Raw genomic sequence first — 56549 nt, 5'->3', positions numbered from 1 at the left:
GCTCTGATCAGCTTCATGATGGACCTGCACAGCGACCAGCATGGCTACGAAGAAGTACTGCCGCCTTACCTTGTTAACCGCGATAGCTTGATCGGTACAGGCCAGCTTCCGAAGTTTGAAGAGGATCTGTTCAAGATCAGCGATTCGGACTACTTCCTTATTCCGACGGCTGAAGTTCCGGTAACGAACCTTCACCGGGAGGAAATTCTGTCGATCGATGAGCTGCCGAAGCATTTCGTCGCTTACAGCTCGTGCTTCCGCTCGGAGGCTGGTGCTGCCGGCCGCGATACGCGCGGTCTGATCCGTCAGCATCAGTTCAACAAAGTCGAGCTGATCAAGCTGGCGAAGCCGGAAGAGTCTTATGATGAGCTGGAGAAAATGACGGCTGATGCGGAGAAAGTGCTGCAGCTGCTTGGTCTGCCGTACCGTGTTCTGACGCTCTGCACGGGCGATATGGGCTTTACGGCGGCTAAGACCTACGATCTTGAAGTATGGCTGCCTAGCGCAGGCACCTACCGCGAGATTTCGTCTTGCTCCAACGTAGAGGACTTCCAGGCACGCCGCGCAGGCATCCGTTTCCGCCGCGAAGCGAAGAGCAAGCCGGAGTTCGTGCATACGCTGAATGGCTCGGGTCTTGCTGTAGGCCGTACGTTTGCAGCTATTCTGGAGAACTATCAGCAAGCAGACGGAACGATTGTCGTTCCGGAAGTACTTCGCCCTTACATGGGTGGTCTGGAAAAAATCAGCCCGCGTGCTTAAATAATTTACCATGGGCCAAAAATGCAGTTGATTCTGGTTTTTGGCCTGTGGTACAATAACATTTGTCAGTTCTTTATATGGAGAGGTACCGAAGCGGTCATAACGGGGCGGTCTTGAAAACCGTTAGGGTGCAAGCCCACGTGGGTTCGAGTCCCACCCTCTCCGCCAGTTTTATTTAAAGCATACATAAAGGTACGTCCGAGACGTTTGTCTCGGGCGTTTTTTGTTTTTTTGGGTTCGGACCGCTTGGGGATAACATGTTCGACGCCGGTTGTAAACCTGTGAATAAAGTCGTTCGGAGCCTTATGCACAGCGTTGTGAATAAAGGGGAGAATATGTGGATAAGTCTGTGGATAAGGTGAATAGCCGCTGCCGAATAATTCGAATCGCATTGCCGCATCTTATAGGTTGTGGAGGTGCTTTTACAAATGGCTAATGATAAGCTTCAAATTGATCAGAATCAACTTGTAGCCGCATGGCAGCGTACCTTGCCGGAATGGATCAAGGATGCGGACAATTGCGAGGTTCTCGCCGATGAGTCGGATCCTAACGCACTCCGCGTCACCATTCGTACGGCAGGACACCAGGCTTACTCCTTCGACTTCAAGGTTTGTTATGTAGATAGCCGCGAAGTGAAGGTCGAAGTGGTTGATGTGGATAAAAATAAAGTTTCCATTGATGAACGTACAGATCCGATGCAGCAATTAATTCAGGACTACACTCGTCACCTGCATGAATGCGCACAAGCCCTTCATCAGCTGACACACGCGTAGGAGGGACCGTCCATGACGAAAGCAAAAGGCTCACTCGACAAAAATCTGTCGAACGTAGTTGACGATCTGGCTCTAACGCCGGTGAATAGCCATCAGGCTCAGCAGATCAATCAAGATGTGAATGACCGGCGCCATCAAGACGCGCTTAATCATGATCAGCCGACAGACTTGCATCATCAGCGCAGTTAACCTTCAATATAGGAGGCGTTAAAATGAGCAAACCCGATTCTTATCCGGTTCAGGAAGGACAGGAAAACGGCGGCAGACAGCAACGCAGCCGAGGACAACAGCAAGAGCCCCTTTCCGGTTCCAAAAAGGTGAAACAAAGAAATCATGTTCGGCATAATAACCCCGAGGGTTCGTAAACTTCATAAATCGATTGATAAAATCCCGTTCCAGTCTGCTGGAACGGGATTTTGCTGCATTTATCTTCTAAATGGCGGGGTGATGTTATAGAATGAAGGTATTGTTCAAAAAGGGGGACGAACGGATTTGAAAAATGTACGGCATTTGGCTTATCTTGGACTTATTGCTGTTCTATTCATTATTGCAGGCTGCAGCTCCGGCGATGCACCGCCTAAGCAGGCTCTTCAGGATGCAATGAAAAATATGGAAAAGCTAGACAGTTACTCCGCTAAAATGTCTCTTGGCATAGATAATCTTGAATTGCCCGCAAGTAAGGCACAAAGCGGAATGGATATGACTACGGTTATCGCAGGTATGATGAAAGGCGCTAAGCTGGATATTAAGATGGTCTATGCGAAGGAGCCCAAGCGTACGGATATGGAGTTGAATCTTCAATTATCCGGTACAACCATTACGATCCCGATGATTATGACGGATGAGAAGCTGTACATGAAGCTGCCGGCGTTGCCAATGCTTCAGCTTCCCGAATCCGCAGCGGGTAAATTCGTTGTATTGGATTTGAAGGCGTTGGCGCAGCAGCAAGGGGCAGCGGCAACAACGCTGGATGCCGCAGCTCAGCAGCAACTGGTACAAGAGGTTGGCGCGGTCGTACTCAAACATTTTGACGAGAAAACCTATTTCAAGAGCGTGAAGGCCAAGGATGCCGGCGTGCCGGATGATGTAAAAGCCGATCAAGTCGTCCAGTTCAAGATGGATGAGAACAATTATAAGCAGTCCGTTGAGACGATTGTTAATGATATGGTTCCGGAATTGTTGACGGTTATTGCTTCGAACGAAACCTACTTGCAGGCGATTCAGAAGTCCAAGGAAGATGTAGAGAAGATGAAAACCGACTGGGAGGCAGATAAAGCGGCTAAGACCGATTATCTGAACCAAAATGTAAAGGTCAACGAGCTGTCTGTTACCGGCGCCATTAATAAGGATAAGATGCTGGCGTATCAGGCGGGGAAAGTGAACGTTGAGCTGACAAATAAGGATAACGGCGGCATAACTAAAGTAAATGTTCATTATGACATGACATACGGCGATTTGAACGGCAATCCGAAGTTCCTCTATGAGCTGCCGACGGATGCCGTGAAATTCGAAGATCTAATGAAGCAGTTGCAGCTTCCGCTGGGACTGTAATTAAAAAAGGGATGGTGTGCGTTATGAAAATTGAAGTATGGTCCGATTTTGCTTGTCCGTTTTGTTATATCGGCAAACGCCGCTTGGAGCAGGCGCTTAACGAGTTCGAGCATGGCGATCAGGTAGAGGTGGAATTCAGAAGCTTTGAGCTTGATCCAAACGCTCCTATCGAGATTGGTTATGATGTATACGATTATTTGTCGAACAAATACGGCATGTCCCGCCAGCAGGCGATCTCCAATAACGTTCAACTGACGCAGCAGGCAAAGACGCTGGGGTTGGATTATCATTTCGACACGATGATTCTGACCAACACGTTTGACGCGCATCAGCTGACTCATTTTGCAGCCAAATACGGCAAGCGGGAAGAGATGGCGGAGCGTCTGTTCAAAGCTTATTTCACGGATTCCAAGCATCTAGGACGCAAAGAAGTTTTGGCCGACCTGGCCGCCGAAATCGGGCTTGACCGCGAGGAAGCGCTGAAGGCTCTGGAGGAGGGTACTTATAAGCAGGAAGTTCGCTCTAACGAACAGGAAGCCGGACAGCTTGGCGTACGCGGCGTGCCGTTCTTTGTCATTGACCGCAAATACGCGGTTTCCGGGGCTCAGCCAAGCGAGGTATTCCTGCAGGCGGTATCGAAGGCTTGGGAGGAAAACAAACCGCTTACCGTCATTGGCGGAGACGCAGAAGCGAACGGAGCGGATGATGCCTGCGCAGACGGGGTTTGCGCTCCTAAATCCGATAAGTAACCGAATCAGGCTTGTCTAATCGCAGCAGGGGGTCGCTTGTCTTTGAAGAAACTACTCGCCATTTTATTCGTGGCTATCATGATCTATGTCGTACCTCATCTAGACGATTGGCAGGGGCAGCCTTCATCTTCGAAACCTGCCTCAACCACAATTGATTACACGCTGGAGTTTCCGGCTGATCGTTATCCGGAGACGGCAAAGCATATCCGCGAAGCAATGGCTTCAGGGGAGTCAAAGATCTGTACGATTGACCGGGAGGAAGCCGAGGAGAACCGCAAGGAATCTCTGAAGGATATCCCGACCAAGAAGGGCTATGACCGGGATGAATGGCCGATGGCCATGTGCAAGGAAGGCGGAGAAGGCGCCGACATCGAGTACATTTCTCCGTCCGATAACCGCGGGGCGGGGGCTTGGGTAAGCAATCAGCTGGATACGTTCCCGGACGGAACCCGGGTGGAATTTATAGTGAAGTAAGGAATAGGCCTTTGCAAGCGCGTCTGCCGCGTCTGCAAAGGCCTATTTTCTCAGTAGCGGGTGCCGGGGTGAGTAGTGAGCAGGAAGAGTCTTCTGCAAGTATCGGTTAAGAATGATAAATCAGGGCTGTTGTCCGACGATAATGGGGCAGGTACGCATATAATAACGGTATCGGCGCCGTTTTCTGGAGTCATGATCGATGCCAGTTACGTGGTCCATTTTCACAACATTAATAGGAGGTTGCGAAAGCGATGAGCGCTGCAGACGCAAGAGGCGTCACGATCATTACATCTACCATGCGCCCTAAGCATATCAATCAATTATTCCAAAACTACGCCCGGCAGGATTGGGTAAACAAAGAGCTTATCATTATAGTCAATAAAGATAGTGCCGGGCTTCAACGATATCAGAATAAGGCCAAACTTTTCCCGAATGTGAGGGTCTTCCGGATGCCGGAAAGCTCAAAGCTTGGTGCCTGCCTCAATTATGCGGCTTCGATGGCCAAGTACGACTACATCGCCAAATTCGACGACGATGATTATTATGGACCCCATTATATCTCTGAGGCCATGTCGACGTTCCAGACCAGTAAAGCGGATATTGTCGGGAAGCTGGAAATCTATTATTATTTCCCGCATCGCACAACCTTACTGCTGCGAAGAAGGGGAAGATCCTGGTATACGCCGGTGAGCAGGGTTGCCGGGGCGACCATTATGTTTCACAAGCGGGTAATGGATAAGATATCTTTTAACACCGAGGTTCGTCAGGGGTCGGATGTACGGTTTCTTAAGAGGGCGCTCGAACATAAGTTCCGCATCTATACGACATCGCGGTACAACTTCGCGGCAATGCGAAGAGCGGATCGAAGCTCTCACACATGGAAGATTACAGATCAGCATTTGCTGCGTTCGAAAGGCGCTGTTATAACCAGAACCGCTAATTACCGGAGGCATGTGAACCGCACTATGCAGCAGCTTCGCGGAATGGGGCTTCAGCGGCCCTATTCCAATGCTCGATAAGGCGCTGGACAGCTAAGCCTCTTGCATGAGAGGCTTAGCTTGCTCTTGTCTGCCCAAGTTTGCTACCATTAGGGCAAATTCACGGAGATAAGTAGGAGAAAGCGATGATCACGTTTAAAGAAGTCAGGAAACGCTACAAAGCCGGCAGACAGTGGGTGGAAGCGGTCAAGCCTACTTCGCTGCATATAGAGAAGGGGCACATTCAAGGGATAATCGGGTTTAGCGGAGCGGGCAAATCGACTCTGCTTCGTATGGCCAATCTGCTCGAGATGCCAACTGCCGGCGAGGTTTATATAGATGGACAAGAGCTTACGGGTCTGAGAGCAGGAGAATTGCGGCAGGCCAGACGATCGATCGGAATGATTTTTCAACATTATAATCTGCTAAGCAACGAGACTTGTGCGGCCAATGTGGAATTCGTACTGAAAGCCGCGAAGCTGCCTTCGAGGGAGCGGAAGAGAAGAGTGGAAGAGTGCCTTGAGATTGTTGGGCTGGCGGATAAAGCAAAGCAGTATCCGGCGCAGCTGAGCGGCGGACAGAAGCAGCGGGTGGCGATCGCCAGAGCTCTAGCGAATAATCCGAAGGTATTGCTGTGCGATGAGCCGACTTCGGCGCTGGATCCGGTTACGACCTTGTCGATCCTGGAGTTTCTGGAGAAAATCAACCGCGAGTTCCAGGTGACGATTATGCTGGTGACGCATGAGATTCAGGTGGCCAAGCGATTGTGCAGCCATATTGCGGTCATGGAGAATGGGCAGATAACGGAGCGGCTGGATATGAATCTTTCGGGCGTTAAGCCGGTAACGCCGCTAGGACGGTTTTTGTTCGATGCCGCCGAGGGGCCTTCCTCTTCCGTTTGGCAGAGAGAGGAAGGTTATCATGGATAGTGTTCTGGCATTAAAATCAGAGATGATCAAAGGGATCCAGCAGACCTTCACGATGGTCTCCATCTCGGTTGCGGCCGCCGTTCTCATCGGCCTGCCAATCGGCATACTCCTGTTCCTGACGGCACCCGGTCATCTAAAGGCTAACCGCCCGTTATACGGAATTGTCAGTTATGCGGTGAATCTGGTGCGCTCTTTTCCATTCCTTATTCTGCTCGTAGCCTTAATTCCATTCGCCAGGATGATTGTAGGTACCGCAATTGGTCCGCTTGCAGCTTCCGTATCATTGTCCGTAGCGGCTATTCCGTTCTATGCGCGGCTGGTGGAGCAAAGCTTGCGGGATGTGCCCAAAGGGATTATTGAGGCTGCTGTAGCCTCGGGAGCGCCGATGAAGCATATCATATGGGGGGTTCTGTTGTCCGAAGCCCGCCCGGGACTGGTATCCGGCCTTACGGTAACGATCATCAGCTTTATCTCGTATTCGGCTGCGGCAGGTACCGTCGGGGGCGGAGGCATCGGTGATCTCGCGATCCGCTATGGCTATCAGCGGTTTGATACCGGGGTAATGGCTGCGTGTATCGTTATTCTGGTTGTTATCGTTCAACTTGTCCAATGGATAGGTAGCTTCGCTGCCTCCCGGCTGGATAAGCGCAAATAATCAGCTGTTCAAATAACGTTCTTGAATTATCGTCAAATGATTCCGTTCATGGCCATACATAATATAAGCTATTGAGCGCGCTGTTAATGGCGATTGATTGGCAATGCCGGAGCGGGTATAAGCTTCTGCCGGCAGCTGCTTAAGCAGAACAATCGTCGCTTGGCGCACGGCATTATAATTGTCGAGAAGATCTGTAACGGCAAGGCCGTCAAAGGGGTTGCCTTCCATATAAGCATCTTGGTCAAAGCCCGGGAGCGGGGTTTGGTCCCCTCTTGCAATGCGGAGCAGACGATAGCTCATAATGCGCTCCGTATCGGTCACGTGACCCAGAACTTCCTTTAGCGACCACTTGCCTTCGGCATAGCGATAATCGGCTTGGTCTTCGGATAGCCCGGAGAAGATACGATTCGTCTCCGCCTGCTGCTCTTCCAGCAGCGTAATTAAGTTTCCTTCTGGAGCCAGGCCAATGTAACGGGTAAAAAAATCGTTATATTCGCCTGCTTGCGGACGTTCGAGCATAAATGGCACCTCCTTGAAATTAATTGGAGTATACCTCCTGCGGTGGATGATTTCAATAGAAAAGAGGAGCCCTTTTACAGGCCCCTCTTCCGACGGTGTGTTGTTTGAACGAGACTTTACATATCACACTTCACGTATTGATCACTCGGGCGCGGCTTACTCACGAACCGTTAGGGCGGAACGTATTAAGCACGCGGTTGGATGTACTCTGCGGCACAACCCCTCGCTTCCATCGTTATAAGTGGCTAGTTAAGATCCCTCAGCAGTTCTTGCACCAAATAGTCCAATTGAACCACACCTCACTTACACCGTCACAAGTATTATGGTCGGGTTGAGCCATTGTTATGCACGACTCGTAAATAAATTGTAAATCCGCTAATCCCCGTCCCTTAACGCCAATCCGCAAATGGCGCACACCTTATCTGACTTATGAACGAGGTGTCCGCAGCCCGGGCAATTCTCATGGTCCTCATCGCTCGCTATCTGCGGCTCGGACGGTTTACCGACCAGATGATCCCGGATTTCCTGAATGTTTCTTGCCATTGTGGAATTGTCGATGGCGCTTTGGATAACTTCATGCAGGATCCAGTAGGCGAAAAAGGCAACTATTAATCCGAATATAATCAATACGACAATCATGTTGAACCTCCATGGCAGAATGAATTTGGATGATATTTACAATCAGTATACCATGGGCAATGGCGATTTGACGCGCGGCTGCGGGGAGATCTATACTCTATTCGTATGTTGAAAGTTCATTTGAAATGGAGGCAGTGCTATGCGGATTGCAGAAGGTATTGAGATGTTGGAGCTTGATTTGGGACCGATGACCATCTGCCCGACGGTTTTGTTCGACAAGGAGGAATGGGTGCTTGTCGACACAGGCATGCCGGGTTCGGCCCCAACAATTATAGAGCTTGCCAAGCAGGCGGGCATTGGAGAACAGAAATTAAACACCATCCTTCTGACTCATCAGGATATCGACCATATTGGAGGGCTTCCGGGCTTCAAAGCGGACAATCCTGAGCTTGTCGTCTACGCGCATGAGGACGACCGGGCGGTTATCGATGGCAAGAAGCCGATGCTCAAGGCATCGCCGGAAAGGCTGGCTGCTTTGCTTGGAGCGCTGCCTGAGGCCGCCCGCAGCCAGTTCGAAGCAACTTTCATTAATCCTACGGGCGCAAACGTAGATCGGACCATGACAGATGGAGAGAACCTGCCGTTTGGCGGAGGAATTACGGTTATTCATACGCCAGGCCATACGCCGGGTCATGTGAGCCTTTATCATCAGCCAAGCAAGACACTGATTGCGGGCGACGCGATGGTTGTGGCGAACGGGGAATTGAATGGCCCAAGAGAAGCGGTAACGCCTGATATGGCAACCGCGCTGCAGTCGTTGAAGAAGCTTAAGGACTTCGATATTGAAACGGTAATCTGCTATCATGGCGGAGTGTTTAAAGGCGATGTACAGGGCCGAATCGCCGCGTTGACGTCAGGCATTTAACAAAGGTAGTATCTATATCAGCGCGCAAATGCCTCAGGGCAATTTGCGCGCTGTTTTATTGTGAGTTTAATAAAACGCAATAGACCCTTGTACCCGCCCACTCCCATACTTAGGCATTTGAATATGATGTGTTCGAACCTATAACTCAAGGAGTGAATAATTTGTACCAACCAAGTTATATGCAACCAAGCAAGGTCAGCCCAGCGCAAATAAATCCAAGTCAAATACAAATGGTATCTTCCGTTGATCCTTACGTGGTGGAAGCGCTCAGCCGATTAATCGGCCGCTGCGTATTATTTGAGACAACGCGAGGCGCGCTTGAAGGAACCATCATTGACGTAAAACCTGATCATGTACTTTTGCAATTGCACACCCGGCAAGCATGCGTGCGAATCGCTGAGATTGTATGGACGATGCCGTTATAAAGATTAGAGGGACTGCTGCAAGCAGTCCCCTCTTTAACGCAATAACCTTATTCCTCGTCAACCGGATTATGAACCCGGTCTTCATAGGAATCGAAGTATAAATGTCCGTTCGAGCTTTTTACGGCATAATTGACCGATTGAAGTGACAATCCTTTTGTTTTCGCCTGCGATACGAGCCATTCTTTTGTAATGCCGTTCTGCTGCAAGTTGTTGTCAATAATCTTGCCGTCCATGATAAGCTCGATCGGGAATGACGGTTTTGCGCCGGCAGGTATGTTCATATCCTTATGAATCACAGGCAAATAATCTGATTTTCGCAGAACAGAAACTTTCCCGTTCAGTTCGAGTACCGCATAGTGGACTTCTTCGATATTAAATATATTTTTTTCCCTTAATTCCTGATTTAACGTATCTAAAGTAATTTTCAATTTTCGCATATTGTTTTCCAATATTTTTCCGTCTTGTATAAGAATCGTCGGCTGGCCGGAAATCCATTTGCGAAGCGGTCGGCTTCGCAGGGCAATAACCATAAGCAAATAAGCGATTCCGCCAAATGTAATAAGTGCAGAAAGCATTTGCCAGAAATCTACTTTAGTATTAAAAGCGAGATTTGCCGTAAAAGCACCCAGCGTAATCGCTGCTACAAAATCATGATAGGTCATCTGGGAGATTGTTGATTTTCCGAGTATGCGGGCAATAAGCATCATGATGAAAAAAGCCAAGACTGTTCTTAAAACAGTATAAATAATTTGCTCCATACCATGATTTCTCCTCTTCATTGCGGTCATTTTGCTGCATAGTATGCCAACTTTATTGATTATGTCCAAGTTTTACCACATATAATCGAGAATGATATGGATCTACATATTCGCGTCTGTTACTCGCTCATGAGGGAAAGCCCCGCGTTTATACGGAATTCTGCCCCGTTCCACTCTGGCGATAATGACAGCGAATCCGATGTAATAGACGAGATTAAAGACCGCCACGAATTTCTCGTTCGGCGGGGATGGCCCCCAAATGGAATTTGCGTTGAACAGCAGCAGCGCGGCAATAACGAGCGGCATTCCGTAACGACTTCCGAAGCTGCCGACCGGCCAAGACGATCTCATATACAGCACCAGACCGATCAGCAATAGCGTCGCCTCGATGGCGAAGCTCCAGAAGATGCTATGGTAGACGCCAAAGCCGACTTTAAACCGGTTGCCGAGCAGCGGCAAATCGTGATTGTGAACGATCAGATCGAGCACCCAATGCGAAAATACGGTCGTTGCCACGAGTGCTCCGGAGGCATAACTCTGGCGTGTGGTCAGACGGTATGCGAATAACGCAAAAACCGACCATAACAGCGCGGCAACGAGCCCGTGCGAGTAAGGCATATAAGTCAGGTGAATCGGACTTGCCGGCAAAGGGTGCTTCGTATCCGCTTTTTCGATGTCGAGCAGGATAAGCGGACTCCATACGAGATCAAGCCATTGTGCCGCCAAAAACAAATGCCATAGCTTGATCGTTGGATCAACCTTTTTCGCCATATAACTAACGGAATAATGTCCACCTAACATCCTATCGCCCCCATAAAAAATTTAAATGGATTTTCCCCCTCAATATGATACGTTTAGGATAAAATACCAAGTGGTCATCCGAACATTGACCGCGGTCATAATTTCGTCATCTGGCGAGGGGGAAGTCTGTTGCGAGCGGTTTTTATCGTAATGAGATTGATAGGATATGGGTTTATATGTACCTTCGTTTATATGCATGCCGAACATTGGAGCAAATGGGAGAGTGCCGTAAGCGCGATTATCTCTTTGTGGTGCATTGGGGACCACTGGAAAAAGCCGGATGCAACCGTGAACATCATGCGTCAGGGAATCGCAGTGGAGGCGGCTCTTGCGTTTGCGCTGGCATTCGTTGTCCACAACGGCGTCGTATTGTTCGCGCTGCTTTCGCCGTTGGCCCGTTCGTGCATTCATTTGAAATGGCGAGATAATGTCCTGCTCTTGCTTGCGGAGATGGCCGGGGTTGGGATTTGTCACTCTTATATACCTTCCAGCCCGACCGTTCTGCTCTTCATGCTTCCTGCCGCTGGAGGTTACGCTTTTGTCGTGGGGGCTTTGCTGAGGCAGAGGGAGAAGGCTCATCGCTTGCTAGCGGTATCCTCATTCGAAAGGGAGCTTCACGCGCAAGACGAAGAACGAGTCAGAATAGCCAGACAGCTGCACGACAGGACTGGCCAATATTGGGCGGCCATTACCCGCGCCTTGGATGTCGCCAAGAGAGTTGAGGGCGAGCAAAGGCTGCAATTCATTGATAAAGCCCGGAAAGCATCGCTTGAAGGACTTGAAGAGATGAGAACGGCCGTGGGGCGATGGAACGACGGCTTGCAGACGCCGGGAGACTGGATGCGATTCATGGAGCGGTCTACACGACGGTTCGGCGAAATCACGGGCATTCCGATTGAGTTGAGCGTTTCGTCGATCCCTTGGCATCGTTGGAATCACGCCACGGAAGTTGCGGAGACGATCGCGCGGACGGTTATTGAATCCATGACGAATGCTTCGCGTCATGGCCAAGCGGCAACGATCGCCGTTCGAGTAGAGGCCGGGCACGAAGGCATTCTCGTTATCGTTCAAGACGATGGCGAAGGCTTGGGCGCAGACAATGGTGCGACTTCGGGAGCCGCAGCCGGGATGGGAATCAAGACGATGAGAAAGCAGGCGCAAGCTTGCGGAGGAAGTTTCGCCATTGAAGCGGGACGCGAACGGGGAACGACCGTTTCCCTTCGGTTCCCTTATCGCACGGAAATGGAGGAGTTGGCGGAATGATACGGATCGGAATTGCGGAGGATCAAGCGTTAATCCGGGAGAGTCTGGCGATTGTCATGGGGTTGGAAGCGGATCTGAAAGTGGTTTGGACGGCCTCGAACGGGTTCGAAGCCGTCGCTCTGATGGAGCAAGACCCGGCGGATGTCGTCCTCATGGATCTCCGAATGCCTGAGCTGGACGGCTCGTCAGCGATACGGCGCATTCGCGCGAGACAGTCTCTTGCGCTAGTTATCGTGCTGACGACTTTTCAGCACGAAGAGTGGCTGATGGACGCAATCGATGCGGGAGCCGGGTTATGCTTGCTCAAGGAAGTTCCTCCCGATCTATTGGTCGGAGCGATACGGCGGCTCGTTCGCGGCGATTGGGACCCCGCGCGCTGGACTGCTGATTGGCGCAAATATGCCCCGGAAATCCAGTTCCGAATGCGGCTGTCCATCCCGTTTCAGACGGGAAAAACCGATGCTCTGACTTCCCGAGAACTCGCGATTTTGTGCAAGCTGTGCGAAGGTGCGACGAACAAGGAAATCGCCGCGGGCTTGCACCTGGCCGAGGGCACTGTCAAAAACTACGTCTCGGAGATATACGCGAAACTAGGCGTCCGGCATCGAGCCGAAGCGGTACGGGTCGCTCGCGAACGAGCACTTGTTTGAGCGCCCGCATATACCTGCAAAAACAAAAAGAACCGCATATGCGGTTCTTTAATCTTTAAGGTTGGCGCGCCACGGCGGGATTCGAACCCGCGACGCACAGTTTAGGAAACTGTCGCTCTATCCTGCTGAGCTACGGGCGCGCAGTATGGTTTATTTTAGCACGGGTGGCTTGGAACTTGCAACGTCCCTGTTTCATCTCTAATATGTAAGATTTCTTATCAACAAATATATGAACGAGCATGAAACATCTAGACGACTCCCACAAAAGATGGTAATTTAGTACTGTTGGTCCATTTTGTGTCGAATCATGCCTGAAAATTGTGTTTTCTTGTCGACAGGTTTTTACAAACAGTAAAATGAAGAAAGCGTATAATAATTTTATACCTACATCAATGAATATAAGGAGCGTGCCCCAAAGCGATTATGGACAAAACAGATCTGCTTATACAATTGCAATCGCTGCGGCTGAAGCTTCATGAAGTAGCGGAGGCACGCGGTAGCTTGACCGACCCCGATGTCCTTGCGATCAGCGAAGAGGCTGATCAATTGATTGTTGCCCTGCAACATATCCAACGTAACGAAGTTGCCTGTGCTTCCATGCGCAGAAGCGAGTAAGATTACTTCCGCTTGTTTCTTAGGTTTCTGAAGAAATTCGTCAACAGTTCGGCGCATTCCGGTTGAAGGATGCCGCTAGTTAATTCTGTTTCATGATTGAAACGGGGTTCCTGGAGCAAGTTCATTAACGTGCCTGCACAGCCTGCTTTAGGATCGCCCGTTCCGTATACGACCCGTTTCACCCTGGACTGGACTATGGCGCCTGCGCACATTGGACAAGGCTCAAGCGTGACGTACAGCGTACAGTCCAAGAGCCGCCAAGCACCAAGCCGCTCACAAGCTTCCCGAATAGCGACCATTTCGGCATGCGCAGTCGGATCATGGTTAGTCTCTCGCAAATTATAACCCCTTCCGACAACTTCCCCGTTTTTCACAAGGATGGCACCGATCGGTACTTCGCCTATTTGCTCGGCTTTTTTGGCTTCCTCAATGGCGAGCTGCATCCAGGCCTGATCTTCTTGTTCTCGAATCATATTACCCTCCAACTTACGATAAAATCGAACATATTCGCATTTATTCATCGAACAGATATTCTGTTGTTAACATGTAGTGGATAAAATTGTGGATAACTATCGTAATGTCCACAAAACTACACACAAACTATTCTATGGGCATGTGGATTAGTTGTTGATAATGTCAATAACTTGTGGATAACTGATGCCCGATTTAAAGGATGTGCATAGCCAGTGTCTTTTAAAGCCAAATTCTCCATCTACATATTTATGATTGTTCTGGCGATGTTTATCCTTATCGTTATTTTGGACCAATATGCCGCGCTTCGCAATATGAATCAGGATATGGGGGAAGTGATGAAGCAGGCTTCCGTCAAGCTTTCGGAATCTTTTGACCAGCATCCTGGCTGGGCCTCGGCCGCAGCTTCTTTAAGAGACGACCCGGAGTTTGAGCCCAACGAAATGCAGAGCTTATTAAAAAAGCTTTACCCCGATCTGGAGGAGGTAACCGTGTTCCGTCCGGATTCTACCGGAATTTTGACTGATGATAAGGTATTGTTGGGCACGTATACCTTCCGGGACGAAGCCACAGATATGGCTTACGCCGCGCAGGCTGCCGAAATGGGCTTCCAGACTCGCGAGGTGAATTTGAACGGCAAGGAGTATATCAAAAGCTATTACAGCGATGCAAGCCTTGCACCCTACGTGATTGGCATGGTGTACGACTGCGAGGAATATAACCAGTTTATGAGCATGAAGCGGATGGATGCGATTACGTATGCCGGCATGATCCTGCTGTTCGTGCTTATTAGCAGCTACCTGCTTGCCGGTTTTATGCTGAGGCCGCTGAACGCGATTTTGTGGAAGGTAAATGAAGTATCGCTCGGCCGCTTCCAGACGGCCATTAAAGTTAAAGGCAAGGATGAGTTCGGCCTGCTTGCCTTGAAGATTAATGCGATGTCCCAGAACCTGAGCATTTATATGGAGAAGCTCCGTCAGGCGTTTGAGGATAACAGGCAGATGAAGGAATATTTGCAGTCTTTCATCGATCATACAAGCGATGCAATCCATGTCGTGGATTTACAGGGGAAATTCATTCAAGTGAACAAAGCCTTCGAGCAGCTGTTTGGTTACACCTCGGAGGAGGTGTTCGGAGCGGAAATCGAGCTGGTACCCGACACGCACAGGGGAGAAATGCGCCTCATCATCAATTCTCTGCAGGAGGGAAAGGTACTGCCCGCTCAGGAGACGATCCGGATGACCAAAAGCGGCGAGATCATTCCCGTCAGCGTCACCATATCGCCTATAAGGGACACGGAGGGCGTCATTCAGGCTTACGCCAGCATCACCCGCGATATGAGAAGCCGCAACCGGATGGAGGAGCTTCTGCGCCGTTCTGAGAAGCTTACGACGGTGGGGCAGCTGGCAGCCGGGGTAGCGCATGAGATCCGCAACCCGCTTACTACGCTGCGGGGCTTCCTGCAGCTTCAGCAGCATACCGGAAAGATGAACCTGGAGCATACCGGACTGATGCTCTCGGAGCTTGACCGGATCAATTTGATTGTCGGAGAGTTTCTGATCCTGGCAAAGCCGCAAGCGACAAGATTCGCGACCAAAGACGTCAGGGAAGTGTTCGGCAACGTACTCTCGCTGATCGACAGCGAAGGGCATCTGCATAACGTAACCTTTACGACCTCTTTTACCGAAGCGCCATGCCTTGTATCCTGTGAAGAAAATCAGCTGAAGCAGGTTTTCATTAATCTGCTCAAGAACGGGATCGAAGCGATGCCGTCGGGAGGAAGAATACATACCCATATTGCCGCGAAAAACGATCAGATTACGATTTCCATTACGGATGAAGGAATCGGAATACCGGAGGAGATGATCCCGAAGATCGGCAACCCGTTCTTTACCGGCAAGGAAAGCGGCACGGGGCTTGGCATGATGATCAGCCAGCGGATTATCCACAGCCATCAGGGGCTAATGGAGATCAAGAGCCAGGTGAACGTCGGGACAACGATTATCATTACGCTCCCTGCTTTGAAAGAAGGGAACGCGAACGTTATACTAGGTGAAGGATTGGATAAACCAAGCGCAAATGTCGGCTGAGGAGGAGTAATCCGTCAATGGACAACATTGCAGGTAACAGTACTTACAGCTGCTTGATTGCGGGAGCTACGGGACTTGTCGGATCGGCGCTGCTTGAGCAGCTTCTGAACGATCCGGCCTGTCATTCCATTACGGTATTAGCCAGGCGGCCGATCGGCCGTATAGAGATGGAGCAGGAAGCGAGGTCCAAGCTGCACGTCATTATAGCGGATTTCGACCGGATGTGGGAAGCGCTGGATGATGTGGCGGTTGATCTCGTGTACTGTACGCTGGGGACTACGATAAAGACGGCGGGATCCCAGGAAGAGTTCCGCAAGGTGGACTATGACTATCCGCTTGCCTTGGCAGAATGGGGACAACATACGGGAGCGCGTCATTTTCTGGTCATAACGGCAATGGGAGCGTCATCTTCCTCTGCTTTTTTCTACAATCGGGTAAAAGGCGAGCTTGAAGAGCAGCTGGCCTTAATTCCGCTGGAATCCGTCCGGATCTTCAGGCCGTCGCTGCTGCTTGGCCCGCGCCAGTCATTCCGCCTTGGAGAAACGATTGGCGCGGCCGTGTCGAAGGCAGTACAATGGGGAATGGTGGGCTCGCTTCGGCCATACCGTCCAATCGCAGGCGAAGCCGTTGCCAAAGCGATGCGGATAGCAGCGAAGCAAGCCATAACGGAGCAAGCCGTGGAAGGGCAGGCAGAAGGTCGTCCAGTCGTCCACACGTATTCCTCCGATCGCATAGCGGAAATGGCAGCACAGACTACGGGGTGAACTTTTGTGCGTATTAATAAGTTTATAAGCGAGACGGGGTATTGCTCGCGGCGTGAGGCGGATAAGCTGGTCGACGGCGGACGCGTCACGATTAACGGTGTAAAGGCCGAGCTCGGCAGCCAAGCGGAGCTTGGCGATGATGTACGAATAGACGGAAAACGGATCGGCGAGCAGAAGCATCATGTTTATATCGCGCTGAACAAGCCGGTGGGCATTACAAGCACGACGGAGCTGCATATCCGCGGCAATATTGTCGATTTTGTCGGCCATAAAGAGCGGATCTTTCCTATCGGCCGGTTGGACAAGGATTCCGAAGGGCTGATACTTCTCACGAATGACGGTGACGTGGTTAACCCGATTCTCCGCTCGGAAGGCAAGCACGAGAAGGAGTATATCGTTACGGTTGACCGTCCGATAACGGCGGAGTTTGTCAAAGGAATGTCGAGCGGGGTTCGTATTCTGGGCAGCATGACGCTGCCATGCCAGGTGACCAGAGTAGCGGAACGTGTCTTCCGGATCGTTCTGACCGAAGGGAAGAACCGTCAGATCCGCCGAATGTGCGAGGCATTTGGTTATCATGTGAGGAAGCTGCAGCGCATCCGCATTATGAATATTCATCTCGGGCAATTGCCGACGGGCAAATGGCGGGACTTGACGGAAGCGGAAAAAGCGGAGCTGTTCGGCTCTTTGAATTACCGCCCGTCGTAGGCATCGATCAAATCCATTTAAAAAAGGGCTATCTCGCCGTCATGTCATGACGAATGAGATAGCCCTTTTATTATCCGCGAACGGAAGCTGCCCGTCCCAAGGACGGTGCAGCCGTTTGCGATGAACTTTACTGCTTTGGCGTTGCAGGAATTTGCTGCACCTTGCTCGAATCGACATATTTACGAATGATCGATACTTCAACCCGGCGGTTCTTCGCCCGTCCGGCCGTTGTATCATTGGAAGCTACCGGACGGTATTCGCCGTAGCCGATGGCGCTGAACCGTTCCGGCATGAGCTTGTTATTTTGCAGAAGGACATCCATAAACCGGATCGCCCTTGAAGAGCTTAGATCCCAGTTGGATTTGAAATTCTGCGTCCGGATCGGCTGATCGTCCGTATGGCCGGATACGACAATCTCATAGCCGGTATAAGGCTCCAGCATCTTGGAGATATTGGCTGCGAGTTCCTTCGATTCCGTCTTGAGCGCGTCGCTGCCGGAAGCGAACAGAGCATTGTCGCTAATGGTGATCATTAGCTGGGATTGATTAAGCTTTGTCTCAAGCTCCGAGGACAAGCCGTTCTTCTTAATATACTGGTCGAGCTGCTTCTTCAGCTTTTCCAAATCTTCTTGTTCCTTTTTGATCAGCTCTTGAAGATTGGATTCCGGATCCTCGCGCTGGTCCTTGCTGGTCTTCTTCTCATCCTCGATTTTCTGCTGGGGCTGCTCGCCCGACTTGATAACCGACGGATTGTCAAGAATACCGGCTCCGGAATTGAAGGCCGCGCTGAACGCCTCGCTCATCCGTTCGAACTTTCTGGCATCCGTGGAGCTCGCCGCATACAATACGATAAACAGCGCGAGAAGCAGCGTCAGCAGATCGGCATAGGGGATAAGCCATGATTCGTCAATATGTTCATCGTGATCGTCGTGCTTACGCTTTTTCACCTGCGCCAGCCTCCTTCTCCCTCATAGCAGCCCGTTCCGTTGGGGTGAGGAATACAGACAGCTTCTGGTTAATCGCGATCGTGGATACGCCGGATTGAATCGATAGCAGGCCTTCAACCATCATTAGGCGAAGCTGTACTTCTTTCTTGGATAAGCGCTTCAGTTTGTTCGCAAGCGGGTGCCATAGCACGTAACCGGTAAAGATACCGAGCAGCGTTGCGATAAAAGCGCCGGCAATGGAGTGGGCAAGGGTCTCCATGTCGTCCATATGGCCAAGTGCGCCGATCAGACCGACTACGGCACCAAGTACGCCAAGCGTTGGAGCATAAGTACCGGCCTGCGTGAAGATCAGGGCACCTGCTTTATGGCGGTCTTCCGTTGCGGAGATATCTTCAAGAAGGACATCGCGGACAAAATCCTGGTCATTCCCGTCAATAATCATGCGCATGCCGTTGCGGAGGAAAGTATCTTCGATATCCTCGACCTTGGCTTCCAGGGCAAGAAGGCCTTCGCGGCGGGTAATCGAAGCCCATTCCATAAAGCTCTCGATCAGCTGCTCGCGCGGCATCAGCGGTTGTTCCTTGAATGCAATCTTGAACAGCTTGCCGACCTTGGAAAGCTCCGACATCGGGAAGGCGATCATAACCGAAGCGATGGTCCCGAGGACGATAATCATATAAGCGGCGGGATTTAACAGATTGCTAAGAGCGGCACCCTTCAGCGTCATACCGACCAGTACCGCTACGAGTCCTAATATAATACCGATAATTGTAGAATTTTTCATCATGCACCCCGTCCAGTACGTTTTCGACAAATCTCTAGTACTTATATCGACAAGTTATCGTACGGAAATTAGACTTTCAGAAATGATTTAAGAGAGAGAGCGTTAATTTTCGTAAAAATGCGGTAAAATGAGTATAGAAGATAATTATGGTAAAGGTGGTTGACCTATAGTGGGCGTTAGACATGCAAGAGAGTATGCAGATATATTGAAAGAACTGACGGAAGCGGTAAGCGAAGTGGAAGGCAGCTATACGTTTTTTGAGATGGAAGAGGAAGAGTGGGTGGCGCTTGGGGCGGACGACCGGCATGAAGTCATGGAGGCGCTTGCCGACGATGTATTCTTCGGGCTTGGCGAACAACCGGTAATCGCGGTTGGCAAAGGAGCGATTACGTATCATCCGAAGCATCATGTCATTGAAGTATCGCAGGGGGATAACGTGACCCGTATGATTCGGTTGACATAAAGGCAACAAAGGGAGAGCGTGAGCGTGACGAACGACTGCTTATCAAATACGACGTTACCGCAGACGCTGCTGCTGGATGGCGAGCAGCTGTCTGCCTTCTATCAGCCGATCATCGCGCTTGATACGAGAAAAGTGGTTGGCTATGAGGTGCTTGGAAGGGCGTGCAAGGACGATGCGGTCCGCAGTCTCGGGCCTTTTTTCTGCGATTCCTCCGTACCGGTCCAGGACCATATCGCGGTTGACCGGATTTTGCGCGAACAAGCTTTTCGGAAAATAGGCGCAACCCCTCAGCCTCCGATGCTGTTTATTAATTTGAAGCCGAACTGGATGCACCGGGGCGTGCAGTCCGGGGAGATGTATACCTTATCTCTGCTGGACAAATATCAGATTGATCCCCGCAGAGTCGTTATAGAGATTACGGAAGAAAGCTTTAACGGCGAGATCGAGGAGCTGCGGGAAATTATCGATATGTACCGCTCTAAGGGCTGCTTGATTGCGATTGACGATGTGGGCAGCGGCTTTAGCGGCATGGACCGGATTGCCTTGATTCAGCCCAACATTCTGAAAATCGATATTCATATGCTGAAACGGAGCGCGAGCCATGACGGCTATCTGGGCACGCTCCGTTCCCTCTCCGCGCTGGCGGACCAGCTTGGGGCTTCGCTGCTTGCCGAAGGCGTGGAGACTAAGCAGGATTTGGCGCGAGCGATCCAGGCCGGAGTCCGGTACGTACAGGGCTTTCTGTTCGCGAAGGCCGAGCCGGATTTCGAAGAATCGTCCCGTTTTTCGGATTTATTGGAAAAAGAATTGGAAGCGCACCGGCAGCTTCAGCTCTATTCGGAGAACTACTGGCGCTATTTGTCGGACAGGTTGTCCGGCAAAATCGACAGGATTGGTCATCTGGAGGAGCTGGAGGAAGAGGATAATGAATGGATCGTCCGGCTGCTGCAGGAATTGGAGAACAACAGCGTTCGCGTCTACCTTTGCCGTGAAGACGGCATTCAGATTTCCTCCAATTATTCGAGAAGGGAAGACGGAAGCTGGCGGCGGGAGGACGAATACTGCGGAGCCAACTGGAGCTGGCGCCCGTATTTTGTTCCGAATGTCGTTGAATTGAACGAGAGCCGCCGCTCCATGGTATCCCGGGCCTATACCGACCTGGATTCTAGAGCGTGGATCCGGACGGTATCGGTAATGGTGAAACCCGGCATTATATTGTTCGTTGATATGAAAGATCCCGAGCCCGATTATTACCGGTTATAGGGATATTAACAAGTGGAGTGGTACACCATACAATGGAACTCCGCAGGCCCTTCCGGGGTTGGCCGTACATACGTATCGTCAATCGCAAAGCCGGCCCGTTCATAAGCGCGAATGGCCCGCGTGTTCCAGGTCAGCACCTCCAGATCGATGCTGTTCTGCGGTGCCCGGCGAAGGGCTTCAAGGACCAGCAGCCGCATAAAGTCGGGGCCGCTGCCTCTGCCGCATAAAGCGGGATGCAGGCCGAGACCGAGGCGGGTAACGCCAACAAGAGGAAAGAATTGGGCAAAGCCGATCAACTCCCGATCGCGATTCACGACAGCCGCATATTGCATGCGCCGCAGGACGGGATCGCCGAATTCGATCTCGTCCTTTTGCATCGCATCCCACGCCGGCCAGCGGTAAAGATCGTATGGCGGTTCATATTGCCATTCGCAGATTTGCCGGGCATGCTTAATTTCCAGCGGCTGGATAGTCATGTCCTCCAGAGATGGTTTATAATGTACCTCATTAGCGAAATTAGTCATAGATCTACCCTCATTATAAGATTCTATAAGTTTCTTTCCATTATAACATTTCGGTAATCGACTTCATGAGGATTTGGCGAAGGACAACGAAGGAGAACTTTTACGATGCGGAAATTAATAGCGCTTGGCTGTTTGTCTTATCTCGTAATTGGATTAGCTCATGTTGTGGGCGGGTCGGTAATGGAGCAGATGCTCGATAAATACGGTTTGTCTTATGGCGACGGCGGGCAATGGATGATGAATCAGTTTTTTGGTTTTTTGGTGGGCGTATTGCTATCCCCGTTTATTACGTCCAAGCTGGGCAAAAGAGGGGGAGTGCTTCTCTCGCTTGGTCTTCTGACGCTTGGCGAAGCGGCTTACAGCCTGACTCCCCATTCCTGGGGGCTGATGCTGTTTATCGCCTTGTTCGCCGGCTTTGGCTTTGGCATGACCGAATCGGTTATCGGAGCCATGGTCATTGATCTGGCGGAAGAGAACGGCAAGGCCAATGCGATGACCAAGCTGGAGACGTTCTTTGGAATCGGGGCCTTCCTGATGCCAACGATGGCTAGCCTATTGATCAGGTATGGGGTTTGGCAATTATCCTTCCCGATTTTATCGGCGCTTGCCGGCATTACCTTTATATTATGGATGACGATATCGTTCGGGCCAATCGATGACAAGATTGGTTTTCATGCCAGAGGCAAGAAGTCGGCGGCGGAGAGGGAAGCGGACGAACCGCGTCCAAAAGGATGGTTCGGCTATAAGAGAGCTTCGATTCCGTTCCTGCTTCTGTCGGCTTTATTTTTCGTCATTTACGTTGGCGTGGAAATGAGCTTCTCCAATTATTTGCCTTCGATTATGATCGAACGCTCCGGCATGACGGAAGCGAATGCCCCTTCCTCGCTAAGCCTGTTCTGGGGCACGATGATCCTCGGGCGTCTGTTCGCCGGACGGATCGCGGATCGCGTCGGATACATCCGCTATCTGTTTGTTGCGATTGCCGGAGCCTGCGTCGTTATTCTCGCGATGGGGGCCATTGGGCAGTTAAGCGGAATGATGGTTCTTGTCGGACTAAGCGGTTTGTTCTTCTCCGGCGTATTCGGGATTGCTCTTGTATTCGCGAACGGGCTCATTCCGGGCATGACGGAGCGGACAACCAGCCTGCTTGTCGCTTGCGGAGGAGTGGGCGGGGCGATCTTCCCGAAATTGACGGGATGGATGATGGACAGCTATGGCGCGGACCGAACGGTCTGGATTCTTGGCGTTTTTCTCATTGCGATGTTTGTCGTATTGCTTGCGATGCTGGCACTCGGCCGGAAGCAGCAGACGTCGGCTGCCTGACTAGAATAGCAGGAAAGAATAAAGCCGCATGCGGTTTGTCCGGTGGGACAAGCTGCATGCGGCTTTATTGCAGGAATCCTGTCAATCCGCCCCGATGGAAGCGGCTGCCGGATTCTATTCGTCGGCATATTTATCAAAAGTGCTAGGGTCCATGACACGTCGAGCGGTCACATACCGGTTGACATAATAAGAGTCACTAAGGTTGCTTATCGTAACGCCCTTGCTGGACGATGCATGAGCAAACTTGCCGTCTCCTACATAAATGCCGACATGAGATACACCACGACCGTTCGTGTTGAAGAACACGAGATCTCCGGCCACTAGATCGCTTTTTGCGATCTTCTTACCTGTTTCAGATTGCGAAGTGGAAGTGCGAGGAAGATCGATGCCCATTTTGTCGAAAACGTAAGAAGTAAATCCGGAGCAGTCGAATCCTTTCGTGGATGCTCCACCTGCAACGTACGGCGTGCCAATCAAATCGCTGACAATGCCGTCCATTTTGGAGTCTGCGAAAACGCTTCCGGCCTGAAAAGCCAGCATTAACGCAAGTCCAAGAAGTAGTGCTGTAACCTTTTTCAAAACGGTAAAGCTCCTTCCAATGCCGACGAGGTTAGCTGTGGGGTTCGGTTGAAGGATCCCTATGACTTCTCGGGCGCCGATACAATCTTTCGGACGTCGAAGTCAATTCACCCAAAGGTGGTTCCCCCGTTTCCAGTACAAGGAATTAGGCAGTTTGTTTTATGTACTTGGTAACTATTCGGTAATTTTCGTTTATCTCCTCCCCAAAGTGGCAAATTCTAATAATTCTCATGCAACCTTTTGACTAATCAAAGCGGAAAAGCTTGTATCCTGCGGTTAATAGTCTTCATGTAGGGCGCGCAGACTAGCAGAGAAGCACTATAAAGATTTACTAACTCTTTACTATGTGGTTTTGCTAGCCGATATGTTGATTTATTTGGAGAATGACGGACAAGCGAGCCCGAAAAAACGCGAAAAACCCGCGCCGCGACTAGGTCGCAGGGCGGGCTGCTTCTATAATTATGAGAAAATTTTAAACTTCCTTTGATCTTAAAATGTCGTATTGGGAGGCTAGAGTCCATACTTTCATCAGGGTTCGGACAAGATGATAGCTTTGGTGGACAAGGAGGGCGATAAAGCCGGCCCAGACAAGGGACAAGCTACTGACAAACAATCCGATTCCCGAGCCGATCGCCCACATGAGAAGCGATAATCCGGCAAAAGGAAGAAGATGCTTAACAGCTGTGCCCAGGGACTGGAAGATACCCCCGGCCTTCCCGCTGGTTGCTCCAAGCTGCATGGCGAGGAACAGCAGATGGAGCAGGATGCCCCATAACAGCCAGCCTCCCGCCGCGGGAAGGGTCTTTTGCAGCAAGGCTCCGATCGAGCGGCTGTGAAGCAGCGCTTCAAGACCCTTTGGCGCCAGCCACCATGCGGGAGCAAGAGTAAGAAGGGTCTCGATCCAGTAGAGAAGGGTAACCGGCTTCCATGCCCGGCGGATGCCTTGCAGAAACTGCGTTCCTCCTGCATCGGTCGCATGCTGCAGGGAGTAGAGCAGACCTGAGTTAAATAAAGGCGAGAGCAGCATTCTTGCCGCGAATAAGCCGCCAAGCAGCCACAGGTACGGAGTCAGCACATCCGTCTTCATAATTTGAAACTGCGCTTCGCTCATAAACAGCTGGACGGCTGCCTTGGAAGGGGATTGATCCGGAAACCGCCGCAGCAGCGGCGCTACAACGGAATCGATAAAGCGGTACAGGAAAAATCCCCACAGCAGCTGGTACAGGAATAGCAGGATAACGATATAAAAGTGCTTGATCGCGAGCCGCCAGCCTTGCCTCATATGATTTTTCATGGCTTATCCTCCTAAAATTGCGAAGCAATTCTTAGCTACCACATAAGAAGTTATAAGTTTCGAGAAAGCCGGAAGAACAAATTCTTATTGGCGATAAAACCTACCTCTAGACGCGGTCGCTCATCTTCGAAATTCTTCGATAGAGGTTTTCTCACCAGCCTAATATTCCGAGCAGACCCTGAATGACGTTAGAGATACCCAGACTCCAACGGGTACGCGTAACCTCAGATAGGTCAGCCTTCATATAGTCGTTGATATGCTTATTGTCCAGCACGTTTGTATGCTGAGGATCGACAGCCACCCATTGGAGCGGAGAGCTGTGGACAATTTTGTATTGAACGTGAGACTCCGTCGGATCCCAAGACTTCGGAACAATGGTGCCGTCCTTGAATTTCAGGACAACCGGAATCGGACCGTTATACCCGCCGTTGCGCTGAAGAAGGACAACCGATTCATACATCTGCTTTCCATCCTGCTCCACCGGATGGACGTTAATGGACTCCACGGATATGTCGGCCATCTGATTGCCATAGACGTATTGGTCGAAGTAATTGGTCCACTTCTGCTTGGTCACCTGTTCGACAACGCGCTGGAAGTCGGTGCTGGTCGGATGCTTGAACTTATATTTCTGGAAGTAGGTGCGCATAATCTTCTGCATCATTTTCTCGCCGACCTGTTTCTCGATGCCGATCAGCACGAGCTTCGCCCGCATGTACACATTTTCGGCATAGACGTTGTTGCTTGGATAAGCCCAAGATGGCTGCTTCAGCGGAGCGGGATCCGTCATATAGCTCGATTCCAGCGGCAGGTTAGCTTCGATGCCATATTCGCTTGCCATGACTTTATCTTCCGCGTAGGAGGTAAAGCCTTCGTCGAGCCAGGCCTCCTCGAACTCATTCGAGGCCACCATGCCATACCAGTATTGATGCCCGACCTCATGCACGACGGTTCTCTCGAGACTGTAGCCCGGATTATCCGTCTCGGCGGCGAAGGAGGTGACGAGCGTCGGATACTCCATTCCTCCGGACCCGTTAGCTCCCTTAGGAGGCACAACAACCGATAAGGTCGAATAAGGGTACTCGCCATACCATTGCCCGTATTTGGAGAGGGCGGATTTGGCGGCATGCATATACCGGTCCTTCAGATCCTCATGGGCAGGATCCAGATACAGCTTGATACGGACGCCCGGAATGCCCGGGCCGGATAACGTGTCTTCATAATAGATAAAGTCCGGGGACGCAGCCCAAGCGAAGTCATGCACGTCATCGGCGTAGAACTGATAGATCGCCCGGTTGTCCTTTTTCTCAACGGCCTTCGTCTGAAAGCCCGTCGCTGCAACGGTATAGGATTCCGGCACTTGAATGCGGACGGAATAAATGCCGAAGTCGCTGTAGAACTCCGAGTTGCCATGGTATTGATGCGTGTTCCAGCCTTCCGTCGTGCGGCCTCTTGTTCCCGCTGTCTCGTACACGGCCAGCTTAGGGAACCATTGGCCCGCCATGACATAATTGCCGGAGTAGCCCATGCGCGCGAATACTTCGGGCAGCTTTACTTCAAAGCCCATCTCGAGGGTGACCGATTTGCCTGGGGCAACCGGTTCGGGCAGCTTAAGCTTGGCCAGCGTAAAGTCATTCGGATTGTTGTCATCGGGCTGAACATAATGCAGCCGCGGAAGCAGGCTTTCCCCTTCCGTCGTCTCCAGCGTAAGCAGCTTCATGTAGCCCTGACTTGCTTCGGTTGCTTTATCCGAACGCAGCTTGCCGCCGGATTCCTTCATAAACGTGGTTTTGTCCGACATGAAGGCATTCGGATAAAGATGGAAGTACAGCTCGGACACCGTCTTCTTGCCTGGATTCGTCCAAGTGACGGTTTGCTTGCCGTCTAGATACCGGATATCATCGCGAAGCGAGACATTGATATGATACTCGGCGATCCGCTTGCTAAGCGGCTGCGGTTTCGGAGCCACATTGTCCGGTTGGGACGAGGCGGGCGGCTTGGCCGATTTTGGCGCAGAATCGGTCGCTGCTTTGGCGGCAGGGGCTAGAGCGTAGGTATATTGGGATTGCCAAGCGCGGCCGAAGCCCTGCTGGATGGAGAGGCCGAGCAGGACGGCGGTAAGCGTAAACAGCAGCATTCGTTTGACGTAGCGTGGAGACATGATACAATTCCCTCCCGTGACAAGCATCTACAGCATGTATATGTTTGCTTTTCGCGGATTATTAGCTAAAATGGAATTATTGTACGGGGAAGGTGGAAGAGCTATGACGGAACAGCAAGGACAGCCGGCAGAGCCGGAAAAAAAAGAGAAGAAGTCCCTCTCTCTTAACGTAGTGAGCAACAAACAACATAAAGGCTTTGGAGCCGGAACGATAGATTTAAGTGCAGTATCCTGCGTCATTATCGATAATGGCTCGGCTTATATCGATGACGGAGCGATGCATGCGAAAAGCAAGGTTGAGCGGGGCATCAAGTTCAGTCCGAATAAAGAAGACTGCCCGAACGGCCGCAAATGCTGGATCGTATGGACAGCCGTTGAACGGGGCGAGACAGGTTCGTATTATGCGGGGGCTACGGCCTGCGAGATGTGGATCGATACCGAAGCGCGCCGCGGCTGGAAAATTCTCGCCGATCACGTGAACAAGCTGGATGCCGCGATTAAGCGCAAGTATAAGCTTGAAGAGCTGGACGCGGAAGAGAAAGCGGCTTACCGCAAGCTTCTGATCGAGCATAATGAGGAATGGTGGAATAATTCGCCTGAAGAGCTTAAGGAAGCTTTGGCGTAATCAAGGCATTTAATAACCGGGGATCGTAAGGCGGATGGCCGCTCGATCCCCGGTTTTTTTCTTGAAGAATTATTTTTTTAAAGATGTGCAGGGGTTGGGAGTTAAGCTGTCGTCTATTATAGCGGGAAGGGAGGAGAGCGAGATACAAGACGAACAATGGATCACAGCCATCAAGAACGGCGGTCCTGCGGCGTTTCAGACTTTTGTAGACGAATATGGGCCTTATATCTATCGAACCGTGTTTGCTGTTATCCGTTCGCCGCATGATGCGGAGGACGTGACGCAGGAAGCGCTGCTGCAAATCTATCGCTCCCTCCCGGAGTTCCGAATGGACGGCTTCAAGACGTGGATTACCCGCATTGCCGTCAATAAGGCGATTGATTGGAAGAGAAGCCGGATGCGCAAGCCCGAAGAGCTGGTCGACAGCTTGACGGGACTTGAGGCGGAAGGAATGATGGCAGACCGCGGGCTCGCCGTTGAGGCGGCGGTTATAGACCGCGAAGAGCAGCGGCAGGTACGCGAGCAGGTGCAGCAGCTGCCGGACAATTACCGTGAAGTCGTGACCGCTTATTATATGGAGAACAAATCGTACGAGGAGATCGCGGTTCAGACCGGACTCGAGAAAAAAAGCGTAGAGTCGAGGCTCTACCGGGCACGTAACTGGATCAAGCGGCATTGGCGGAAGGAGGACTTCGAATGAATGAGCAAGAGTGGAAGGAACATGTGACGGCAGCAGAACTGACCGCTTATATCCATGATGAACTGGCTGAACGTAAACGGGAGGAGATTGAGCTGCATATCGCGGCATGCGAGCCGTGTATGGTGCTTTTTATGACCGCGATAGAGGCATCCGAGGCTGGCGAATCGGATCCGGCATCTGATGGACCGGCAAAGGCAAGGGAAGCCATTCCGGATATGAAAAAGCTGGGGAAGCGGGTTATCGATGTTCTGCTCGCCGAGTCGGCAAGAAAGAACCCGGTTATGCGGGCGGAGCCTGCCCGCCGCCAGTCGTTCCTGCAGCGTCCCGTTGTTCACTTTACTGCCGCGGCGGCCATTACGCTGCTGCTGCTTGGCACAGGAACGTTTAGCGGAATCTCGGCCAAGCTGGGGGAGATGGATTCCCATTCCGCCGCTACGGGGCAAACGATTGAGAAGGACGCCGAACAACCGCCGCAAGGGCCAACGTGGTCCGACCGGATGGTCACGCGTACTTCCACCTGGTTCGATAAGCTTGAGAAAGACCGTTTCAAATAAGATTGATGGAGGAGAGGAAAGACGAAATGTCGAAAAATCCGGTAGTCGCTTTATTGCTGTCCTTTATTCCGGGCGTCGGGCATGCCTACTTGGGGCGTCCGTTTCGCTGCCTGCTGTATGGAGGAGGGTTCTTTGGCTCCTTAATGCTTTTGTTTTTCGCTGTACAATCCGGGGAAGGAGGGAGGATCGGTCTCTTCTTCCTCTTCACAGCCGCTCTCAGCTGGCTAATTAATATGATCGATATGGTCGTGACGCTGTTGTCTCCAAAGGCGCCTGTGGCGCCTTACAGCGAGCGGGGAGATATCCCGTTTGATCCGGGCTACACGGCGTACGAGCAGCAGCGGGAGAAGACAAGCACCGTCATGCTGTCCCTTATACCGGGTCTTGGCCATATGTCGCTTGGTCTTATGCAGCGCGGCATCACGTTCCTGGTTGCTTTCCTTGGACTGTTCGCGGTTGTGGTTTTTATCGGAGTCGTGACGAATACGGCCGCTTTTCTGGTATTTCTGCTAGGGCTGCCGGTGATCTGGATTTATAGCATCTTCGATGCGATTCAGCAGCTTCACCGGAAACAGCGCGGAGAGGAGCTTAACGACCGTCCGCTGTTCGAGGAGATCGAGAATCATATGGGGACGGGCCGGAAAAATAAAGTGCTCGCCGCGATCCTGTCGCTCTTCCCGGGAGCGGGACATCTGTATCTTGGCCTGCAGAAGCGGGGCCTTCAGCTGATGGGCGGATTCCTTATCGCCATCTATTTGATGGATTCGCTGCGGCTGTCGATTTTCTTGTTCCTGATGCCGCTGCTCTGGTTCTATGCCTTTTTCGACTCCATGCAGCAAATGTCGCGTTATGAACGCGGAGAATTACATGATCAGGCGGTTGTTGCCCAGCTTGCCCCTTATCAGAAGTGGATCGGGATCGGCCTCTTGCTGCTTGGCATTTATTATCTGGGCGACCGGGTAATGGGCGGCTATATCTCGCAGACTTGGCCGGGAATTTATGCGGAGTACGTAAAGCTGAAATATAATCTGCCGACCGCCATCGTTGCTTTCCTGATGATTGCACTCGGCTTCCGGTTAGTATTTGGCAACGGCAGCAGAAAAACTTATTCGGCGCCAGCGCCTCTTCCGCCTCATCCCGCGGAGATAATGAGGGAAGAGGAGGGGGACCGATGAGGGAATGGCGGGTAGGTTCGCTGTCTATGGGCATAACGCTGCTCCTGATCGGCGTTTCCATTGCCATATCGATCTGGAGCGGCACAGATGCGCTGAATACGCTGCTGTGGGTGGCGCCCGTCGTTTTTATCCTGCTTGGTGCGGAGCTCCTCATTCACCTCAAGCTGTCGGGGAAGGAACGGCCGGTTATGCGCTACGACTGGATGAGTATGTTCTATGTGGCGGTTATCGGGGCGGGCAGCCTTCTCATGGCGTCTTTTACTTCGACGGGTCTGCTCGGCGAGGTGCGGGACCAGCTGCAAATGACGGAGCGTACGGCTATCGTCCAATCGGACCCGGTAAAGGTGCCGGAAGGCATCAAGAAGATTGTTGTGCAGTCGCTTCGTCCTATCCAGGTCGACCAAGGAGAGGTCCGCGCCGTGCAGCTTCTCGGGCAGGTGCAGTACTGGTCGCCCAAGCCTCTTAAGCAGCCGGAGAAGATGGTGGCAACAAGCACCGTAGGCAGCACGATGTACGTTCTTATTAATAGCTTCGAGCATAAAGACGGCTCCATTGGTTCGGAGAACATCAATCAGGAGCTGACGCTTGTGCTGCCGCAAGAGATAGAGGTAGAGAAGCGGGGCTTTTAATACCATTTGAAAAAGGCAGTTCCTCGCAACTAGCGAGGAACTGCCTTTTCTCACTTATTCACCTTTTCAGGCTCGGCAAAAGTCATGCCTTTCGTATCGACCGTCGCTTTCTTGATCGCCATCGGTTTAACCGGACGGGAGCCTTCGCCCGTCTTCTCGGTTTCCTGATTAACGATTTCGTCAACGGTATCCATGCCTTCAACCACCTTGCCAAATGCCGCGTAATCGCCGTCGAGCGATGGGGCATCGGCAACCATAACGAAGAACTGGGAACCGGCGGAATCCGGATCGCCGGAGCGCGCCATGGAGATTACGCCGCGCGTATGCAACAGATCGTTCTGGAAGCCGTTGCTCATGAATTCGCCTTTAATGGAGTAGCCGGGGCCGCCCATGCCCGAGCCTTCAGGATCGCCGCCCTGAATCATAAAGCCGGGAATGACGCGGTGGAAGATCGTGCCGTCATAGAAGCCTTTTTTCACAAGCGATACGAAGTTGTTGACGGTGTTTGGAGCAATCTCCGGGTACAGCTCAACCTTGAAGGTCTTTCCGGTATCCATCTCGACCGTTACAACCGGGTGCTTGTCGGAGCCAAGCAGCTTGTCCGGCTGAGGCGGCTCGGTTGCTTCCGGAGTTGCGGTTGCGTTAGCGGATCCGGAGCCGCTTGCGCCGTTATGGTTGGAGCTGGTCTTGCTGCCGCCGCCGCAGCCGGCAATGACGAGCAGCAGCGCTGCCGTAAGCAGTGCAAGCACCGGCAGAAGCATATTGCGTTTAAACATCGTAAGAATGCCTCCTCTGAGGATGTTGTCCTATCGTTCTATACCTAATATACCATAGCGGTTGGAACAAGTGAAAATGGCAGAGCCATCACTTGTTATGAAAAAAAAGCCCGGGCGCTTCTCGAAGGAGAAGACCCGGGCTTCTTGCTTTTTAACCTACGGTGTTGTAAGCCATAATCCAGATCGAGCCTGCAATGATCGTGACCAGGATGACAAGACCGAAGATGAGCGCCATGACGTTGTAGCGCGGCTTCTTCTCTTCGCGAAGATGCATGAAGAAGAAGAGCTGAACGACGAACTGCAATACCGCCATGATCAGAATAAAGATCAAAGTTGGCGTTTTGTCCATCATATCGTTCAATACGACAACAAGCGGCAGAATCGTAAGCACAATGGAGATAACAAAACCGATGACATAGGATTTCATCGAGCCATGGGATTCATGCTCGTCATGTCCGTGTCCATGCGTGTTATGGTTGGTCATCCTACATCACCCCCATCAAGTAAACGACCGTGAGGACGAAGATCCACACAACGTCAAGAAAGTGCCAGTACAAGCTTACAATGGTAACTTTGCGTTTGGTAACCGAATTGATACCGTGTTTGCCGATCTGAATCATCAGGCCAACCATCCAGCAAAGACCAACCGAAACGTGAAGTCCGTGAGTTCCTACCAGGGTGAAGAATGCGGACCAGTAGCCACTTGTACCGATCGTAACGCCTTCGTCGACCATTTTAAGAAACTCGGATACTTCAAGGAAAATAAACGATGCGCCGAGAAGGGCCGTAACGATCAGCCAGCCGATCAGGCCTTTTTTGTTGCCCTTGTGCATTTGAAGAACAGCGATACCGCTGGTGAAGCTAGATGTTAACAAGATAAACGTTTCGGCGATTACGCCAGGCATTTCGAACATCTCATGCGGCGTAGGACCGCCGTTTGTGCTGTTGTGCAGGACGGAGAACGTCGCGAACAGCGTACCGAACAAGATAACGTCGGTTATAAGAAACATCCAGAAGCCAAGAACCTTAATCGATTCATGATCGTGATGATCATCATGGTGGCCGTGATCGTTATGACCATGGCCGCCATGAGGCGTCACTGTGTGTGCCATTTACCGTACCCCCTTTAATGCTGCTTCCGTACGTTCAATCTCGTCAACCGGAATGTAATAATCCGGGTCGTAATCGAAGGAACGGGCGAACAGGCAGCAAGCAACGCCGATCAGGCCAGGAACGATCATCCAAGTCCAGTGCCATACAAAGCCAAAGCCGGCGATGAAGAAGAACACAGACATAATGAACGGAATACCCGAGTTTTTCGGCATATGAATTGGTTCCAGCGGACCAGGCGCTTTAGGCTGAATACCTTTCGCACGGCGCTGTTTCTCTTCCCACCATTCATCCGAGCTCGAAACCTCAGGAAGATGCGCGAAGTTGTACATAGGAGCCGGCGATGGAATCGACCATTCGAGCGTACGGCCTTCGCCCCATGCGTCTCCCGATTTTTCTTTCTTCAGGAACTTGATGCTGTGCGCAATCTGCCACACTTGGAAAATAAAGCCGAGACCCATAATGAAGGCACCCACCGTCGAAACGATGTTAAGCGGCTGCCAGCCAAGGTCGAAGTTGTATTCGTTGAAACGGCGTGTCATACCCATCAGACCAAGCGCGTATTGCGGCATGAAGCAGACATAGAAGCCGATGTTCCACAGCCAGAATGCCCATTTGCCAAGGCCGTCATGCAGCTTGAAGCCGAACATTTTTGGCCACCAGTAGTACAGGCCCGCGAAGTAACCAAATACAACGCCGCCGATGAGCACTTGGTGGAAGTGCGCAATCAGGAAGTAACTGTTATGGAACTGGAAGTCAGCAGGCGCAACCGAGAGCATAACCCCCGTCATGCCACCGACAACGAAACACGGTATAAAGGCAATGGTCCAGAGCATTGGCTGGCTGAAGGTGATCCTTCCTCGGAACATCGTAAACAGCCAGTTGAACACTTTTACACCGGTCGGTATGGCAATGAGCATCGTCGTAACCGCGAAGAACGCATTGACGTCGGCGCCGGAGCCCATGGTGAAGAAGTGGTGAAGCCAAGTAAAGAACGAGAAGAAGCTGATCGACATAAGAGCGAATACCATGGACTTGTAGCCGAACAGTTTTTTCTTCGAGAAGGTCGATACGACATCCGAGAATACCCCGAAGGCCGGCAAAATAACGATATATACTTCCGGGTGACCCCACATCCATATCAAGTTGACGTACATCATCGGGTTGCCCCCGCCGTCAAGCGTGAAGAAGTGAGCGCCCAAGTAACGGTCGATGAACAGAAGGAACAGCGTAACCGTCAGAATCGGGAATGCGAACATGATTGTAATCGAAGACGACAATACGGACCAGGTGAACATCGGCATTTGCATGAGCTTCATGCCTGGCGCACGCATCTTCAGAATGGTGACAACGAAGTTGATACCGGACGCAAGGGAACCGATACCGGAAATCTGAATACCCCAAATATAGAAGTCTTGGCCAAGACCGGGACTGCCGGACAGCTCGGACAGCGGCGGATAAGCCAGCCAGCCCGCATCAGGCGAACCCCCGATAACGAACGATACGTTAAACAGCATGGCGCCAAAGAAGAAGAGCCAGAAGCTGAGAGAGTTCAGGTAAGGGAATGCTACGTCGCGCGCGCCAATCTGGAGCGGCACAACGATATTGAACAAACCGAACATGAGAGGCATCGCCATGAACAGGATCATGATAACGCCGTGGGTTGTAAAGATCGCATTATAGTGACCTGCATGCAGGAACTCTAATTGCGGTACTGCAAGCTGAGTACGGATTAAAAGGGCGTCGACGCCCCCGCGGAACAGCATGAGAAGCGCTGCGATAACGTACATAATACCGATTTTTTTATGATCGACGGTTGTCAGCCATTCGGTCCACAACCAGCGCCATTTTTTAAAGTAAGTCAGAGCAATAACGATCGCTACCATGGACAGACCAATCGATACCTGGGCACCCAGGATAAGCGGATCGCCGGTGATGAAAAAGTCATTCATCAGGAAATCCCAGAATTCTTTAAACATAGTGCATCTCCTTTCCTTACATTATGATTTAGCTTCATCAGTAGTGGTAGGCGACTGCGTGTCATGCCCGCCCTCTGCATCATGAACAGGTCCCGATTTCTTGCCGGAATTAGGAGCGGGAACTCCGTTTGGTCCAACGTATTGCATAACGACTTGATCGAACAGGCCTTTCGGGAATGCCGAGAAGGACTGCTGTTCGGACGAACCCGGCAGCTTCAACTCTTTAAAGCCTTCCTCCGTAAGAGCAGGCGCCGTTTGCTTCACGCTGTCTACCCAAGCGCGGTAATCCGCATCGGAAGTCGATTTAACGTTAAACGTCATTTTCGCGAATTGCTCGCCAGTGAAGTTTGCGCCCATGCCAAGGAAGTCGCCAACCTCGTCAGCTTGCAGATAAAGAGTCATTGCCATGCCGCTCATCGCGTATATCTGGCCGCCGAGCTGCGGAATCCAGAAGGAGTTCATCGCTTGGTCCGCTGTTACGCGGAAGCGAATCGGCGTGTCCTCCGGAATTTGAAGATAGTTAACAGTGGAAATGCCTTCGTCCGGATAAGTGAAAAGCCATTTCCAGTCGAGCGATGTTGCTTCGATTGTAATAGGCTGTTTAGCCGACTCAAGCGGTTTGCTTGGTTCGAGATCATACGTGTATTTGATCGTCACCGTCGCCAGAATAGCGATAATGATGATAGGGATTGCCCACCAAATGGTCTCCAGCTTTGTGCTGTGCTCCCAGTTAGGCTGGTAGCCCGCTTTATTGTCTTTCTTATCGCGGTAACGCCACACGATAATCGCAGTCAGGATCAGGACCGGAACGAGAATGATCGCACACAGCCAGACAGTGATCCAGATGAGATCTTTTTGCGATTCGCCGATCGGCCCTTTAGGATCGAGGACGACGTATTGGTCGCTGCAGCCGGACAGCATAACGGCTATCAGCATAATCATCAACGGAACCAGAAAGCGAATGTACTTCCTCATGATTTGTTTCAACTCCTCAATATTGCTTCTTGTCATTAAGATTAGCAGAAGTCGCTCAAAATAACTGCTGGCTTAACAATTACGACAACAATTCGTCTTTTTTCTGTAAAAGAAAGTTCACTATATTGACAACTGTGCCTTTTTTCCTTGGAAATAAAACACAAAAAAGCCGCCTCCCGTCAATATTGACGAAAAGGCGGCTCTTTAAAAAGCAGATTTGACTTCACAAAATAGGTTTGGATGGGTCATCGTTTTGTTCGTCTTCTTTTGCCTGATGGATTCTTGCATGGACCAGACCTATAGCTGTGCCGATGGTGTAAATAAATACGCTGCCGACAAGGCAACCGACACCAATCATCAGAGTTGTATTCTTATCACTAAAGTGGCTGATTTTGATTAGGCATAACAACACACCTACTGTCAAACATGTCCATGCAAATATAGTCATTAGAGTAACGAGACGTTTCACGCTTGCAGCTGTTACTTCCGAATCCGACTTTACATTGCTTACCGTTGCAGTTTTCGTAGCCATCTGAAACACTCCCATAAAGTTTGTAAGTGCTTACTTCTTGGTTCTACTATACCACAGTATATGGCGTTTGTTCAAAGAAATTTCACTTTTTGATCATATTTCGGACAAATTTTAATTCCAAGAGATGCTAATTCTTCCACCAGCGCTTCAGATCGCTCCACCAGGATCCGCTGCTATCCTTGGCTGCATGGTCCGCCGGGGCATCTTTCGCCGCTGGTCCGCCGCAAACCTCGGTAGGCTCCGTGCCCGCCACAAAGGATTCAAGCCGTTTGTTCGCGCAGGTGGCTGCTGCTAGCTTGCCGCTCTCCGGATCGACATATACGTTAACGACGCCGTCCGGAATCGGAAAGATCTTAGGCGGAATGGCAGATAGCGCCTGCTCGGTAAACTGGGCGAAGATCGGAGCCGCGCGGTGCGCTTCGGTTACGGTCAGCTTGCGGTTCTTGTCATAGCCTACCCATACGGCGGTAGCCAGTTCCGGCGTATAGCCGACCAGCCAGGCATCCGTTGAGGTGGTCCCGGTCTTGCCGGCTACCGGTCTCTTAATAATGGAAGAAACGCGGCTCGCTGTACCGCCTCCCTCGAACACGCTCTCCATCAGACTGGTCATGACATAGGCCTCTGCCGGATTAATAACCTGTTCTTCGTGACGCTCCGCTTCATATATAATACGACCGTTCTTATCGGTGATGCGCAAGATCGCGACAGGCTCTACTTTTACCCCGGCATTTGCAATAACGGAGAAAGCGGAGGCCATCTCCAGCGGACTAACCGGGAAGGTGCCAAGCGCCAGGGAAGGAACCGGGTTCATCGGGCTTGTAATGCCCAACTTGCGTGCCGTCTCGATAACGCGGTCGGCGCCCACCGTCATAATGGTGTTCACGGCGTATATGTTATCCGAGCTCGCAATCGCAGTGCGCATATCAATGAAGTCGTTAAAATATTTGTCGTTATAGTTGTGCGGTTCATACTTCTTCCGTCCCTCATCGTATGTAAAAGCCGTCGGCTCGCTTTTGAACCGGGTGACCGGCGTCATAAAGCCGCTATGCAGCGCCGTCAGATACAGCACCGGCTTGAACGAGGAGCCGGGCTGGCGGGTTTGGGCAAGCGCCCGGTTGAATTGATTCGTCTTATAGTCGCGTCCGCCAACCATTGCTTTAATATACCCGTTGCGCGGGTCAATAGAAACAAGCGCCGCCTGCTGCTCCCCGCTGCCGGCCAGTCCGTTCTTGACGGCATCCTCCGCGGCGCGCTGCGCGGCAGAGTCCAGCGTCGTATAGATCGTAACGCCGCCTTCATTAAATAGCTGCTCATTGATGCCTAGCTTATCGACGGCTATGTAACGTATATAATCGCGGAAATAGGGAGCAAAGCCCGCTTGTTCGCCGGAACCAAGCGGCTGGAAGTTCAGGACTTCCTTGTAAGCAGCATCCGCTTGCTCCTGCGTAATGTCGCCGGATTCGGTCATGGCATGCAGAATGGTCAGCTGCCGGTCCTTCGCGTTTTTCATATCCATGAACGGCGAATAATATTTGGGTCCCTTCGGAATGCCGGCCAGCATGGCGCTTTCCGCAAGCGTTAACTGCGAGGCATGCTTTTTGAAATACAGCTGGGAAGCCGCTTCAATTCCGTAGGCGCCATGACCGTAATAAATCTGATTCAGGTAAAGGCCAAGAATCTCGTCCTTGGAGTAATTCATCTCCAGCTGGACCGTATACATGGCTTCCTTCAGCTTGCGCTGCCACGTCTTCTCGTGAGTGAGATACAGGTTGCGGGCGAGCTGCTGCGTCAGCGTGCTGGCTCCTTGCTTGGCCGACATCGTCTCCACGTTGACCAAAACGGCACGGGCCATGCCTTTCATATCAAACCCTTTATGCTCGTAGAAGCGGTGGTCTTCGATCGCCAGCGTCGCTTCCACCAAGTAAGGGGAAATTTCTTTGAGCGGTACGGAGCTGCGATTCTCTCCGGTATGGAACGTATCGATCACCTGTCCCTGCAGATCAAGCATGCGGGAGGATTGGCTGATCGACGTGACCGGAAGAGATTGAAATTTTAAGTAAAGGAGCATGGACACAATGCCAAGCACGACGACAGAGGAAATGGCTGCGGTTAAGCGCAGGCTTTTTTTGAACCTCATAACATGAGGAAGAAAACGTTCGGTTATAATAGGAAAAGCATATTTGCGGCGCGGCTTGCCCGGCCTGATCTGCTGCTTCTTCATGATGGTGCTCCCTTCGCAAGAACGACCTTTTCCTTAGTATGGAAAAACGTAGGTGGCGATATTCATGGAAGCGAGCAGAAAAGGTTGATTTTTCGCCCCGAACTACTATAATACATGGTGAACCATTGACGGAAAGAAGGGATTTATCGAAATGGAATTGTGGTATACAGAAAAACAAACCGAGAACTTCGGCATTACGGCGAAGATTACAAAAACGTATGTAAATGAACAAACTGAGTTTCAACAGCTCGATATGATCGAAACGGAAGAATTCGGCACCATGCTGGTTCTCGACGGTATGGTCATGACTACGGTTAAAGATGAGTTCGTGTATCACGAAATGGTAGCCCATCCGGTACTCTTCACGCATCCGAACCCGGAGCATGTGCTTGTTGTAGGCGGCGGCGACGGCGGCGTTATCCGTGAAATTATGAAGCATCCGAAAGTGAAGAAGGCCGTTCTCGTCGATATCGACGGCAAGGTTATCGAGTATTCGAAGAAATACCTGCCGACCATCGCAGGCGAGTTGGACAACCCTCGCGTTGAAGTGCTCGTTAACGACGGTTTCATGCATATTCATGATCATAAAAATACTTACGACGTCATTATGGTTGACTCCACGGAGCCGGTTGGCCCTGCGGCTAACCTGTTCACTCGCGGCTTCTACCAAGGCATCTACGAAGCGTTGAAGGAAGACGGCATCTTCGTGGCTCAAACCGACAACCCTTGGTTCAAGGCCGACCTGATTCAAAGCGTAAACAAAGACGTGAAGGAAGTATTCCCGATCGTTCGCGTATACGGCGCTAACATCCCGACGTACCCAAGCGGTCTGTGGACCTTTACAATGGGCAGCAAGAAGTACGATCCGCTTGAAGTGGACGAGGCTTCCATTGCTGAAATCCCAACGAAGTACTACACTCCGCGCCTTCACAAAGCGGCGTTCGTTCTGCCTAAATTCGTTGAAGATCTCGTGAAGTAATATTAATAGTAACGTTTCGTGCGAAGAGACGACCTTCTCCCGCGGCTTTAATAAGCTGCGCGAATTAGGCGTCTCTTTTTTTACCACAATAGAATTGATAAGATTTGATAACCGTTGAAAACCGTAATTCGATTTGGCGATAAAACCCACCTATAAACGCGGCCGCTCAGAATACGTAATAAAGATTTTTGATGCAGAGCTAAAAGGAGTGGATGGTACATGGATACCGAACAAGAGCAAACGGAGCGCATCTATTCATTTCCGCCGGTCATTGACGAACGGGCCCGCGTATTGGTGCTGGGTACGGCGCCAAGCGTGAAGTCGCTGGAACACCGGCAGTTCTACGGTCACCCCCGCAATTATTTTTGGGGAATGGTGTATGGTTTGTTTGGCGACGGAACGCCGGATGAGGAGTACGGGAAGCGTCTCGCTTTTTTGCAGGATCATCATATGGCCGTGTTTGACGTAATTAAGTCCTGCGAACGGCCCGGCAGCCTTGACGTAAACATCAAGAACGAGGAACCCAATGATCTGCCTGCTTTGGTGGGCAAGTATCCGGGGCTGAAATGCTTTGCTTTTAATGGAAGCAAGGCGTACGATACGTTTCGCAAATACTACCGCGATCATCCGGCACTGCAGCATCTTACCCTTTTGAAAATGCCTTCGACAAGTCCGATTCCCACGCAAAAGATGCGCAATTTGGAGGACCGGATTGGAGCCTGGAAGGCGATTCTTCCGTACCTGGAGTTACCGGAATAGCGCACAATCGTTGAAATTAAGGGGCTTCCTGTATATAGTAGTAACATACGAGAAGACTGGAGATATAGGAGCTTTTGCGATGCAAGACAGAATGGCGGTTAAAATTACGCTGACAAGCACCCAGGATGGGGAGTCCGTCGTACATACTTATTCAGGGGAATGGTTCCGGAAGGAACGGACGGTTTATATCCGGTACGAAGAGCCTGTGGAGGGAAGTGCTTCTCCCATTCGGACGCTTGTGTGTTACCGGGAGGACGAGCTGTCGATCACGCGCCGGGGCGTCGTTGAATCGGAACAGTTGTTTGTGCCCGGAGAAATGCGAAGAAACGGCTACTACCGCTCTCCCTATACATCGTTTCAGATGGAGACGGCAACCGCATTTATTGAACTTAAGGGAGAGGGCGGCGAGAAGCCGGCTTCCGCAGAACCGCCATGCGCGATTGAGTGGCAGTATGAACTATGGATGAATGAACATTTGTCGGGCCGGTTCCTTAACCGGCTCCATATACAGGAGGAGAAACAATGAGTACGAACGTGTTGGAGCAAATGTATGAGAAGGTGAAGGAGGCCATAGCCGATGCCGCGGTAGCAGGCGGCCTCGCTTCCCGCGAGGAGCTTCCCGCCTTTGTGCTGGAGGTGCCGAAGGATAAGGCGCACGGCGACCTGGCGACAAACGCGGCTATGCAGCTGACCAAGCTGGCGAAGAAAAACCCGCGTCAAATCGCCGAGACGATTATCGCGAACCTGAACGGCGAGAAGTTCGGCATTCAATCGGCCGAGATTGCCGGCCCGGGCTTTATTAACTTTCGCATAGACAAAAGCTATTTATATTCCGTTATTGGCGAGATTACGGCTGCGGGAGACAACTATGGACGCACAAACGATGGATCCGGCCAACGCGTGGAAGTTGAATTCGTCAGCGCCAATCCGACAGGCAACCTGCACCTTGGCCATGCGCGCGGCGCTGCCGTGGGCGATGCGCTTTGCAACGTGCTGGACTTCGCAGGTTATGAGGTAACCCGCGAGTACTATATTAATGACGCGGGCAACCAGGTCAACAACCTGGCGCGTTCGATTGAAGCACGCTACCGCCAAGCGCTTGGTCAAGACGCGCAAATGCCGGAAGACGGCTACCATGGCGAAGACATCGTTGGTTTTGGTAAGCTGCTTGCGGAAGAGAAGGGCGACAGCCTTCTATCGCTGTCTGATGAAGAGCGCTTCGCATTCTTCCGCCAATACGGTCTTGAAAAAGAACTCGACAAAATCAAACGCGACCTTGGACGCTTCCGCGTGGGCTTCGATATCTGGTACAGCGAAACCTCGCTATATGAGAGCGGTCAAGTGGAAAAGGCGCTCGAAGCACTGAAGGCCAAAGGCCAAGTGTACGAGGAAGAAGGCGCTACATGGCTATCGACGATGCCGTACGGCGACGACAAGAACCGCGTTCTTGTGAAAAATGACGGCTCCTACACGTATTTGACGCCGGACATCGCTTACCACCGAGACAAATTCAGCCGCGGCTACGACAAAATGATCAATATCTGGGGCGCCGACCACCATGGCTATATCCCTCGCGTGAAGGCTGCCATGGCTGCGCTTGGCAATGATCCGGACAAGCTGGTTGTGTTGATTGCCCAGATGGTAAGTCTGTTCCAGGACGGCGAAAAAGTGAAAATGTCCAAGCGAACCGGCAAAGCCGTTACAATGCAAGATCTGATGGACGAGGTTGGCGTTGACGCCATTCGTTACTTCTTCACGATGCGCAGCATGGACTCGCATCTTGATTTCGATATGGACCTTGCGATCTCGACTTCGAACGAGAACCCGGTCTTTTACGTGCAATATGCGCATGCCCGCATTTGCAGCATCTTCCGCCAGGCGGAGGAGCAAAGCATTGCCCTCCTGCCGATCAGCGACATCGACTTAGGCAAGCTCTCGTCCGAAGCCGAATTCGACCTGCTTCGCAAGCTCGGCGAGCTGCCGCAGGAAGTGTCGGAAGCTGCGGCTCAATACGCGCCGCATCGCCTGATCCGTTATGTATATGAACTGGCTTCGCAGTTCCACAGCTATTACAAAGCCGAGCGCGTCATTACCGAAGACGCGGCTCAAACCCAGGCGCGCATCGCGCTGCTTGGCGCCGTCCGCACCGTTATCGCCAACACGCTCCGCCTCGTTGGCGTATCGGCTCCGGAGCGGATGTAGTCCGCCCGGTCGTTTTTACCGCAGCAGGCGATTGCTTCGCCAGCGAATACAACAAAGCCGCCAATTCCTTTGGCGGCTTTGCTGCGTTTTGAGAGCGGACGCTTCGTCCCGCTAACTTCAGCAAGAGCGAGCTCTAACCTCGCTTCATACCCCAGTAACTATTGCACACGTTGTAAGGAATACAGTAAATTTCGCTTTTTAGCGAACCCGCTCTATGTACGTTGTATCCAGTGCAGTCCTAAACAAAGAAACCGTTCCGGGGAACTCCCATGGAGCGGTTTTTTTTCGTCCCTAACAGGACCGATGAGTGCGGGCAAGGACAATGTATCTCCCGGGGGAGCGCAGCGCTTGCCTTTGACGACTGAGAAATCTCGTTACGACGAGTACATTCCAAATTTCTCAGCGTCAACAGCAACCGGAGGGAGATACATTGTTCGCCGCCAGTATCCTCACGGCAAACAAAGTCCTTCCCTCATCTCATCGGTCCGCCGCCCCCAGCATCTTCATCACGTCAATCTCCCCGGTATACCGGGGAGCCTTTGTGCTTCGAAGCGGCAGGTACGATTTTTTCAGGATCGCTTTAATCTCCGCGGGAGACAAACCCGGCTTATGAGCCAGCAGCAAAGCGATGGCCCCGCTCACATGGGAGGTAGCCATCGAAGTCCCGCTCATCTCGTGATACTTGCCGCGGAGCCAAGCGGAGAAGATTTTGTCGCCGGGTGCGTATATGTCGATAAACGTACCCCTGTTGCTGAACGGGGCGATTCGCCGCAGTTTGTTTGTAGCCCCGACCGAGATCGTCTGCGGATATCTGGCCGGATAGTCGACCGACCGGCGTTTGCCGTCGTTGCCCGAGGAAGCGACAACGATAACACCGGCGTTATAAGCGTTGTTTATCGCATTGAGGAGAGCTTTGCTGCGTGTTTTCATGCCAAAGCTCATGTTAATAATGTGGACCCTGTTGCGGACGCACCAATCGATGCCGAGAATAATATCGGATACAAAGGCGCTTCCGTTGTGGTCGAATGCTTTTACCGGGAGAATTTGTGCCCGCGGCGCAATGCCGATCATGCCATGCATCTGGTTGGCGGCTGCAATTGTGCCTGTAATGTGCGTGCCGTGACCGTTGTCATCATGGGGCAGCATGCTGCGGTTGAGCAGATTAATGCCTCGCGACAGCGATTGGCGGAGATCGGGATGACTAAAGTCTACGCCGGTATCGATGACGCCGATTTTGATGCGGTGTCCGGTCGTCGAGCTCCAGGCAAGCGGTGCTTTAATCTGCTGTACGCCCCAGGGGATGCCTTTTTCCAGCGGCAAGGTCTTGGCTGCGGTGTGAACGGTAATACGGCGGTCGTCCTCGATCCATACGCCGCCGGAAAAGCCGGATAAAGTTACTTCGACAGGGAGCTTACAAGAAATTGCACGTATGATGCGCATTTGCTTAACCGGCTTCAGTTCCGGGGATGCTGTCGATGCTTCTGACCACTCTTGCAGAAATCGTCGATAGTCACCTTGCTGCTGAAATCGGATAATCCGATTTTTTGTCGTTTGGCCCGTGCAAGCCATCGTGTCCTTCAACCAATGGAGAAAAGCGGTGATGTCCAATTACGCGTCCCCTCCCGACGGACGATGCTGAACTATTGTATGAAACGGGGAGTCAGGCCGCATGAGCAACTTGCCTTTTTTCAGATAATTAGGCGTGGAGCCGTGTCAAAACGGCGTTCAGGACATAGGATGATGTAAGAGTTCTAGCGACTCTTACGCTCCGGTCTAGCATTACTCATGCGTGTTCCGGATGGATACAGTCAAAGCGAAGGGGACAGCCCTTCGCTTTTTTCTTTTTTGCAGGGAAGATTTGCATAGGCGGGAAGCAGCCGGGAGACAGCTTGCTTTTTTGAATAAAATAGGTTTTACTATACTGTGATATTGGTTATGATTACGAAAGTATGAAGATAGCAAGAGAGGATGTGTCCATGTGAGCAACGGCAATATTGCATTGAAGCTCGACCCTGAACGGTTGAAAGAAATGCCTATGGTGGACCTGGCGTTTGAAGTGCTGAAGTCTGCCAATACGCCTTACTACTACCGTGACCTGATGATGGAAATTGCGAAAATTCGCGGACTGTCTGCAGATGAAATCAATCAAGTAATCGCTCAAGTATATACGGAGATTAACATTGACGGCCGTTTCGCCTGCGTTGGCAGCAACATGTGGGGACTGAAACGTTGGTATCCGGTTGAACGCAACGAAGATCCGATTACAAGCGCTAAGCGTCCGCGCATTATTAATGACGATGACGATGATGATGAGGATCTGTTTGCAGACGAAGAAGATGATTCGTATGCCGGCGACGAAGAGGATTACGACGTATACGATGAAGATCGCGAATTCAGCGAATCGGAAGAAGAAGCCGAAGTGGATGAAGAAGTTGGCATCGAAGACGAAGAGCTCGAAGATGAAGAAGTTGACGAGGAACTCGACGCTGATGCCGAGCTTGACGATGAAGATTCCGAAGACGAAGATTTTGAAGACGATGAGGATGAAGAAGACGATAAATAATCGTCCTCAAGCTTGCCGTGTTTAAGCTTGACAGTCCGCATACGGGCAGAGTAAACTATTGCATGGGCTTTAAGATTCGGTTAACGTACCGCATAAGCAGCAATGGCTTACCTTCCCGTTTTTGAAGGATACAAGCCTCTGCGGATTTAGCATTTGCCGCGTTTTTCCGGCAAGCTACACGTTATAATAATATGCCAAATGAAAAGTGCCCCGTGAAGACGGGTGTCACTTTTTTTGTTTGTAGAAGCAAGTTAGAAGCAAGTTCAGGAACCTGATTTGTTCATCCATAAACTGGACAGAGGAATAGAGAGCCTGTAAATCCATGTTTATTGTACAAATGGGAAAACCTAAACATAACCAGAGGAGCATGGAGGGTATTAGCAAAGTGACAAAATATATTTTTGTAACCGGGGGCGTCGTTTCATCGCTTGGCAAAGGAATTACCGCTGCATCACTCGGCCGTCTGCTTAAGAACAGAGGCTTGAAAGTAACGATTCAAAAGTTCGATCCTTATATCAACGTTGACCCGGGAACGATGAGTCCGTACCAGCATGGCGAAGTATTCGTAACCGACGACGGCGCGGAAACAGACCTTGATCTTGGGCATTATGAACGGTTTATTGATATTAACCTGACGAAGTACAGCAGCGTAACGACAGGTAAAATTTATTCGAACGTTATCTCCAAAGAACGTCGCGGCGAATATCTGGGCGGAACGGTTCAGGTTATCCCGCACATTACGAACGAAATCAAGGAGCGCGTATACCGTGCTGGCAAAGAAGCCGGTTCCGACGTTGTTATCACTGAAATCGGCGGTACAGTAGGCGATATCGAAAGCTTGCCTTTCCTTGAAGCCATTCGTCAAATTAAAAGCGACATCGGACGCGACAACGTGATGTACATCCACGTAACGCTTATTCCATATATCAAAGCGGCGGGCGAAGTGAAAACAAAGCCTACGCAGCATAGCGTAAAAGAGCTCCGCAGCATCGGCATCCAGCCGAACGTAATCGTATGCCGTACCGAGCATGCGCTGTCGGAAGACCTGAAACGCAAGATTGGTTTGTTCTGCGATATCGATGCCAACGCGGTTGTTGAATGTATCGATGCTTCTACTTTGTACGAAGTGCCTCTTATGCTTCGCGAGCAAGGTCTCGACGATATTGTAGTAAATCACCTGAAGCTTACAACGAACCAGCCGGACATGACGCAATGGGAAGATCTTGTGGAGCGCGTAAAATCGCTGCATAAGACGACGGAAATCGCTATTGTCGGTAAATATGTTGCGCTGCATGACGCTTATCTGTCCATCGTGGAGGCTCTCGGCCATGCGGGTATCGATGCGGATTCCGAAGTGAAGCTCCGCTGGGTAAACGCGGAAGAGATCGACGACGAGAATGTTGCGGAAATGCTGAAGGGCGTACACGGTATTCTTGTTCCCGGCGGCTTTGGCGATCGCGGTATTGAAGGCAAGGTTTCGGCTATCCGTTATGCCCGCGAGCAGCAAATTCCGTTCTTCGGCATTTGCCTTGGCATGCAGGTTGCCGTTATCGAATACGCGCGCAGCGTAGCCGGCTTGTCGGGCGCGAACAGCGCGGAAATCAATCCTTCGACGCCTTACCCGGTAATCGACCTATTGCCGGATCAGAAAGACATCGAGGATATGGGCGGCACCATGCGTCTTGGCCTTTACCCTTGCAAATTGAAGCCGGGATCGCTTGCGGCTGCAGAATATAACGACGAGCTTGTTTACGAGCGTCACCGTCACCGGTATGAATTCAACAATGAGTACCGTGAGCGTATTGAATCGGCGGGTCTTCGCATTTCCGGTACTTCGCCGGATGGCCGACTGGTGGAAATGGTGGAGCTTCCTGAGCATCCATGGTTCCTTGCGGTTCAATTCCATCCGGAATTCACATCCCGTCCAAACCGTCCGCAACCGCTCTTCCGCGGCTTTGTGCGTGCGGCGTTGAAATACTCCGAGCAGTAAGAACGGTTGTTCTGACATCCAATGTTTCAATTTTTTTAGTGGAAAAGCAGGATAATGTACCTCTTCGCGCGAATATATTAACGATTATGGAAGAGTTGACCAGTTGTGGGTCGAGTCGCGGGAGGTAAATATCTTGGAGAAGAAGAAGCTATTGATCGTTGATGATCAGAATGGCATCCGTGTGCTTCTAATGGAAGTGTTCAGCAGTGAAGGCTACAATACTTTCCAAGCTTCAAACGGTAGGCTGGCATTGGAAATCGTAAAAGCCGAGAACCCTGATCTCGTTCTGCTTGATATGAAGATTCCGGGTATGGACGGGCTTGAAATTTTAAAGCATGTGAAGGCAATTAACCGTGATATCAAAGTCATCATGATGACCGCGTACGGTGAGCTTGATATGATCAAGGAAGCGACCGATCTTGGCGCCGTTATGCATTTCACGAAGCCTTTTGATATTGACGAGATGCGAATTGCGGTTAATATGCAGCTTCATGGCGGTAATTCCAACAACCGTTTTGCGGTAGGGTCCTAAGGGACCCTTTTTTTTATGAGAATTCCCTTTTTCAAGGATTAATTTGCGTGACCAAAATTAAAGGTTTCTCACCCTTTGCCTTCTTCTGTAAGAGAAATACCATTCCCTGTCCCGATATGGTATAATGGCTCAGAATCAACGGTCTAATAGACATTGTTAATCTTTTATTAATGATAAAATTCCGCTTCGCAAGGAAGCGACAACAAGCAAAGTGTACTAAATAGGAGTACGGGATAACGAGCCGCCCATCACGGCGAGCGTGTCAGTATGAGCTCGCGCCATATGGCGGTTTTCCTATGTTTCTTCTTACATTTCGGGAGGACTATATTTGATGGAGAAATTGATGATACGCGGTGGACGTCCGCTGCGGGGCACCGTCCAAATAAGCGGAGCAAAGAACAGTGCCGTCGCTCTGGTTCCGGCTGCCATACTGGCAGAATCAGAAGTGGTATTGGACAATTTGCCCCATTTGAGCGATGTTGTCGTATATAGCGAAATCTTGCAGGACCTCGGAGCTGTCGTAAGCTGGCAGGGCGATGTCATGAAGATTGATCCTTCGCGGCTTGAATCGAAACCGATGCCTAATGGAAAAGTGAAGCTGCTGCGTGCTTCTTATTATTTAATGGGCGCTATGCTTGGACGCTTTGGGGAAGCGATTATCGGATTGCCGGGCGGCTGTAATTTCGAGCCGAGACCAATCGATCAGCATATTAAAGGCTTTGAAGCTTTGGGTGCTACCGTTACTAACGAACAAGGCTCGATGAGGATTCACGCCAAAGAGCTGCGGGGAGCGAAGATTTACCTCGACGTTGTCAGCGTTGGAGCAACTATTAATATAATGCTTGCGGCCTCTCGGGCCAAAGGCTCTACGATTATTGAAAATGCGGCAAAAGAGCCTGAGATTATAGATGTAGCAACGCTTCTGAATGCAATGGGCGCGCGGATCAAAGGCGCGGGCACGGAGACGATCCGGATTGAAGGGGTCGACAGCATGCACGGCTGCCGCCATTCGATTATTCCGGACCGGATTCAAGCGGGCACTTACATGATTGCGGCGGCGGCAACGCGCGGCGACGTGACGATCGACAACGTTATTCCAAAGCATATGGAAGCCATGACCGCGAAGCTTGAAGAAATGGGCGTAACCGTTCAGGAAATGGACGAGTCTATCCGCATTATCGGCGCACCGGAGTATTCGGCCATTGACGTGAAGGCTCTTGTCTATCCGGGCTTTGCCACCGATCTTCAGTCGCCGATGACGACGCTGCTTGCTCAGGCCAAGGGTGTCAGTATCTTGAGCGACTACGTCTACAGCAACCGGTTTAAGCATGTGCCGGAGCTAAACCGGATGGGCGCGAATATACGCGTGGAAGGCCGTTCAGCGATTATTGAAGGCGGAGAGCTGTTTGCGGCGAAGGTAAAAGCTGCCGATCTGCGGGCGGGCGCCGCTCTTGTGATTGCCGGCCTTACCGTGAAGGAAGGAATTACGGAGATTACCGGCGTAGAATATATTGACCGCGGTTATGACAATCTCGTTGACAACCTGCGCAGACTTGGCGCGGATGTTTGGCGGGAAACGGAATAATTTTTTAATTTTAATGAGTGAAACAACCCGGTTTGGCGTTTTTCTGAAAGTTTAGACGAATAGAACTCGTCAAATCGGGTATATAATGATAGCTAAAACTGAATACAAAGTGGTGAGAATATGACTGATCTTCAGATCTCCGATCTCGAAGAAATGAAGCTGACCGAGTTGTACAAATTGGCGAAGCAGTATCAAATACCGTACTACGGCCAGCTGAAGAAGAAGGAATTAATATTTGCAATACTACGGGCACAAGCGGAAAAAAGCGGCCTCATGTTTATGCAGGGTGTACTTGAAACATTGCCGGAAGGCTTTGGCTTCCTACGGCCAATCAACTATTTGCCTAGCAAAGAAGATATTTATATCTCTGCTTCCCAGATTCGAAAGTTCGACTTGCGTACCGGCGACCTTGTATCAGGCAAATGCCGGCTGCCGAAAGACTCTGAGAAATATTTTGGCCTCCTCCAGGTAAACGCCGTTAACGGCACCGATCCTGCGCAAGCGGCCGAAAGACTTCATTTTCCCGCTCTAACTCCTCTTTATCCACAGAAAAAGCTCGTGCTGGAGACGGCATCTTCCAAACTTTCTACGCGAATTATGGATTTGCTTGCGCCTGTTGGCCTTGGCCAACGCGGACTCATTGTAGCGCCGCCAAAAGCGGGCAAAACCTTGCTGCTCAAAGAAATAGCGAACAGTATTTCGACGAATCATCCGGATATCGAGTTGTTTGTGCTGCTTATTGATGAACGCCCGGAGGAAGTAACGGATATGCAGCGTTCCGTGAAGGGCGAAGTGGTGGCATCGACCTTTGATGAAGTGCCTGAGAACCATATAAAAGTAGCCGAGCTGGTGCTCGAGAGGGCGTTGCGGCTGGTAGAACACAAGAAAGACGTTGTTATTCTGCTCGACAGCATTACTCGTCTTGCCCGTGCTTATAACTTAGTGGTGCCGCCATCCGGGCGTACGCTTAGCGGCGGTATTGATCCGGCGGCTTTCCATCGTCCGAAGCGCTTCTTTGGCGCGGCCAGGAATGTGGAAGAAGGCGGCAGTCTGACCATTCTCGCGACTGCGCTGATCGAGACCGGCTCGCGTATGGATGATATCATTTATGAAGAATTTAAAGGTACGGGCAATATGGAGCTGCATCTCGACCGCAAGCTTGCGGAACGACGCATTTTCCCGGCGCTCGATATCCGCAGATCGGGTACGCGCCGCGAAGAGATGCTTTTATCGAAAGAAGAATTGGATAAATTATGGGTTGTGCGCCGCAATATGACCGATACGCCTGACTTCGTCGACGGCTTCCTCAAGAAGCTTGCCGATTCGAAGACCAATGAGGAATTCCTGATGTCGCTTGACACATCGGAAGAAAAGCCCGCCCCGCAGCAGCGGACAAGCGCAGGTACGGGCACTTCGGGTACGGGACTCAAAAGCAGCGCAGCAACCGGAAGGCGACCGGCGCCGCGCACCACGCACGGCTCCTAGTGCCGCCGGAAGGAGGACATCAAGATGAATCTCGTATACGCGGATGAGAAAGGCAATGTGTTTGATCATCCTGACTATATAGCGCTTGGACGCAGCGGTGATATGATCGTCGAATTAATGGAGGACGAGTTGATCCCTCTGCCAAGGGGGGCTACGCTCGTAGGGCTGCCGCATACACGGCCGGTCTTTATGGACCCGGATACCGGCGAAATGAAAATGCTCTCCGGCAATTACCAAGCCGTGGGCGCTCTGCTGCCGCAGGGCTATACCCGGCTGGCGCTGCCAAGCTATGTAAAGACCGATAAGAATGAGAAGTTTCCGCTCTTTGGCTACACCTCTGTCGTTTGGAAAGACGGCGGCTTTTATGTAGCGGCGGAGCAAAGCGACGATCCGTACAAATGGGATCCGCTTAACTGTGACCGCGGAGATGTCCGCAAAGGGGTAGAGCTGCTGACGGCCAAATACCCGGAGAACAGACTGTACAAGCATTTATCGCATTGCGCGCTTGGTTACGAATGCCTAACTTCCTCCAATACGTTCCTTCAGCGCTGGGAGGGCGGCGTGCCCGTTTCTTATTCTTGCAATGCGGGATGCTTCGGCTGTATTTCGGAGCAGCCGGATGACAGCGGGTTTGTTGCGCCTCAGACGCGGATGAACTTCAAGCCGACGGTGGAAGAAATCGTGGAAGTGATGCTGGAGCATCTGAAAACGCCGGAATCGATCATCAGCTTTGGCCAAGGGTGCGAAGGCGAGCCTTCCACGCAGGCCAAAATCATCGTGGAAGCGATGAAGATCGTCAGAAGCCAAACAAACCAGGGCTATATTAATATTAATACGAACGCGGGGCTCACTGACTTTATGCGCGCAATCGTTGACGCGGGTCTTGACCTGATGCGCGTCAGCACGATCAGCGCCATTGACGAGCATTACAATGCTTACTACAAGCCGCGTGCATATACGCTTGCCAATGTGGAGAAATCCTTGAAGTACGCGACCGATAAAGGGGTATACACATCCATCAACTACTTGATCTTCCCCGGGGTAACCGACCGTGAGGAAGAGATCGAAGCGATGATCGGATTTGCGAAGCGGACCGGACTTAAGCTTATTCAAATGCGCAACCTTAATATTGACCCGGAGAGCTATTTGCAGCTGATTCCTCCTGCCAAAGGCGAGATTTACGGGATGAAGCAGATGCTTGAAATCTTCCGGGAAGAGCTGCCGGATGTCGTTATCGGCTCGTACACGCATCTTCCGCCGGCAGCGGCACGCAAGTAGCTGGCAAAACATCGGCATTGCATGCTTGTAATCGTCGTGCTATAATCCGTGTTGTGTGATTTATAACTCTGAGCCCGCATGTGGTTCAGGGCAGAAAGAGGTGAACGAGATGAAACAAGGTATTCATCCGACATACCACGTATCCAACATCACTTGCGCTTGCGGTAACACGTTCGAGACTGGTTCGATTAAATCGAATCTTCGCGTAGAGGTTTGTTCCGCATGTCACCCGTTCTTCACGGGTAAGCAAAAGTTCTTGGATGCAGGCGGTCGCGTCGATCGTTTCAAAAAGAAATACGGCATTTAATCTCATCTGCCGCTTAATTTGGCAGAATAAGAAAACCTCCCTTAGCCATCCTATGGTTAAAGGGAGGTTTTTTGATTGCTTACCAAAAAGATGCTGCGCCGCAAGCTGCGCTTAATATTTATGGGATTTGCGATTCCTGCTTTGGTCATCGCTGGTTTAACGGGCTGCGCTGCCGACGGCGTGAACGATGGTCACCGGACGAATGACGGCAAGATGGAAACCTATGGCCATGACGGCTATATGGGCTACTCCAACAGCAATCCGAATCTGCCTAATAACAAGACATTCCTTAATTACGATACGGACAGGAAGCTTATAAATCGGGTGCTGCAGCCGATTGAAGGGATTAAAAGCAGCCGTGTCGCGTTTAATGGCGGGGATCTTACCGTTCATATCAAGGCTGCTTCCAATTTGACGGATGCCCAGCTCGAGGCACTCCGGGCAAAGACGGAGCAAGCTGTCCAGCTTAACATGCCGCGCTATCATGTTAAAGTGAAGGCGTCCCGTTAATTCAGGGCTGCCAATATCATACGGTTGCGCTTTGCGTTTGGATGGGCTATACTTAGTTTTGCCGTGCTAGATGGGGAGTTAGCGGTGCCCTGTAACTCGCAATCCGCTTTAGCGAGGTTGAATTCCTGCTTTAGGTTATGTGATGCAGGGTTTGGCGCTTGCAATCAGCGTTGACGGTTGGGTCCTCCGCAATGGACGCTTGTGAACCTGGTCAGGTCCGGAAGGAAGCAGCCATAAGCAAGTTAGTTCATGTGCCGGGGGAGTGCCTGACCCGAGCTGAGACGCAAGAGTGCCGCCTGGATCGCATGTTATCGAGGGCAGGTGCACGGTTCATCATTTTCATAGCTTGAGTGAAGGACACCAGCGATATGGATCTGTTTTGAAGAAGCAGATGCCATGAATGCAGGTGTTTTTGTTTTGCTTATAGACATCATGATGTATAATAGAGAACAAGAATGAGCAAGCGGAAGGGAACGTAAACGCGTGAGTCATATTGCATTATATCGTGCCTGGCGTCCGCAGACGTTCCAGGATATGGTTGGACAACGGCATATTATACAAACGCTGCAAAATGCGATTCGAGAGAATCGTGTTTCGCACGCCTATTTATTTAATGGTCCCCGGGGAACGGGGAAAACAACGGCGGCCAAGGTATTGGCGAAAGCGGTTAACTGCGAACGGGGCCCTGCAGAAGAGCCTTGTAACGAATGCGATGCATGCCGCGGCATAACAGCCGGTCATGTTATGGACGTTGTCGAGATTGACGCGGCGTCCAACCGGGGTATTGACGAAATACGGGACATTAGAGACAAAGTCCGTTACGCCCCGTCTGAAGTTCGGTATAAAGTGTATATTATTGATGAAGTCCATATGTTGACGTCCGAGGCGTTTAATGCGCTCCTCAAGACGTTAGAGGAGCCGCCTGGGCATGTCATCTTTATTTTGGCGACTACGGAGCCTCATAAGCTTCCGGCTACGATTATTTCGCGGTGTCAAAGATTCGACTTTCGGCAAGTCTCGCTGGAAGAACAATCGGAACGGTTGCTTGAAATTTGCCGGGAAGAAGGCATTGAAGCGGAAGAGGACGCGATCGCTTATATTGCCCGTTTATCCGAAGGCGGGATGCGCGATGCGATTAGCTTGCTTGAGCAGGTAGCTGCTTTTGGCGGGTCGAGAATTACTCTTGACGGTGCTGTTGACGTAACGGGAGGCATGGCGGCGGATCAGTTCTATGCGCTGGCAGAGGCAATCCGGGATCGTAATGTCGCAGCAATCATGCCGCTGGTAGAGGGATTGACGCAGGCCGGGAAAAGCGCGGACAAATGCATGGAGAATCTAATCTTCTATTTCCGTGATCTGCTTGTATTAAAGCTAGCTCCTCAGGGTGCTGTAACGGAACGGGTGGTTGACGCCGAGCGGTTCCGCGGGATGGCCGATGCTTTTAGCTCCGAGCGGTTATTTAAGATGATCGATACGCTTAATGGGTACCAATCGGATATGAAGCATGCTTCGCAGCCGCAGACGCTGTTTGAAGTAGCTTTGATGAAAATTTGTACAATCGGTAACGAGGGTGTTGTTGGTGCGGGTAGCGGCGGCGGTGCCGCAGCGTCTTCCCCGCCCGCCGCATCGGCTGAAGTGCAGCGACTTCGCCAGCAGGTAGAGATCCTTGAGCGAAAACTGGAGCAGCTTATTCAAAATGGCGGTGCTGCTGGTTCAGGTGCCGGAGCGGGTGATGGCGGCGGGGTCCGACAGCCTGCGAGCCAGTCGCGGCGCGGCGGCTTTGGCGGCAGCGGAGCTGCGGTCAGCCGCTCTACCGTCAAGCTTGATCCGTTTGTTGCCGCAGCCGGCAGTCCTGGCACAGGGCAAGTTCGGATGAAGTGGAACGAAGTGCTTCACCGGGTAAAGGAAGCGAGAATTACCGTTCACGCCTGGCTCGTTGACGGCGAACCGGTAGCCGCAACGGATTCTACGATTCTTGTTGCCTTCAAGAATACGATGCACCGGGAAACCACGGAGCGGCCGGCACACCGGGAAATTATCGAACGGGTGATGCAGGACGTATTCGGCAATCCGGTCAAGCTTGCAACCTGCATGCTGAAGGAATGGCAGAATGCGGCCAGCCGCTCAGGCGAGCAGGAAGGCGAAACGCTGGAATTGCAGCCGGATGCGATTGACACCGGGGAGGAGCAGCGTCCACAATGGGTAGAGGAAGCTGTTAAGCTTTTTGGTGAAGACTTAGTTGTAATTAAAGAAGATAATTAACTATTACGATGAGGTGATAAGTCATGAATAACATGAACCAAATGATGAAGCAAGTGAAGAAAATGCAAGAGCAAATGATGAAAGCTCAAGAAGAGCTTGTGAACAAAACGGTTGAAGGTACGGCTGGCGGCGGCGTTGTAACCGTGGTAGCGAACGGCCACAAGAAAATCCTTAGCATCGCGATCAAACCTGAAGCGGTGGATCCGGATGATGTTGAAATGCTGCAAGACCTTGTTTTGACAGCCGTTAATGACGTGCTGGCAAAAGTAGACGAAATTGCGAACCAGGATATGGGCAAATTCACTGGCGGCATGAAAATTCCAGGTTTGTTCTAGGTTGAATTGCTGTCTATATAACATATAAAAGCTGCACGCTGACGCCGCCGCAAGGGCGGCGTCAGCCGTTTAAGCTGGGGGCTTGAAAGGGGCTGCGCGTTTTGTTTTATCCCGAACCGATAGCGAAGCTGATTGATGCCTTTACGCGGCTTCCGGGCGTTGGACCGAAGACAGCCGCAAGATTGGCTTTTCATGTGCTTCGCATGAAAGAAGATGATGTCATTGATTTCGCAAAAGCGCTTGTCAGCGTTAAGCGAAATCTGACGTACTGCTCCGTCTGCTGCAATATTACCGATACCGATCCATGCCGGATTTGCCAGGATAAAACGCGCGATAACTCCGTTATTTGCGTGGTCCAGGAATCGAAGGACCTTGTGGCCATGGAACGGACGAAGGAATTTCAAGGACATTACCACGTGCTTCAGGGTGCCATTTCCCCTATTGAGGGTATTGGACCGGATCAGATCAAGATTGCGGAGCTGCTCCGCCGTTTGAGCGATGAACGCGTGCAGGAGCTGATCCTGGCGACGAATCCGAATATTGAAGGCGAAGCGACCGCGATGTATATCTCGAGGCTTGTCAAACCGTTTGGTATACGTGTTACGCGGATTGCCCACGGCCTGCCGGTTGGCGGCGACCTTGAATATGCCGATGAGGTTACCTTGTCCAAAGCGCTTGAAGGACGCAGAGAGCTGAGCTAACTTAATATACGAAACAAGAGCCGTTTTCCCGATTTGGGGAAACGGTTCTTGTTTTGAGATACATGCGTTCTAAATAGCTGTCCAAGCCTCTATACATATATAGAAAATGTCTTGTCCCAGATGGGCGAGCAGAGGAGGCGAAGCGCAGTGGCGAACTTATGGCGGGAGATAAAGCAGCCGAGTGAAAGCAAGCATACCGGCGGATTGGAAATGATGAAGACTCAATATCAACCCGTACCGGAACAGGATACGGCTGAATGGAGAGAACATTTGCGGGCGGAGATTGATGAAGCCCATAAAGAGTGGGTGAATGCAACCCGGTTCTTCAACGTTGCCCTTGGCGAAGATCAAATTGATTATGCCATCTACGCGTTGATCACGGCGGAAAAGCGGTACGAGATGCTTATTCGGATTGCCAAGCGGACTTGCAAGGTATGGCCGGAATGGAGAGGGGGATTGCAATGAAAACATTATGGCTGGCGATGCTGATCTTATCCTCGGTCGCGCTTGTTGGCGTGCTTGTAAGGCAGAAGCTCTCGTGGACGTTGCTTCGCAATTTTGCTATCCACATTGTACTGGCAGCTGCAGTCCTGTATGTGTTAAATTTCTCCGGACTTATCCCTAATATATATATACCGCTAAATCCGGTTACAATAGGTACTGTTGTCGTGCTTGGAGTGCCTGGAATCGCGCTAATCGCCGGGGTTCAGTACTTTATTGTCTGAACCCTTAAAGTTTTTTGGACGAAGGGTTGACCTTACGGAATGATTCATGGTATATTACTTCTCGCGCCAAGTGCAAGGAAATAAAAGCTTCGAAAAAGTTTTTAAAAAAAGTACTTGCAATCATCTAGGCGAATGTGATATATTATAAAAGTCGCCGCTGAGAAACAAGGCGATGAACGAAAAAACAAATTGTTCTTTGAAAACTGAACAACGAGCGAAACTGCCCCGTTATTTATAACGGAAAAGCGATTTTTTAAATGAATGAGCAAGTCAAACACTTTAATGGAGAGT

Annotated in this window: 62 protein-coding genes, 2 tRNA genes, 1 other RNA gene and 1 riboswitch (1 of these 66 running past the window's edge); of the genes, 45 read left to right on the top strand and 20 right to left on the bottom strand. The window is 51.2% G+C overall.

Going from position 1 to position 56549, the window contains the following annotated elements; translation table 11 throughout:
- The 11 genes from serS to WFK81_RS29695 form a co-directional block, all read left to right on the top strand.
- Positions 1 to 759, top strand: partial view of a serine--tRNA ligase gene (serS, locus tag WFK81_RS29745; protein ID WP_336790926.1) — the 3' portion only. It extends 525 nt beyond the left edge of the window; 759 of the gene's 1284 nt are visible here — the last part of the coding sequence; its start codon lies off the left edge, out of view; the stop codon is at positions 757 to 759.
- A gap of 79 nt (positions 760 to 838) precedes the next feature.
- Positions 839 to 927: transfer RNA gene (locus tag WFK81_RS29740), tRNA-Ser, on the top strand.
- A 260-nt stretch (positions 928 to 1187) separates the two neighbouring features.
- The gene (locus WFK81_RS29735) at positions 1188 to 1532 is read left to right on the top strand and encodes a hypothetical protein (protein WP_336790924.1); all 345 of its coding nucleotides are present in this window, start codon (positions 1188 to 1190) and stop codon (positions 1530 to 1532) included.
- A gap of 12 nt (positions 1533 to 1544) precedes the next feature.
- Positions 1545 to 1721 carry a hypothetical protein gene (locus tag WFK81_RS29730; RefSeq protein ID WP_336790922.1) on the top strand — a complete coding sequence of 59 codons (177 nt, stop codon included), beginning with the start codon at positions 1545 to 1547 and terminating at the stop codon, positions 1719 to 1721.
- Between the two features lie 23 nt (positions 1722 to 1744).
- Positions 1745 to 1897 (top strand): small acid-soluble spore protein P, encoded by a 153-nt coding sequence (locus WFK81_RS29725; RefSeq protein ID WP_336790921.1) that lies wholly within the window; start codon positions 1745 to 1747, stop codon positions 1895 to 1897.
- Between the two features lie 127 nt (positions 1898 to 2024).
- A complete protein-coding gene (locus WFK81_RS29720) occupies positions 2025 to 3083 on the top strand; it encodes a hypothetical protein (RefSeq protein WP_336790919.1) in 1059 nt (352 codons plus the stop codon).
- Positions 3084 to 3106: 23 nt separating this feature from the next.
- Positions 3107 to 3832, top strand: a complete 726-nt coding sequence (locus tag WFK81_RS29715) for a DsbA family oxidoreductase (RefSeq protein ID WP_336790917.1) — start codon at positions 3107 to 3109, stop codon at positions 3830 to 3832.
- Between the two features lie 42 nt (positions 3833 to 3874).
- A complete protein-coding gene (locus tag WFK81_RS29710) occupies positions 3875 to 4306 on the top strand; it encodes a NucA/NucB deoxyribonuclease domain-containing protein (RefSeq protein WP_442956111.1) in 432 nt (143 codons plus the stop codon).
- 251 nt (positions 4307 to 4557) lie between these two features.
- A complete protein-coding gene (locus WFK81_RS29705; protein WP_336790915.1) occupies positions 4558 to 5325 on the top strand; it encodes a glycosyltransferase family 2 protein in 768 nt (255 codons plus the stop codon).
- A 104-nt stretch (positions 5326 to 5429) separates the two neighbouring features.
- Positions 5430 to 6212: a methionine ABC transporter ATP-binding protein gene (locus tag WFK81_RS29700; RefSeq protein ID WP_336790913.1), complete on the top strand. Its 783-nt coding sequence runs from the start codon at positions 5430 to 5432 to the stop codon at positions 6210 to 6212.
- Entirely contained in the window at positions 6205 to 6867 is a 663-nt protein-coding gene (locus WFK81_RS29695) for a methionine ABC transporter permease (RefSeq protein WP_336790912.1), read from the top strand. Before WFK81_RS29700 ends, WFK81_RS29695 begins: the two co-directional genes overlap by 8 nt.
- Here WFK81_RS29695 and WFK81_RS29690 read toward each other — a convergent pair whose 3' ends face one another.
- Positions 6868 to 7386, bottom strand: coding sequence for a DinB family protein (locus WFK81_RS29690; RefSeq protein WP_336790910.1), 519 nt, complete (start codon positions 7384 to 7386; stop codon positions 6868 to 6870).
- A 375-nt stretch (positions 7387 to 7761) separates the two neighbouring features.
- Entirely contained in the window at positions 7762 to 8025 is a 264-nt protein-coding gene (locus WFK81_RS29685; RefSeq protein WP_336790909.1) for a hypothetical protein, read from the bottom strand.
- A gap of 139 nt (positions 8026 to 8164) precedes the next feature.
- Between WFK81_RS29685 and WFK81_RS29680 the strand changes: the two genes are divergently transcribed.
- Positions 8165 to 8890, top strand: coding sequence for an MBL fold metallo-hydrolase (locus WFK81_RS29680; protein WP_336790908.1), 726 nt, complete (start codon positions 8165 to 8167; stop codon positions 8888 to 8890).
- 179 nt (positions 8891 to 9069) lie between these two features.
- Positions 9070 to 9315 (top strand): DUF2642 domain-containing protein, encoded by a 246-nt coding sequence (locus tag WFK81_RS29675; protein ID WP_336790906.1) that lies wholly within the window; start codon positions 9070 to 9072, stop codon positions 9313 to 9315.
- Positions 9316 to 9362: 47 nt separating this feature from the next.
- Here WFK81_RS29675 and WFK81_RS29670 read toward each other — a convergent pair whose 3' ends face one another.
- Both WFK81_RS29670 and WFK81_RS29665 read right to left on the bottom strand, forming a co-directional pair.
- On the bottom strand, positions 9363 to 10073 hold the full coding sequence (locus WFK81_RS29670) for a DUF421 domain-containing protein (protein ID WP_336790905.1): 711 nt from the start codon (positions 10071 to 10073) through the stop codon (positions 9363 to 9365).
- A 102-nt stretch (positions 10074 to 10175) separates the two neighbouring features.
- A complete protein-coding gene (locus WFK81_RS29665; protein WP_336790903.1) occupies positions 10176 to 10874 on the bottom strand; it encodes a hypothetical protein in 699 nt (232 codons plus the stop codon).
- Between the two features lie 150 nt (positions 10875 to 11024).
- Here WFK81_RS29665 and WFK81_RS29660 point away from each other — a divergent pair, with 150 nt between their 5' ends.
- Entirely contained in the window at positions 11025 to 12137 is a 1113-nt protein-coding gene (locus tag WFK81_RS29660; protein ID WP_336790900.1) for a sensor histidine kinase, read from the top strand.
- Positions 12134 to 12787, top strand: a complete 654-nt coding sequence (locus WFK81_RS29655; protein ID WP_336790898.1) for a response regulator transcription factor — start codon at positions 12134 to 12136, stop codon at positions 12785 to 12787. Before WFK81_RS29660 ends, WFK81_RS29655 begins: the two co-directional genes overlap by 4 nt.
- 62 nt (positions 12788 to 12849) lie before the next feature.
- Here WFK81_RS29655 and WFK81_RS29650 read toward each other — a convergent pair.
- Positions 12850 to 12927 (bottom strand) — tRNA-Arg (locus tag WFK81_RS29650).
- Positions 12928 to 13210: 283 nt separating this feature from the next.
- Between WFK81_RS29650 and WFK81_RS29645 the strand changes: the two genes are divergently transcribed.
- Positions 13211 to 13402: an aspartyl-phosphate phosphatase Spo0E family protein gene (locus WFK81_RS29645; protein ID WP_336790896.1), complete on the top strand. Its 192-nt coding sequence runs from the start codon at positions 13211 to 13213 to the stop codon at positions 13400 to 13402.
- A 2-nt stretch (positions 13403 to 13404) separates the two neighbouring features.
- Here WFK81_RS29645 and tadA read toward each other — a convergent pair whose 3' ends face one another.
- Positions 13405 to 13875 carry a tRNA adenosine(34) deaminase TadA gene (gene tadA, locus WFK81_RS29640; RefSeq protein WP_336776753.1) on the bottom strand — a complete coding sequence of 157 codons (471 nt, stop codon included), beginning with the start codon at positions 13873 to 13875 and terminating at the stop codon, positions 13405 to 13407.
- Positions 13876 to 14088: 213 nt separating this feature from the next.
- Between tadA and WFK81_RS29635 the strand changes: the two genes are divergently transcribed.
- The 3 genes from WFK81_RS29635 to rluF are packed head-to-tail and all read left to right on the top strand — an operon-like array spanning position 14089 to position 17435.
- Complete coding sequence (locus WFK81_RS29635) at positions 14089 to 15963, top strand: ATP-binding protein (protein ID WP_336790894.1); 1875 nt, start codon at positions 14089 to 14091, stop codon at positions 15961 to 15963.
- 17 nt (positions 15964 to 15980) lie between these two features.
- Positions 15981 to 16727 (top strand): NAD-dependent epimerase/dehydratase family protein, encoded by a 747-nt coding sequence (locus WFK81_RS29630; RefSeq protein ID WP_336790892.1) that lies wholly within the window; start codon positions 15981 to 15983, stop codon positions 16725 to 16727.
- A 6-nt stretch (positions 16728 to 16733) separates the two neighbouring features.
- Positions 16734 to 17435 carry a 23S rRNA pseudouridine(2604) synthase RluF gene (rluF, locus tag WFK81_RS29625; protein ID WP_336790890.1) on the top strand — a complete coding sequence of 234 codons (702 nt, stop codon included), beginning with the start codon at positions 16734 to 16736 and terminating at the stop codon, positions 17433 to 17435.
- Positions 17436 to 17562: 127 nt separating this feature from the next.
- On the opposite strand, the gene motB is transcribed toward rluF, so the two are convergent.
- Together motB and motA are read right to left on the bottom strand one after the other, a co-directional pair.
- Positions 17563 to 18381 (bottom strand): flagellar motor protein MotB, encoded by an 819-nt coding sequence (gene motB, locus WFK81_RS29620; RefSeq protein WP_336790888.1) that lies wholly within the window; start codon positions 18379 to 18381, stop codon positions 17563 to 17565.
- On the bottom strand, positions 18368 to 19165 hold the full coding sequence (gene motA / locus WFK81_RS29615; protein ID WP_132312498.1) for a flagellar motor stator protein MotA: 798 nt from the start codon (positions 19163 to 19165) through the stop codon (positions 18368 to 18370). Before motA ends, motB begins: the two co-directional genes overlap by 14 nt.
- A gap of 169 nt (positions 19166 to 19334) precedes the next feature.
- On the opposite strand from motA, the gene WFK81_RS29610 reads away from it, so the two are divergent.
- Together WFK81_RS29610 and WFK81_RS29605 are read left to right on the top strand one after the other, a co-directional pair.
- Positions 19335 to 19628 (top strand): hypothetical protein, encoded by a 294-nt coding sequence (locus tag WFK81_RS29610; protein WP_336790886.1) that lies wholly within the window; start codon positions 19335 to 19337, stop codon positions 19626 to 19628.
- 24 nt (positions 19629 to 19652) lie between these two features.
- The gene (locus WFK81_RS29605) at positions 19653 to 20891 is read left to right on the top strand and encodes an EAL domain-containing protein (protein ID WP_336790885.1); all 1239 of its coding nucleotides are present in this window, start codon (positions 19653 to 19655) and stop codon (positions 20889 to 20891) included.
- Between the two features lie 5 nt (positions 20892 to 20896).
- Here the strand turns inward: WFK81_RS29605 and WFK81_RS29600 are convergent, their stop codons facing one another.
- Positions 20897 to 21415 (bottom strand): GNAT family N-acetyltransferase, encoded by a 519-nt coding sequence (locus tag WFK81_RS29600; protein ID WP_336790883.1) that lies wholly within the window; start codon positions 21413 to 21415, stop codon positions 20897 to 20899.
- 105 nt (positions 21416 to 21520) lie between these two features.
- On the opposite strand from WFK81_RS29600, the gene WFK81_RS29595 reads away from it, so the two are divergent.
- Positions 21521 to 22738 carry an MFS transporter gene (locus WFK81_RS29595; protein WP_336790881.1) on the top strand — a complete coding sequence of 406 codons (1218 nt, stop codon included), beginning with the start codon at positions 21521 to 21523 and terminating at the stop codon, positions 22736 to 22738.
- 114 nt (positions 22739 to 22852) lie between these two features.
- Here the strand turns inward: WFK81_RS29595 and WFK81_RS29590 are convergent, their stop codons facing one another.
- From WFK81_RS29590 to WFK81_RS29580, 3 genes are all read right to left on the bottom strand, one after another.
- Complete coding sequence (locus WFK81_RS29590) at positions 22853 to 23317, bottom strand: C40 family peptidase (RefSeq protein ID WP_336790880.1); 465 nt, start codon at positions 23315 to 23317, stop codon at positions 22853 to 22855.
- A gap of 5 nt (positions 23318 to 23322) precedes the next feature.
- A riboswitch (cyclic di-AMP (ydaO/yuaA leader) is annotated at positions 23323 to 23479 on the bottom strand.
- Between the two features lie 310 nt (positions 23480 to 23789).
- Positions 23790 to 24611, bottom strand: a complete 822-nt coding sequence (locus tag WFK81_RS29585; protein ID WP_336790878.1) for a hypothetical protein — start codon at positions 24609 to 24611, stop codon at positions 23790 to 23792.
- Positions 24612 to 24762: 151 nt separating this feature from the next.
- Positions 24763 to 26769 carry a M1 family metallopeptidase gene (locus tag WFK81_RS29580; RefSeq protein WP_336790876.1) on the bottom strand — a complete coding sequence of 669 codons (2007 nt, stop codon included), beginning with the start codon at positions 26767 to 26769 and terminating at the stop codon, positions 24763 to 24765.
- Positions 26770 to 26872: 103 nt separating this feature from the next.
- On the opposite strand from WFK81_RS29580, the gene WFK81_RS29575 reads away from it, so the two are divergent.
- The 5 genes from WFK81_RS29575 (at position 26873) to WFK81_RS29555 (ending at position 30452) form a co-directional block, all read left to right on the top strand.
- Entirely contained in the window at positions 26873 to 27394 is a 522-nt protein-coding gene (locus WFK81_RS29575; protein WP_336790874.1) for a YwhD family protein, read from the top strand.
- Positions 27395 to 27455: 61 nt separating this feature from the next.
- A complete protein-coding gene (locus WFK81_RS29570; RefSeq protein ID WP_336790872.1) occupies positions 27456 to 28094 on the top strand; it encodes an RNA polymerase sigma factor in 639 nt (212 codons plus the stop codon).
- On the top strand, positions 28091 to 28648 hold the full coding sequence (locus WFK81_RS29565; protein ID WP_336790870.1) for a zf-HC2 domain-containing protein: 558 nt from the start codon (positions 28091 to 28093) through the stop codon (positions 28646 to 28648). Before WFK81_RS29570 ends, WFK81_RS29565 begins: the two co-directional genes overlap by 4 nt.
- A 26-nt stretch (positions 28649 to 28674) precedes the next feature.
- A complete protein-coding gene (locus tag WFK81_RS29560; RefSeq protein ID WP_336790868.1) occupies positions 28675 to 29823 on the top strand; it encodes a hypothetical protein in 1149 nt (382 codons plus the stop codon).
- The gene (locus WFK81_RS29555; RefSeq protein ID WP_336790866.1) at positions 29820 to 30452 is read left to right on the top strand and encodes a hypothetical protein; all 633 of its coding nucleotides are present in this window, start codon (positions 29820 to 29822) and stop codon (positions 30450 to 30452) included. The genes WFK81_RS29560 and WFK81_RS29555 overlap by 4 nt, the downstream gene beginning before the upstream one ends.
- Before the next feature lie 50 nt (positions 30453 to 30502).
- Here the strand turns inward: WFK81_RS29555 and WFK81_RS29550 are convergent, their stop codons facing one another.
- The 7 genes from WFK81_RS29550 to WFK81_RS29520 form a co-directional block, all read right to left on the bottom strand.
- Positions 30503 to 31228: a peptidylprolyl isomerase gene (locus WFK81_RS29550; protein WP_336790864.1), complete on the bottom strand. Its 726-nt coding sequence runs from the start codon at positions 31226 to 31228 to the stop codon at positions 30503 to 30505.
- A gap of 151 nt (positions 31229 to 31379) precedes the next feature.
- The gene (gene cyoD, locus WFK81_RS29545) at positions 31380 to 31712 is read right to left on the bottom strand and encodes a cytochrome o ubiquinol oxidase subunit IV (RefSeq protein ID WP_336790863.1); all 333 of its coding nucleotides are present in this window, start codon (positions 31710 to 31712) and stop codon (positions 31380 to 31382) included.
- Position 31713: 1 nt separating this feature from the next.
- A complete protein-coding gene (gene cyoC, locus WFK81_RS29540) occupies positions 31714 to 32340 on the bottom strand; it encodes a cytochrome o ubiquinol oxidase subunit III (RefSeq protein WP_336790862.1) in 627 nt (208 codons plus the stop codon).
- Positions 32341 to 34317 carry a cbb3-type cytochrome c oxidase subunit I gene (locus WFK81_RS29535; RefSeq protein WP_336790861.1) on the bottom strand — a complete coding sequence of 659 codons (1977 nt, stop codon included), beginning with the start codon at positions 34315 to 34317 and terminating at the stop codon, positions 32341 to 32343.
- A gap of 21 nt (positions 34318 to 34338) precedes the next feature.
- Positions 34339 to 35292, bottom strand: coding sequence for a ubiquinol oxidase subunit II (gene cyoA / locus WFK81_RS29530; protein WP_336790860.1), 954 nt, complete (start codon positions 35290 to 35292; stop codon positions 34339 to 34341).
- A gap of 223 nt (positions 35293 to 35515) precedes the next feature.
- Positions 35516 to 35824 (bottom strand): hypothetical protein, encoded by a 309-nt coding sequence (locus WFK81_RS29525; RefSeq protein WP_336790859.1) that lies wholly within the window; start codon positions 35822 to 35824, stop codon positions 35516 to 35518.
- Positions 35825 to 35951: 127 nt separating this feature from the next.
- Positions 35952 to 38045, bottom strand: coding sequence for a transglycosylase domain-containing protein (locus WFK81_RS29520; protein ID WP_336790858.1), 2094 nt, complete (start codon positions 38043 to 38045; stop codon positions 35952 to 35954).
- Between the two features lie 151 nt (positions 38046 to 38196).
- On the opposite strand from WFK81_RS29520, the gene speE reads away from it, so the two are divergent.
- From speE to argS, 4 genes are all read left to right on the top strand, one after another.
- Positions 38197 to 39024 carry a polyamine aminopropyltransferase gene (gene speE, locus WFK81_RS29515; protein ID WP_132312458.1) on the top strand — a complete coding sequence of 276 codons (828 nt, stop codon included), beginning with the start codon at positions 38197 to 38199 and terminating at the stop codon, positions 39022 to 39024.
- A gap of 219 nt (positions 39025 to 39243) precedes the next feature.
- Entirely contained in the window at positions 39244 to 39783 is a 540-nt protein-coding gene (locus WFK81_RS29510) for a DNA-deoxyinosine glycosylase (protein ID WP_336790856.1), read from the top strand.
- A 79-nt stretch (positions 39784 to 39862) separates the two neighbouring features.
- Complete coding sequence (locus WFK81_RS29505) at positions 39863 to 40309, top strand: DUF1934 domain-containing protein (protein ID WP_336790854.1); 447 nt, start codon at positions 39863 to 39865, stop codon at positions 40307 to 40309.
- The gene (argS, locus tag WFK81_RS29500) at positions 40306 to 41985 is read left to right on the top strand and encodes an arginine--tRNA ligase (protein WP_336790852.1); all 1680 of its coding nucleotides are present in this window, start codon (positions 40306 to 40308) and stop codon (positions 41983 to 41985) included. Before WFK81_RS29505 ends, argS begins: the two co-directional genes overlap by 4 nt.
- Positions 41986 to 42462: 477 nt before the next feature.
- Here the strand turns inward: argS and WFK81_RS29495 are convergent, their stop codons facing one another.
- The gene (locus WFK81_RS29495) at positions 42463 to 43593 is read right to left on the bottom strand and encodes a S8 family peptidase (protein WP_336790850.1); all 1131 of its coding nucleotides are present in this window, start codon (positions 43591 to 43593) and stop codon (positions 42463 to 42465) included.
- Positions 43594 to 43963: 370 nt separating this feature from the next.
- Between WFK81_RS29495 and rpoE the strand changes: the two genes are divergently transcribed.
- The 14 genes from rpoE (at position 43964) to WFK81_RS29425 (ending at position 56258) form a co-directional block, all read left to right on the top strand.
- Positions 43964 to 44548 carry a DNA-directed RNA polymerase subunit delta gene (gene rpoE, locus WFK81_RS29490; protein WP_442956110.1) on the top strand — a complete coding sequence of 195 codons (585 nt, stop codon included), beginning with the start codon at positions 43964 to 43966 and terminating at the stop codon, positions 44546 to 44548.
- Positions 44549 to 44933: 385 nt separating this feature from the next.
- Positions 44934 to 46538, top strand: a complete 1605-nt coding sequence (locus WFK81_RS29485; protein WP_336790849.1) for a CTP synthase — start codon at positions 44934 to 44936, stop codon at positions 46536 to 46538.
- 133 nt (positions 46539 to 46671) lie between these two features.
- Positions 46672 to 47070: a response regulator gene (locus WFK81_RS29480; RefSeq protein WP_012772140.1), complete on the top strand. Its 399-nt coding sequence runs from the start codon at positions 46672 to 46674 to the stop codon at positions 47068 to 47070.
- 331 nt (positions 47071 to 47401) lie between these two features.
- The gene (locus WFK81_RS29475; protein WP_336790848.1) at positions 47402 to 48655 is read left to right on the top strand and encodes a UDP-N-acetylglucosamine 1-carboxyvinyltransferase; all 1254 of its coding nucleotides are present in this window, start codon (positions 47402 to 47404) and stop codon (positions 48653 to 48655) included.
- A 120-nt stretch (positions 48656 to 48775) separates the two neighbouring features.
- On the top strand, positions 48776 to 50140 hold the full coding sequence (gene rho / locus WFK81_RS29470; RefSeq protein WP_336790847.1) for a transcription termination factor Rho: 1365 nt from the start codon (positions 48776 to 48778) through the stop codon (positions 50138 to 50140).
- Between the two features lie 24 nt (positions 50141 to 50164).
- Positions 50165 to 51418 (top strand): radical SAM protein, encoded by a 1254-nt coding sequence (locus tag WFK81_RS29465; RefSeq protein WP_336790845.1) that lies wholly within the window; start codon positions 50165 to 50167, stop codon positions 51416 to 51418.
- 109 nt (positions 51419 to 51527) lie between these two features.
- The gene (rpmE, locus tag WFK81_RS29460) at positions 51528 to 51725 is read left to right on the top strand and encodes a 50S ribosomal protein L31 (RefSeq protein WP_012772144.1); all 198 of its coding nucleotides are present in this window, start codon (positions 51528 to 51530) and stop codon (positions 51723 to 51725) included.
- A gap of 75 nt (positions 51726 to 51800) precedes the next feature.
- Entirely contained in the window at positions 51801 to 52235 is a 435-nt protein-coding gene (locus tag WFK81_RS29455; protein WP_336790843.1) for a hypothetical protein, read from the top strand.
- Between the two features lie 61 nt (positions 52236 to 52296).
- Positions 52297 to 52564: signal recognition particle sRNA large type (gene ffs / locus WFK81_RS29450), an RNA gene on the top strand.
- A gap of 154 nt (positions 52565 to 52718) precedes the next feature.
- Positions 52719 to 54497, top strand: coding sequence for a DNA polymerase III subunit gamma/tau (gene dnaX, locus WFK81_RS29445; protein ID WP_336790841.1), 1779 nt, complete (start codon positions 52719 to 52721; stop codon positions 54495 to 54497).
- Positions 54498 to 54520: 23 nt separating this feature from the next.
- Positions 54521 to 54832, top strand: a complete 312-nt coding sequence (locus WFK81_RS29440; protein ID WP_132312425.1) for a YbaB/EbfC family nucleoid-associated protein — start codon at positions 54521 to 54523, stop codon at positions 54830 to 54832.
- 101 nt (positions 54833 to 54933) lie between these two features.
- Positions 54934 to 55533 carry a recombination mediator RecR gene (gene recR, locus WFK81_RS29435; RefSeq protein ID WP_127497867.1) on the top strand — a complete coding sequence of 200 codons (600 nt, stop codon included), beginning with the start codon at positions 54934 to 54936 and terminating at the stop codon, positions 55531 to 55533.
- 147 nt (positions 55534 to 55680) lie between these two features.
- Positions 55681 to 55998: a DUF2508 family protein gene (locus WFK81_RS29430; protein ID WP_336790838.1), complete on the top strand. Its 318-nt coding sequence runs from the start codon at positions 55681 to 55683 to the stop codon at positions 55996 to 55998.
- Complete coding sequence (locus WFK81_RS29425; RefSeq protein ID WP_336790836.1) at positions 55995 to 56258, top strand: pro-sigmaK processing inhibitor BofA family protein; 264 nt, start codon at positions 55995 to 55997, stop codon at positions 56256 to 56258. The genes WFK81_RS29430 and WFK81_RS29425 overlap by 4 nt, the downstream gene beginning before the upstream one ends.
- Positions 56259 to 56549: the final 291 nt, after the last annotated feature.

This window comes from Paenibacillus sp. MMO-177 (genome assembly GCF_037147795.1).
Lineage (GTDB): Bacteria > Bacillota > Bacilli > Paenibacillales > Paenibacillaceae > Pristimantibacillus.
This window is presented reverse-complemented; position numbering and strand designations above follow the sequence as displayed.

What these genes read in the sequence shown, in the direction of transcription:
- cyoC (WP_336790862.1), bottom strand. Translation starts at nt 32,340, where the DNA reads ATGGCACACACAGTGACGCCTCATGGCGGCCATGGTCATAACGATCAC.
- WFK81_RS29465 (WP_336790845.1), top strand. Translation starts at nt 50,165, where the DNA reads ATGAATCTCGTATACGCGGATGAGAAAGGCAATGTGTTTGATCATCCT.
- WFK81_RS29505 (WP_336790854.1), top strand. Translation starts at nt 39,863, where the DNA reads ATGCAAGACAGAATGGCGGTTAAAATTACGCTGACAAGCACCCAGGAT.
- rpmE (WP_012772144.1), top strand. Translation starts at nt 51,528, where the DNA reads ATGAAACAAGGTATTCATCCGACATACCACGTATCCAACATCACTTGC.
- WFK81_RS29715 (WP_336790917.1), top strand. Translation starts at nt 3,107, where the DNA reads ATGAAAATTGAAGTATGGTCCGATTTTGCTTGTCCGTTTTGTTATATC.
- cyoD (WP_336790863.1), bottom strand. Translation starts at nt 31,712, where the DNA reads ATGACCAACCATAACACGCATGGACACGGACATGACGAGCATGAATCC.
- WFK81_RS29575 (WP_336790874.1), top strand. Translation starts at nt 26,873, where the DNA reads ATGACGGAACAGCAAGGACAGCCGGCAGAGCCGGAAAAAAAAGAGAAG.
- argS (WP_336790852.1), top strand. Translation starts at nt 40,306, where the DNA reads ATGAGTACGAACGTGTTGGAGCAAATGTATGAGAAGGTGAAGGAGGCC.
- WFK81_RS29685 (WP_336790909.1), bottom strand. Translation starts at nt 8,025, where the DNA reads ATGATTGTCGTATTGATTATATTCGGATTAATAGTTGCCTTTTTCGCC.
- WFK81_RS29665 (WP_336790903.1), bottom strand. Translation starts at nt 10,874, where the DNA reads ATGTTAGGTGGACATTATTCCGTTAGTTATATGGCGAAAAAGGTTGAT.
- WFK81_RS29560 (WP_336790868.1), top strand. Translation starts at nt 28,675, where the DNA reads ATGTCGAAAAATCCGGTAGTCGCTTTATTGCTGTCCTTTATTCCGGGC.
- motA (WP_132312498.1), bottom strand. Translation starts at nt 19,165, where the DNA reads ATGAAAAATTCTACAATTATCGGTATTATATTAGGACTCGTAGCGGTA.
- WFK81_RS29660 (WP_336790900.1), top strand. Translation starts at nt 11,025, where the DNA reads ATGAGATTGATAGGATATGGGTTTATATGTACCTTCGTTTATATGCAT.
- WFK81_RS29600 (WP_336790883.1), bottom strand. Translation starts at nt 21,415, where the DNA reads ATGACTAATTTCGCTAATGAGGTACATTATAAACCATCTCTGGAGGAC.
- WFK81_RS29630 (WP_336790892.1), top strand. Translation starts at nt 15,981, where the DNA reads ATGGACAACATTGCAGGTAACAGTACTTACAGCTGCTTGATTGCGGGA.
- WFK81_RS29425 (WP_336790836.1), top strand. Translation starts at nt 55,995, where the DNA reads ATGAAAACATTATGGCTGGCGATGCTGATCTTATCCTCGGTCGCGCTT.
- WFK81_RS29670 (WP_336790905.1), bottom strand. Translation starts at nt 10,073, where the DNA reads ATGGAGCAAATTATTTATACTGTTTTAAGAACAGTCTTGGCTTTTTTC.
- WFK81_RS29510 (WP_336790856.1), top strand. Translation starts at nt 39,244, where the DNA reads ATGGATACCGAACAAGAGCAAACGGAGCGCATCTATTCATTTCCGCCG.
- WFK81_RS29585 (WP_336790878.1), bottom strand. Translation starts at nt 24,611, where the DNA reads ATGAAAAATCATATGAGGCAAGGCTGGCGGCTCGCGATCAAGCACTTT.
- WFK81_RS29705 (WP_336790915.1), top strand. Translation starts at nt 4,558, where the DNA reads ATGAGCGCTGCAGACGCAAGAGGCGTCACGATCATTACATCTACCATG.
- WFK81_RS29565 (WP_336790870.1), top strand. Translation starts at nt 28,091, where the DNA reads ATGAATGAGCAAGAGTGGAAGGAACATGTGACGGCAGCAGAACTGACC.
- WFK81_RS29475 (WP_336790848.1), top strand. Translation starts at nt 47,402, where the DNA reads ATGGAGAAATTGATGATACGCGGTGGACGTCCGCTGCGGGGCACCGTC.
- WFK81_RS29535 (WP_336790861.1), bottom strand. Translation starts at nt 34,317, where the DNA reads ATGTTTAAAGAATTCTGGGATTTCCTGATGAATGACTTTTTCATCACC.
- WFK81_RS29700 (WP_336790913.1), top strand. Translation starts at nt 5,430, where the DNA reads ATGATCACGTTTAAAGAAGTCAGGAAACGCTACAAAGCCGGCAGACAG.
- WFK81_RS29525 (WP_336790859.1), bottom strand. Translation starts at nt 35,824, where the DNA reads ATGGCTACGAAAACTGCAACGGTAAGCAATGTAAAGTCGGATTCGGAA.
- WFK81_RS29735 (WP_336790924.1), top strand. Translation starts at nt 1,188, where the DNA reads ATGGCTAATGATAAGCTTCAAATTGATCAGAATCAACTTGTAGCCGCA.
- WFK81_RS29520 (WP_336790858.1), bottom strand. Translation starts at nt 38,045, where the DNA reads ATGAAGAAGCAGCAGATCAGGCCGGGCAAGCCGCGCCGCAAATATGCT.
- WFK81_RS29550 (WP_336790864.1), bottom strand. Translation starts at nt 31,228, where the DNA reads ATGTTTAAACGCAATATGCTTCTGCCGGTGCTTGCACTGCTTACGGCA.
- WFK81_RS29695 (WP_336790912.1), top strand. Translation starts at nt 6,205, where the DNA reads ATGGATAGTGTTCTGGCATTAAAATCAGAGATGATCAAAGGGATCCAG.
- WFK81_RS29690 (WP_336790910.1), bottom strand. Translation starts at nt 7,386, where the DNA reads ATGCTCGAACGTCCGCAAGCAGGCGAATATAACGATTTTTTTACCCGT.
- WFK81_RS29440 (WP_132312425.1), top strand. Translation starts at nt 54,521, where the DNA reads ATGAATAACATGAACCAAATGATGAAGCAAGTGAAGAAAATGCAAGAG.
- WFK81_RS29555 (WP_336790866.1), top strand. Translation starts at nt 29,820, where the DNA reads ATGAGGGAATGGCGGGTAGGTTCGCTGTCTATGGGCATAACGCTGCTC.
- WFK81_RS29595 (WP_336790881.1), top strand. Translation starts at nt 21,521, where the DNA reads ATGCGGAAATTAATAGCGCTTGGCTGTTTGTCTTATCTCGTAATTGGA.
- WFK81_RS29680 (WP_336790908.1), top strand. Translation starts at nt 8,165, where the DNA reads ATGCGGATTGCAGAAGGTATTGAGATGTTGGAGCTTGATTTGGGACCG.
- WFK81_RS29730 (WP_336790922.1), top strand. Translation starts at nt 1,545, where the DNA reads ATGACGAAAGCAAAAGGCTCACTCGACAAAAATCTGTCGAACGTAGTT.
- WFK81_RS29725 (WP_336790921.1), top strand. Translation starts at nt 1,745, where the DNA reads ATGAGCAAACCCGATTCTTATCCGGTTCAGGAAGGACAGGAAAACGGC.
- WFK81_RS29580 (WP_336790876.1), bottom strand. Translation starts at nt 26,769, where the DNA reads ATGTCTCCACGCTACGTCAAACGAATGCTGCTGTTTACGCTTACCGCC.
- WFK81_RS29655 (WP_336790898.1), top strand. Translation starts at nt 12,134, where the DNA reads ATGATACGGATCGGAATTGCGGAGGATCAAGCGTTAATCCGGGAGAGT.
- WFK81_RS29675 (WP_336790906.1), top strand. Translation starts at nt 9,070, where the DNA reads ATGCAACCAAGCAAGGTCAGCCCAGCGCAAATAAATCCAAGTCAAATA.
- rho (WP_336790847.1), top strand. Translation starts at nt 48,776, where the DNA reads ATGACTGATCTTCAGATCTCCGATCTCGAAGAAATGAAGCTGACCGAG.
- tadA (WP_336776753.1), bottom strand. Translation starts at nt 13,875, where the DNA reads ATGATTCGAGAACAAGAAGATCAGGCCTGGATGCAGCTCGCCATTGAG.
- speE (WP_132312458.1), top strand. Translation starts at nt 38,197, where the DNA reads ATGGAATTGTGGTATACAGAAAAACAAACCGAGAACTTCGGCATTACG.
- cyoA (WP_336790860.1), bottom strand. Translation starts at nt 35,292, where the DNA reads ATGAGGAAGTACATTCGCTTTCTGGTTCCGTTGATGATTATGCTGATA.
- WFK81_RS29645 (WP_336790896.1), top strand. Translation starts at nt 13,211, where the DNA reads ATGGACAAAACAGATCTGCTTATACAATTGCAATCGCTGCGGCTGAAG.